The following is a 56,164-nucleotide window of genomic DNA, read 5'->3' as shown; positions in this document are numbered from 1 at the left end:
CCCATCCTGCCGCCATCGCCCACCAGTACCAGCGCGGAAGTCCCACCTCGTGCGACACGTCCGCGCGCGCTCGCCCCACCACGTCGAGTGCTTCTCGCGCCTGTTCGGGAGTCGGATCTGCCATGACGTCATCTCACTTTCCTTGTTGGAAAGTAGCTTGGACTTTCCTGGCGGGAAAGTCAAGTCTGATCCCGGACATGTCGGCGACCGCATCTCTCGCGCAGCTCACGTCCATCGACACCGCCAAGCTGCTGACGATGACCGGTGAGGTGTTCGATGCCGAGCGGGCACGGTCACTGGGCCTGCTCACCGGCGTCGACGACGACCCCATGGCGGCCGCGACGGGAACCCAGCCGGAGTTCCGCGACCGCGCCTGAACCGGCCCGGTTAACGGAGAAACCGATGACCGACCAGGACCTCAACGACGTCGCGTGGACTCGAATTGCTGCGCCACACCACCAGCACGGACGACCCGCCGCGGCCGCTCAGGCCGCGGCGCCCTTGGCGAGGGTCACGGTCGCCGATTGCTGCTGACCGTTCTGATCGACCCAGGTGATGGGTACCGAGTTGCCGGGGTAGAGCGTGTCGATGGTCTCGGTGAGTGCGGTGACCGAGCCGATCGGGGTGCCGTTGAGCGAGGTGATCGTGTCGCCTGCCGACAACACCTGCGCCGCGGCCCCGTTGTCGAGGACCTGTTGTACGACTGCGCCGGCTCCGCCTGGACCGTCACTCGCGGTCACGCCCAGCATCGCCGAGTCGCCGATGTGGACCGTCGCCGAGCGCGACCCGGAGGTGATCTGACCCGCGACCGCGCGGGCTCGGGCGATCGGGATCGCGAATCCCTCGCCGCCACCGGTGTTCTGGCCGCCGAGCCGGTACCCCTGGCTGGCGGCGGTGTTCATGCCGACGACCTTGCCCGACGAGTTCACCATCGGGCCGCCGGAATCGCCGGGTTGGATGTTCGCCGCGATCTGGATCAGACCGGTCAACTGTTCCGCCGATCCCGAGGACTCGTCGCTGGCTGTGATCGACTGGTCGAGGTTCGTGACGCGGCCCGGAGCGGCGGTCGGGTTGCCGCCCCCGCCGCCAGCGTTGCCGACGCCCACGATGGCGTCGCCGACCTTGACGGCGTTCGAGTCGCCCAGCGGTGCGGTGGTGAGACCGGTCGCACCGGTCAACTTCACCACTGCGACATCGGATTTGCGGTCGTACCCGACCACGGTGGCGGGATAGGTGCGGCCGTTGCCCAGATCGGTCGCGGTGATCGATGTGGCGCCGGAGATGACGTGGTTGTTCGTCAGCACCTCGCCGGTGGAGGACAGGACGATCCCGGTTCCGGCACCCGCGCCGTTCTCGTAGCCGAGTTCGGTGTTGATGTAGACCATCCCGGGGACAACGGCCTGCGCGGCGCGTTGCAGGGCAGCCGATGTGGTGCCGTCGACGGTGTTGTCCACACGCTGGACCGGCGCCACGGCCTGTGACTGTGTGGGGGCGGCCGACTGCTCGTGCAGCGCCGTGGCGCCGAACGCGGTCAGGACGGCGACGGCGACGGTGAACGCGGCCAGCGCCAGCATCCCGAACGGGTTGTACCGACGGGTCGGCGCGGGCGGCTGCGGAGGCGGGCCGTAGGTGTAGGGCGGCGCCTGCTGCCAACCGCCGGGCGGCATACCCGGGTCGTACGGGCGGTGGTCGTCGGCGCGATGGATGCCGTGGTGCGGTTCGTGATTCACAGTGTTCCTCCTGAACACCCAGACAACTCCGCGTTCCTGAGAGGTTCCCAACAGCAAGCCCCCACTTCGCTGAAAATTCCGACCGCGGCCCCGCACAGCAGACGGCGCGCCTGCTCCGAGGAGCAGACGCGCCGTGTGGTGCGTGAGAGCGAACCCGCCTAGCGGTAGGCGTGCTCCGGACGATGCGGGCGGTCCGGACCCGGACCGTCGGTGTCCGAATTGTTTTCGGAATGCTCGGCATCGCGGGCGGCGACACCGCCCATCGACACACTCGCGAGCTCCTCGCCCACACTCTCGTGCGGCTCGATCGCGGCCTTGTCGCCGGCGCGCCCGGTGAACAGCGACGCGATGGCTCCCAGGATGCAGCAGACGATGGCGAAGGTGAACGCCGCCGAGAGACCGTTGGAGAACGGCTCCGAGATCAGGTGCGGGAAGAACTTCAGCCCCGTAAGGGTGTCCTGGTTCGACTGCGACAGTGTGTGCAGGTTCGGTCCGACGAGTTCCTTGATCGGGTTGTAGCCCAGGAACGCGGCGAACAGGATGCCCACCGTCGGCAGGCTGGCGACCTGGTTGGCGTCGGCCGGCGAGACACCGTGTGCCAGCAGGCCGTTGCTCATGGCCGACGGCAGATCGCTTGACAGGCCGGCGATCATCAGGCTGAAGAACAGGCCGATGGAGAGCACCATGGCCGCGTTCTGGAACGTGGTCATCATCCCGGCGCCCGATCCACGGGCGTTGGCGGGCAGGCTGTTCATCACCTCGGCGCGGTTCGGCGAGGCGAACAGGCCCATGCCGATGCCGTTGATCAACAGGATCACCGCGAAGGCCCAGTAGTTGAAGTCCACCGGGATCGCGATCAGCGCGGCGAACGTCGCCGCCGTGATGAACAGGCCCGAGGTGGTGAACCACTTGGTGCCGACCTTGTCGGACAGATAGCCCGACACCGGCGCCGAGAGCAGGAATCCGATGGTCAACGGGACCATGTAGATACCGGCCCACAGCGGGGTGCGGGTGTAGTCGTACCCGTGCTGCGGCAACCAGATCCCCTGCAACCAGATGATCAGGATGAACTGCAGTCCGCCGCGGCCGATCGACCCCATCAGGTTGGCGATGTTGCCGTACAGGAACGAGTTGTTCTTGAACAGCGACAGGTTGAACAGCGGGTTCGACACCCTGGTCTCGATCACGGCGAAGGCGGCGAGCACCGCGGCACCACCGATCAGGCAGGTGAGCACCATCGGGCTCATCCATCCCATGTTCGATGCGCCGTAGGGCTGGATGCCGTAGGTGATGCCGACCAGGATCGCGATGAGGCCCACGGCGAACGTGATGTTGCCCCACCAGTCCATCGTCGCCTTCTGGCGGACCCCGGTGTCGTGCAGCTTCATGTAGGCCCAGATGGTTCCGACCACGCCGAACGGGACCGACACCAGGAAGATGAGGTTCCAGTCGATCGGGGCGAGGATGCCGCCGACCAGCAGGCCGAGGAACGAACCGGCAATGGCGGCAACGCCGTTGATGCCGAGGGCCAGTCCGCGCTGATGCTGCGGGAAGGCGTCGGTGAGGATGGCCGACGAGTTCGCCATCAGGAACGCGCCGCCGACACCCTGGATAACCCGCCAGAAGATCAGCCAGATCGCCGCCTTGCTGCCGTCGAACCATGTGGCCGCCAGGAAGATCGATGACACGGTGAAGACCAGGAAGCCGATGTTGTACATCTTCGCGCGGCCGAACATGTCGCCGAGCCGTCCGAAGCTCACGACGAGAACCGCTGTGACGACGAGGAATCCCATCATCATCCACAGCAGGTAGCTGGTGTTCTGCGACTCCAGCGGGTTGAGCTTGATGCCCTTGAAGATGTCGGGGAGGGCGATGAGGACGATCGAGGAGTTGATCGTCGCGATCAGCATCCCGAGCGTGGTGTTGGAGAGAGCGATCCACTTGTAGTTGGGACCGAGCTCCTCCAGCGACCGCGTGCGGTTGCGCTTGTCGGCCGGCTCGGCCGGCTTCTCGAGAAGGTGGTTGGCCATGACTTCTTCCTCAGCGGGTGGTATGAAACGTGCGGTCACGGGTGCGACGTCGTCGTGCGCGGGATCCGTGGATGTCGGAGCGGGTCTAGAGAGGGGGGTCGCCGCTGGCGCAGACCTGCTCGGCGAGGACCTCGGCCAACAACTCGATCGAGCGTTCGGCGGCGGCACGGTCCTCGGGAGCGAGGCGGTTGAGAGCGGACTCCATCAGTTGGGCACGCCGTGACGTGGCCCCGCGGATGAGTTCGACCGCCGCTGGGGTCGGTGCGATGAGGCTGGCGCGTCCGTCGAGCGGGTCGGCGGTGCGCTCGACCATCCCGTCGCGCTCCAGGGCCGCGACGAGCCGCGACATCGTGGGCGCGCTGACGTTCTCCTTGGCGGCGAGCTCGGACAGTCGCATCGGAGTGCTGTTGACCAGAACCCACAGTGCAGAGGTGGCACCGAGGGTCAGTGCCCCCGGACCGGCGCCGTTGCGCAGCATGCGGTTGATGCGGGCGAGCGCGGTGTAGACCGATACCGCACGTGACTGAGTACTGGTCATTTGTCGGCCCACCTCTCTCTCGATGACGGTCGTGGCGTCTGTGTTTGAATGACGTTAGTTGCATAACGCTAAGTAATCGAACCGTAAAGTCGGCTGACCTCGCAGGATGAGACCTACGCCACAACGGTGCGACCCAACGAAAGGCTCGAACCCGTGACCGAACGTCTCGAAGTCCAGCGTCAGATCGCCGCGGTACCCGCCGACGTGTTCGCGGTGCTGGCCGATCCCCAGGGCCACGTCGCGATCGACGCGTCCGGGATGTTGATGAGCGCCGACGGCAATCGGGTCACCGCGGTGGGCGACCGGTTCGTCGTCCACATGGACCGCGAGTCGATCAAGGACATCCCCGAGATGGGGAAGTACGACGTCACCGTGATCATCGAGTCGTTCCAGGCCGAGCGGGAGATCTCCTGGAGCATCAGCGGGACCGTGCAGCCGCCGATCGGCCACGTTTACGGGTACCGGCTCGAGCCGAACGACGACGGGACCCTGGTGACGTCGTTCTACGACTGGTCGAACGCTCGTCAGGAGATCAAGGACCGCGGCATCTTCCCGGTCATCTCCGAGGCGGCATTGTCGGGGACGCTGGGCATCCTCGATCGCACAGTTCGTCGGGGATATCCACAACCGACCCCGCGATAGACCTCTCACCAGCAGGCCGTCGGCGATTCTGCTGACTTGTTATGCGGCTGTTACTCTGCGTGGGTCCCCCAGCTCAAGTGAGAAACGAAGGACCCTTCAATGTCGATTCACAGGCTTCGTACTCGCCTGCTGGCCGGTGTGTTCGCGGTGGTCGCGACCACCGGACTCGCGACGGTCGTCACCGCCGGACCCGCCGAGGCCCGCGTCGCGACGACCCAGGTCTACTCCGCCGCCATGAAGCGGAACATCCCGGTCGAGATCCTCGGCGCCCAGCGGAAGGGCGCGCCGACTCTGTATCTCCTCGACGGACTGCGCGCGCCGAACAACGACAACGGTTGGTTGATCAACACCGACGTGCGTCGTTTCTTCGCCAACAAGAACGTCAACGTAGCGATGCCCTTCGGCGGCGCCGGCAGCTTCTACACCGACTGGGACCGTCGCGACCCGGTGCTGGGCCTCAACAAGTGGGAAACGTTCCTCACCCGTGAGCTCCCCAACTTCATGGCGAATCGCTACAACAGCTCGCGTACCAACAACGCGATCGCCGGTCTGTCGATGAGCGGCACCTCCGCGCTCAACCTCGCGTCGCGCCACCCGGGCATGTACCGCGGCGTCGCGTCGTACAGCGGCTACCCGCTGACCACGGAGCCGGGCTTCGCCCAGGGCATCCAGGTCGCGGTCGGCCAGGTCGGCGGCAACCCCGACAACATGTGGGGCGTCTACCCGTTCGGTCGCTGGCTCGAGAACGACCCGGCTCTGCGTGCCGCGGCACTGCGCGGCAAGCGCGTCTACGTCTCGGCGGGCACCGGCGGATCGAACATCGACCCGACGAAGAACCCGACCAAGTTCGCTCAGGTCGTCCCCCTCGAGGTGGCGTCCGGCATCGCGAGCCGCCAGTACGTCGGAACGCTGCGGCAGAACGGCGTCAACGTCGTCACCCGCATCACCAACGACGGCACGCACGACTGGAACTACTGGCAGGCACGCCTGCACGAGTCCTGGTTCTCGGTCCTCGGGCCCTCGCTCGGAGTCTGATCCACCCAGATCCATCCCGACCGCGGACCGATTGCCTCACGGCAGTCGGTCCGCGGTTGTTTTGTGAGATGGTGCCCTGATGGCGCGCGAGCCTCGGGTGGTCACCTCCACCACCGTCCGACTCGGCATGCTCATGGCCGCGGTCGGCGGGTTCCTCGACGTGTACACGTTCGTCAACCGGGGTGGGGTGTTCGCGAACGCCCAGACCGGCAATCTGATCTTTCTCGGCGTGAAGGCCTCACAGGGTCGATGGTGGGATGCCGCGGCACACGTCCCGCCGGTGATCGCGTTCGTCGCCGGTGTGATGACGGCGCAATACCTCACCACCACCGCAGCCCGGACCTGGTTGCGGTACCCGGTGCGCAGCGTGCTGGTCGTCGAGTTCGTCCTGCTGGGGGCGGTGGGATTCGTCCCGAGCTCGGAGCGACTGAGCTACGGCGACGAGCTGTCCACCGTGGTCATCGCATATGCGGCCGCGATCCAGATCGCGGTGTTCAAGACGCTGGTGGACGTCGCCTACTCGACCACCATGACGACCGGCAACCTCAAGAGCATGTCGATCGCCCTGTACGACTGGGTCGCCGAACACGACCCCGCGGCGAGGCCGCACGTGGCGAACCTGGCCGCCATCATCGGGTCGTTCCTCACCGGGGCGGTGATCTGCGCGGTGTCGTCACCGACCCTGGGCGTCCACACGGTGTGGCTGGCGCTGCCGTTGCTGGCCCTCGCGCTGGGGCTGTTCTCCTACGACGAGTGGTCGGTGCGCCGGCGACGCTGAACCTCAGTGCACGGCTTCGGCCGTCGAGACGATGTTGTGGGCCATGCGCGAGAAGATGACCTTGTGGAACGGCAGCTGGCCATACCAATAGGCGAGACCGGCCAGACCGCGGGCGTAGAAGGTCGTCTTCTGCTCGAGGCGTGCGCCGGAACCCTCGGGGACGACCCGCAATTCGAGCCACGCGACGCCGGGCATCTTCGTCTCGGCGCGTAGGCGGAGCAGGGAACCGTCCTCGACGTCGATGACGCGCCACCAGTCCAGAGCCTCGCCCTCGGCGGCGGTGTCGCCGGGCTTGCCGCGTCTCAGGCCGGGTCCACCGACCACGCCGTCGACCGCGGCCCGTGCCGACCACACGAGAGGTGTTGAGTACCAGCCGTTGTCGCCGCCGATGGTCGAGACGACCTTCCATAGCGCGTCCGGTGAGGCGGTGGTGGTCACCGACCTGGTGTCGGTGAACACGTCCTCGCCCGCCCAGGACGGGTCGGTCGGAAGTGGTTCTGCCGCAGGCACGGACGCGTCGGCGTTGGACCACGAGTTGTCGGTGTCGGCGCGGCGTTTCCGGTCCAGCGCTGCGTCGAGCGCCTGCCGGTAGGTCAGCAGACCGCCCTCGGGACGCGGGATGAGGTCGTCGATGTCGTGCTCGTGCATCACCGCGTCGTGTTCCAGGGACTCGATCAGAGGGCGTGCCAGTCCGCTGGGTACCGGGGTCACCAGGCGAACCCACCGGCTCGCGATCGACGGGGTGAGGTACGGCAGCACGACCATCCGTCGGCGCCGCAGTCCCGCCGCCTCGGCGTAGGTCTGCATCATGTCGCCGTATTCGAAGACCTCGGTACCGCCGATGTCGTAGGTGCGGCTCTCGGTGATGGGGACGGTCGCGGCCTCGGCCAGGTAGTACAGCGCGTCGCGGACGGCGATCGGCTGGATCTTGTTGTGCACCCACCGCGGTGTGGTCATGATCGGCAGGCGGTCGGTGAGGTGTCGGATCAGCTCGAACGACGCCGACCCCGTGCCGATCACGACGCCCGCCTGCAGCACGATCGTGTCGACGCCGGACGCGATGAAGATCTCGCCCACCTCGACGCGCGACGTCAGATGGTCCGACAGTTCCTTCTCGAGCGGGTGCAGACCGCTGAGGTAGACGATGCGGGAGACCCCGGCGGCCTTCGCGGCCTCGGCGAGGTTGGTCGCGGTGCGGCGCTCCTCGGCCATGAAGTCGTCGGACCCGCCCATGGAGTGCACGAGGTGGTAGACGACATCGGCGCCGGCGAAGGCACGGTCCAGGGATTCGCGGTCGGAGAGGTCACCCTTGACGACGGTGTCCTCGGTGGCCCACGGGGCTTCGGCGAGCTTCGACGGTGTGCGGACCAGGGCGCGAACGGTATGGCCCCGATCGATCAGGCGCGGTGCGAGGCGGCCGCCGATGTATCCGGTGGCGCCGGTGACCACGCAGGTCGTGTTCGTCATCAATCACTCCGTTGCTGCTCTCGGCGCCGGGAGCTGCCGGTACCGGTATGGGATCAACCCTACGGAAGGGTGGCCACGGCGACGGTGCCGCCGTTCTCCTCGTCGGTGACCGTGCGGGCGTCGAACCCGCCCTGCGCCATCGCCGCGCACAACGTCTCCGCCTGGCGGGTGGAGGTCTCGATCAGAAGGTGTCCGCCCGGTCCGAGCCACTCCGGTGCCCCGGCCACGATCCGCCGGGCGATGTCGAGACCGTCCTGGCCGCCGTCGAGCGTGGCGACCGGTTCGTACTGCCGGGCCTCGCGCGGCATGGTCGCGATGGCATCGGTGGGTACGTACGGCGCATTCGCCGCGATCACATCGACCCGGCCACGGAGGGTGTCGGGAAGCGCGTCGAACAGATCGCCGGTGAACACCTGCGCGGACGCCAGGTTGCGGCGGGCGCAGGCTGTGGCGAACGGGTCGATGTCACACGCGACGATCTGCGCTGTCGGCACTCGATCGGACACCGCCGCCGCGACCGCAGCTGCACCGCAACACATCTCGACGAACACCGCGTCATCCGTGGTGAATGCGGCGGCCTGCGTCGCGAGCAGATGTGTTCGAGAACGCGGCACGAACACGCCGTCGGTGATGTGTATTCGCAGGCCCCCGAACGCAACCCAGCCGACGATGTACTCCAACGGACGACCCGCGACGCGGTCGGACACCATCGCCGCCAACTCCGCGGGACCGGCCGCAGCATCGATCAGGAGTGCGGCCTCGTCCTCGGCGAAAACGCATCCCGCCGATCGCAGGGTGGCGACGATGTCGTCAGGTGTCACTGGCCGTCGGTGGTTCCCTTGCTCCCGCCGACCGCGTGGTCGCGCTTGTCGGTGCTCTTCTCGGAGGCCTCGTAGGCGGCTTCCTCGTCCGAGATCTCCTCGGTCTCGCCCACTGGCTTCTCGTTCTGGTGCGGAAAGGTCATGGTGACCCTCACTCTCGTCGGCGATGTTGTTCGCTGCTTCACCGTTGCACGGCAGACTCCCACCGTACGTCGCACGCGCAGATCCGTAGCAGTTCGTGTCGCCAGGCGAGCGGAACTGCTACGGATCGTCGGTGGCGGGCGCGTCTGGCGTCGGCGTGAGGGTGGGTGCGAAGCGTCGGGACCAGATCTCGCGGATTGCGATGGCGGCGAGGACGAAGAGGAACGCGACCTCAGGGTCCAGTCGGACGCTCGACCGCGCGCCCGGCGTCGCGTACCAGAGGATCGCCAGGACGAGGAACGGGATCGCAACGGTGACGAGCTTCCGAGGTTGCCGACGCATGAGGATCGCCTCGCCCAGCGCCGCGAAGATCAACACCGCCGCACACGCGAACGAGATCTGCGAGAAGGTGGGGAAGCTTGTCGATCCCGAGACGACGTCGGTGGCGACGCGGGTCTCGAAGACCGGCGCGCCCGCTGTCTGCGTGATCGGCCCGACGTCTTCGGTGAACAGGGATTCCGAGCTGCTCGGCACGGTGATCAATGAGGTGGCCGCGCCACTTCCATCGTCGGCCACCAGCCACGTGAGGCCGCCTGCGAACAAGGTCGAGACGATCAGCAACCAGAAAGCCGCGTGGCCGGTGACCCTGCAGATCCGAAAAGCCCGGTGGTCCGTCACCCGATGAAGTATGCACGGCTCACGACTGCTGCGGACCGGTAGCTGCTGTTCTCGCCGAGCGGGATGTTCAGCTACGCCTGAGCGCGGAACTTGTCGACGACGGACTGGTGAAACGAGTCGAGCTCGTCGGGTCCGGTCAGGGGCCGCGAGGTGTCGGTGATCGTGTACCACTCGCCCGCATCCTCGTAGCGAACGCGAGCGACACCCAGGTTGTCGTCGCCGCACGCACAGGCGATCTCGACCGATCCGGTGATCACGCCGACCTCGTCGGTCATCACCCCTCCCGGCGCAGCGGTCACGATCGTCGACAGTTCGGCCATCTCTAGCATCCGTTCAGTAGCGAGGTGAGTGCTGACTTCTCGCTCGACTGCAGCGACAGGCCCCATGCGTGCTTGGATCCGACCCACATTCGGGCGTAGGTGCAGTGATACGAGCTGACCGGGGGCAGCCAGGTGGACGGATCCTGGTCGCCCTTGGACCGGTTCGAGCTCGCGGACACGGCGATGAGCTGCGAGTTGGTCAGGTCGTTGGCGAATGCCTGGCGGCGCGCGGTGGTCCACGACGCGGCGCCGGATCGCCAGGCCTCGGCGAGGGGGACGATGTGATCGACGTCGACACCCGAGGAGGTGGCGATGGTGACACCGTCGTACGGCGACCGCCACGACCCCGCGGTCGGCTGGCAATCGCTGCCCACGGTCACCCCCGATCCATCGCGCTTGAGGACGGTCTCGCGGGTGTCGCAGGCGCCCGACTGAGTGATCCAGTGCGGGAACTGCTCTCGCGAGTAGCCGCTCATCGACCCCTCGGTGGCGACCGACAACCCGGCCAGCTCCGACTTCGCGGTCGCGACCGACGGGATGGCCGGAGGCGTGGCGCCGGCGACCGACGACGTGACACCGAGCCCGGCTGCGACGCAGCCGATCACGACGGACACGGTGGCCGCCGATCGAATGGTGAAGCGATGGAACATGTCTGCGCCCTTGGCTCGACCCCCGTCGACCCCCTGCGATGGACGCTAGGGCGGTCGGATGGACGCGATGTGGACGCAGACCAAATGTTAGAACAACTAATTAATGTGTAGAAGCCGCCACCGCTGCAGCACTGTCCGAGGCGCTCACGCCGGGAACGGCCGCAGTGCTCGTCACCGAGCACGTGTGAGACGGCGGCCGGTCGAAACCGGGGGCGGGTCGAAACGCTGTGGTTACGGTGGAGGAGCACGCCGGGTTCAGTAGCAAGCCCTCACGCACCTCCCTTAGGAGCACGGATGCCTACTGTTTCACGCACCTTCACCGTCAACGCCACGCCTGACAAGGTCGTCGAGTACCTGTCCGACTTCTCGCACGCCGAGGAGTGGGACCCCGGAACCGAGAAGTGTGTGCGCGTCGACGACGGCCCGGTCAAGATCGGATCGAGCTGGCACAACGAGTCCAAGATCGCCGGCGTCAGCACCGAACTGACCTACACGCTCAAGACCCTGACCGCCGACACCATCGTCCTGGTGGGTGAGAACAAGACCGCCACCTCCACCGAGACGATGGAGGTCAAGCCCGCCGGCGCGGGCACGGAACTGACCTACACCAACGAGATCGAGCTCCACGGCGCGGCCAAGATCGGCGCTCCGGCCATGAAGCTCGTCTTCGAGAAGGTCGGCGTCGACACCGAGAAGCAGCTCACCGAGGTGCTCAACGGGTTGCCCGCATGAGCACGGGCGACGACACGTCGGCGGAGCAGCCGGTCGTCCCGGTGAGCGAGCACCTCGAGCGCGCTCGCGAACGCCACGAGGAAACCGCCGAGGAGCCCGACACTTACGTGGCACCAACCGACGAGGCCTGACCGCACGCCGGACTGACGACAAAGACCGGAAGACGACGTCCCGCTGGACTGTCGCCTTCCGGTCTTTCTCATCGGTGGATCACTTGCCGGTCGCCGGTGCCGGTGCGCCCTGTCCTGCGGCGGGAGGTGTCGGTGCGCCCTGGCCTGCGGCCGGGGGGGTGGGTGCGCCCTGGCCCGCGGCCGGCGGCTTCGGTGCGTCCTTGCCGTCGGGTCCGGCACCGGGACCGCCCTGCGGGCCGCCCTTGCCGTCGGGGGCGGGCATGCACATCGGGCCGCCGCCCTTCTCGCCCGGCCCACCGGGTCCGCCCTTCGCGTCCGGGCCGCCCTTGGCGTCCGGTGCTCCCTTGCCGTCAGGCCCGGCAGGTCCACCCTGCCGGCCGCCGTTGCCGTCCGGTGCCGCGGGCGCTCCCGACTCGCCCGGCGCTGCCGGTGCCCCGGACTCGCCCGGACCACCCGAGGCGGGCAGTGCGCTGTTCGACGACGCGTTGCTCACGTCCTCGTGCACCGGGTTGGCCAGGAACACCGCCGACGCCACGACGGCGCCGATGATCGCGGCGCCCACACCCACTGCGGTCACGGGGACCCACGGCTTGCTGCCGGCCTGGTTGCGCATCCGAGACCAGCGGGACTGCGTCGCGACGGGCTGGTCGGCGGGCTGGTCGGCGGGCGGCGGCGTGGTCGCCGAGTACGCGGTCGGTCCCTGCATCGGCGCGGTCGACGGCGACTGACCCTGGCCGACCGGCTCCATCCTGCTGGTGGGGTTCTCGTCTGGATTGGTGGGGGAATTCTTGTCAGCCACGTCGTGCTCCTTCGTCTGTTGGGTTGATCTCGACGTCCTCGACGGTGACGGCGCAGTCTGAAGTCACCCTGAAGGTCCGGGCACAGACAGCAACTCTTCAGCGCAGCTTCAGGCGTGTGACAACAATTGAGGTGTGGCCGACAAGAAGCAGGACTTCCGCACCGCACGACGGGTGGTGGTCGTCGAGGACTCCGACGCGATCCGCGAACCCGTGGTGGCCGCTTTCGCCGACGCCGGATACACCGCGCACGGCGCGGTGTCGGGCGATGATCTCGAGCAGATCATCGACGGACGCCGGCCCGACCTGTTCATCCTCGACGTGATGTTGCCGGGCGGACGCGACGGTTTCGACCTCATCGAGGTCATCCGTCAGCGGTGCGACGCCGGGATCATCATGGTGACCGCGCGCGACCACATCGACGACCGGCTACGCGGACTCACCGGCGGCGCCGACGACTACCTCGTGAAGCCCTTCCTGCTCGACGAACTCCTCGCCCGGGCGTCGGCGGTGTTGCGACGACGCGGTCGCGCCGAGTCCGCAGTGTCGGTCGGTGACCTGCTCGTCGACTCCGACGCCGGCACCGTGACCCGCGGCGACTCCGTGCTCGACGTGACCGCCACCGAACTGCGGCTCGCCGAGTTCCTGATCACCCAGCGCGGGCGGACCGTCACCAAACCGCAGATTCTGCAGGCGGTCTGGGGATACGACGCCTACGACGTGAACCTCGTCGAGGTCCACGTCAGCGCGCTGCGCCGCAAGATGGAAGCCCACGGACCGCGCCTCATCCACACGGTGCGCGGACTCGGATACGTACTGCGGGTGGACCGGTGAGACCGCGCTGGACCCCGGGCAGGCGCACGCCGGCCGCGCGGGTCGGCGACCCGCCCACCACCGCCACCCCATCGCTGCGACGCCGCGTACTCGTCGTGGTGGTCGCGCTCTTCGCTTTCCTGCTCGTCGTGGTCGGTGTCTCGGTCGACATCGCTCTCGGACACCAACTGCGCAGCGACCTCTCGGCCCGGCTCACCGACCGCGCCGACCGGTCGGTGTCCCTCGCGGCCCAGGGGTACAGCCCGCAGGACCTGGTGTCGGCGTTGCAGGGCGACGCGATCCGGGTCCGGCTGCAGACCAGCGACGGCACCGTCTACGGCGGACCGCCTCAGCTGCCGAACGATGTGGCGACCGGGGACGAACCCACACCGATCCCACCCGACGGCGGACGTCGCGGGCCCGGCGCGAACCCCGACCCGTCGGGACTACCGCAGGGCCCCGGCGCCGGACCTGGTCGTGGTGGACCGCCCCGCCCGGCCACCGATTCGCTCGTGGTCTCCCGGCGCCTCCCGGACGGATCGACGTTGACGCTGCTCGGCGACACCACCTCGATCACCCAGGTCCGTCACCAGCTGCGATGGCTGATGGCGGGTGCGGGTGCGGCGACTCTGCTCATCGCCGCGCTGGCGATGGTCATCGCGGTCCGTCGTGCCTTGCGACCGCTCGACGCGATGGTCGCGGTGGCCCGCGGCATCACCTCCGGCGACCGTGGTCGACGGGTCCGACCGCAATCGCCCGACACCGAGCTCGGTCGGGCCGCGGGCTCGGTGGACGAGATGCTCGACGCTCTCGAGTCGGCCGAGGCGGCGCAACGGGCGGCTGCCGACGTCGCGCGCCGCGCCGAGGCGGAGACGAAGCGGTTCCTCGCCGACGCCGCCCATGAACTGCGGACCCCCATCGCCGGGTTGTCGGCGGTGGCGGAGTCACTGAGCCGGGACGGCACCTCGCGACCCGACCGGTTGCCCCGCTGGACCGAGCTGTTGCTGGGGGAGTCGCGGCATGCCGCCCGGCTCGTCGACGACCTCCTCGACCTCGCGCGTATCGACGCCGATCCCGCCCTGATCCGAGCCGACGTCGACCTCGTCGAGGTGGTCTCGCTGGCCGCCGAACGCTCCCGTCTGGTGACACCTGGGGCGCAGATCGAGCTGACCGGGTCGCAGCCCGTGCCCGTGTCGGTGGACGCCGGTCGCATCGGGCAGGTGGTCGCCAACCTCATCGACAACGCCGTGCGCGTCACACCACCGGGCGGGGTCATCGACGCCGATGTGTCCGTCTCCGACACCGTCGCGACGGTGACCATCACCGATCACGGCCCCGGCATCCCCGACGACCAGCGCGAGCGCATCTTCGAGCGGCTGGTCCGACTCGAGGAGTCACGCGCCAGTGTCGGCGCCGGACTCGGTCTGCCCATCGCGCGTGCTCTCGCCCGCGCGCACGGCGGAGACGTGGTCTGCGCCCCGCATGTCGGGGGTGCCCGATTCGTCCTGAGTCTTCCGCTGGGCGTCACGAATCCGTCACGATCTTTGTCCGACCACTCGGGTAGCGTCGAAACGACGCGCTCGTCGACCGCCACCGGACACTCGTGAAGTCCCGGCAGTCCGCCGAGAACTCCGTAACATCGGCGGAAGTGCCCGGAATATCCGCAGCGCCCTGATGTTGCCGACGACGACGTCCGATGCACCTGAAGCAGCCCAGGTGTCCCGCGTCGCCTGATACCGCGACCATGCCTGACACGGAGATTCGATGACCACGAGTACCGACGAGATCAGTTCTCGTCCCGCCGCGGCCGCGCACCTGACGCGCGTCTGCTTCAAGTTGGGGCCGCCGTCGCTCATCGGTGCCGAGCTCGAATGGTTCACACGACGTGTCGACAGCCCTGACCCGTCACCGCGGAACCGTGCACTCACCGACGATTCCCCCCGCCCCGAGCTCGCCGACCTCGCCGTAGCCCTCGGTTCGCACGCACCACAATCGATCGACCCCGGTTCGCCCGGGACCCCACTGCGCTCCGGAAGTGTCGTCTCCGTCGAGCCGGGTGGGCAGGTCGAACTCTCCAGCAGCCCCGAGGCGGATGCCCCGTCGCTCCGCGCGGCCCTGGCCTCCGACGAACAACAACTCCGTGGTCTGCTCGCCACCCGAGGGATCGAGATGGTCGGCGGTGCCGCCGACGGCGTCCGCCCCCCGCGCCGGTTGTTGACCACCGAGCGCTACCGCGCCATGGAGGAGACCTTCGCCCGTCGCGGCCAGTTCGGCCGGCTCATGATGTGCAACACCGCCGCCGTCCAGGTCGCGTTCGATGCCGGCGCCGACGTCGAGAAGGCGGTCGCACGATGGACGCTGCTGCACACCATGGGGCCGGCCCTGATCGCGGCCTTCGCGAACTCTCCCGACCTGCACGGCGCGACCGATCAGCGCTGGGCATCGCAACGCATGCGAGCCTGGCTCGAGATCGACCGCACCCGTATCCCACCGCCGGCCCAGACCGTCGACGACTACACCGCGTGGGTACTCGACATCCCGCTGCTGTGCGTCCGATGCGCCGACGGGACGCTGTGGTCGCCGCCCGAGGGCGCCACCCTGGGTGACTGGATGGACGGGCGCCTCGACGAGCGGGTCGGGCGCCGTCCCACCGCCGACGACCTCGACTATCACGTGAGCACCGTCTTCCCGATGGTTCGCCCCAAGGGGTACCTCGAGGTGCGCTACCTCGACGGCCAGCCCGACGGACTGTGGGGCGTGCCGATCGCCGCCCTGGCCGCGCTGATGTCGGGTGACGCCGTCGCCGAGGCGGCCACCGAGATCGCCGCCCCGACCGCCGACGCATGGACGCGCGCGGCGCGATGCGGGCTCGACGACGCCGAACTGCGGACGGCCGCAGACCGGTTGCTGACCCTGGCGGCCGACGCGACCGACGCCGCCGACGAACGAGAGATCCTCGGGGCCGCCGCTGCGCGTTGCGCCCGTGGAGTGATGCCAGGAGAGGAACCCACGTCATGACCACGACCGACACCGGATCCATCGAACGCAGGCGTCTCGCGGAGGTCCTGCGCAGGGCACGTTCGCGCACCGCCGGCCTCACCGACGCCGTGTCCGATTCCGAACTGCGGGCACAGCACTCGGAGCTGATGAGCCCGTTGGTGTGGGACCTCGCGCACATCGGCAATCAGGAAGAGCTGTGGCTCATCCGCGAGGTCGGCCGACGGGCACCGATCCGTGCCGACCTCGACGACCTGTACGACGCGTTCCGGCACTCGCGGTCGTCGCGTCCGGGACTCCCGATACTCGATCCGACCCAGGCCCGTGAGTACACCGCCGCGGTACGTCAGCACGCCCTCGAGGTCCTCGACTCGACGCCGCTGACCGGTGATCGGCTCGTCGACCGCGGATTCGCGTTCGCGATGATCGCGCAGCACGAGCAGCAGCACGACGAGACGATGTTGGCGACGCATCAGCTCCGGGCGGGTTCGGCGGCGCTGACCGCGCCGAAGCCGCCGGTCGGCAACGCCGTCCCGGGCGACGAGATCGTCGTCCCTGCAGGCGAGTTCACCATGGGCACCGACACCGACCCGTGGGCGCTGGACAACGAGAGCCCCGCCCACCGGGTGTACCTGCCGACCTACGCGATCGACCGGTTCCCCGTCACCAACGGGCAGTACGTGGAGTTCATCGCCGACGGCGGGTACCAACGTCAGGAACTGTGGTCGGCGCGCGGGTGGGAACACCGCGTCACCGCCGATCTGACGGCACCCCAGTTCTGGGAGCGCGACAGCGACGGATCGTGGTGGCGTCGCGCGTTCGGTGTCCGGAACCCGGTGCGCCCCAGCCAGCCCGTGGTACACGTCAGCTTCCACGAGGCGGAGGCGTTCGCCCGCTGGGCAGGCAAGCGGCTGCCCATCGAGGCCGAGTGGGAGAAGGCCGCCCGCTTCGACCCGACCACCGGACGCTCCGGTGGTCGCTACCCCTGGGGCGAGGACGATCCCACCTCGGCGCAGGCCAACCTCGGTCAGCGACACCTCGAGCCCGCAGACATCGGCGCGTACCCCGACGGTGCCTCGGCGCTGGGTGTGGAGCAGATGTTCGGCGACGTCTGGGAATGGACCGCCAGCGACTTCACCGCCTACCCCGAGTTCGCGATGTTCCCCTACCCCGAGTACTCCGAGGTCTTCTTCGGCGGCGACTACAAGATGCTGCGCGGCGGTTCCTTCGGGACCGATCCCGTGGCGGTGCGATCGACGTTCCGCAACTGGGACCACCCGATCCGTCGGCAGATCTTCTCCGGCTTCCGGCTGGCCCGGGACGTCGCCTGAGAGATGTGTCGTCATCTGGGTTATCTCGGTCCCGCCGTCGGTGTCGGTGACATCCTCACCCGCGGTTCGCATTCGCTCGTCGTCCAGTCCTGGGCGCCCACCGACATGCGGTGCAGCGCCGTCGCCAACGCCGACGGTTTCGGCGTCGCATGGTGGCCCGGCAGCGACGACGCCGCGGGCAGCAAGGACGCCACGTCCCATCGCAGCGTCGCCCCGATCTGGTCGGACCCGTCGGTGACCGATGTCCTCCCGCACGCCCGGTCGCAGGCCGTGCTCGGCGCGATCCGATCGGCCACCACCGGCATGCCGATCACCCACACCGCCTGCGCCCCTTTCGTCGACGGCGAATGGGCGTTCAGCCACAACGGCGTCGTCGCCGACTGGCCCGCCTCGCTGTCGACGCTCGCCGAGGGGGTGCCGGTGACCGATCTGCTGCGCCTACCGGCCGCCACCGACTCGGCGGGTCTGTGGCTCATCGTCAAACACCTTCTGCGCAGCCAGTCCCCGGCCGAAGTGTTACGCCGCGTCATCGCGGATCTCGACATCTCCGGGCCTGGCTCGCGTCTGAACTTGATGCTCTGCGACGGCACCACGATCTGGGCCACCGCGGTACATCACTCCCTGTCCACCCTCATCGGCGACGACGAAGTACTCGTCGCGTCGGAACCTATCGATGACGACCCGCGATGGACCCCGGTGCCCGACCGGTCGATCGTCACCGCCACCCGCTCGGCGCTGACGGTCGAGTCGTTGTGACCCGCTGACTCGACCGCACAACGCTTTTCCGCACACAGACTTCTCACTCATCACCTCCAGGAGGCACCACGTGTCCACGCCGGCACTCGAGATCCACATCAGCCCCGACGACGTCGACCAGTCACTCGTCGACGACGTCCGCGACGGACTGACCGCGTCACCGAAGAACCTGCAGCCGAAGTGGTTCTACGACGAGCAGGGCAGCAAGCTGTTCGAGCTGATCACCGCACTGCCCGAGTACTACCCGACGCGTACCGAGAAGGCGATCCTCGCTGCGCACGCCGACGACATCGTCGACGCCACCGGTATGACGACCCTGGTCGAACTCGGGTCGGGCTCCTCGGAGAAGACGCGTCTGCTGCTCGACGCGGGGCTCAAGGGCGGCACCCTGCAGACCTATGTCCCGCAGGACGTCTCGGTGACCGCGCTGCAGGGCGCGGTCGATGAATTGGTGCAGGAGTATCCAGGTCTCGATGTCGCGGGCATCGTCAGCGACTTCACCGACACCGTCTCCTCTATCCCGGCCCACCCCAACCGCACGGTTGCCTTCCTCGGCGGAACGCTCGGCAATCTCGTTCCCGAGCAGCGGGCGTCGTTCCTCGCCGACATCGCCGCCGCGCTGCGCCCCGACGAGCACCTGCTCATCGGCGTCGGTCTGGTGATCGACCCCGCCGTACTCGTTCCGGCCTACGACGACGCACAAGAAGTCACCGCCGAGTTCAACCTCAATGTCCTGTCCGTCCTCAACGGACGCCTCGGCGCAGACTTCGATCTCTCCGGGTTCGAGCACGTGGCGGTCTGGGATGACGAGAACGAGTGGATCGAGATGCGTCTGCGCTCCCGGCGCGCGCAGGACGTCCGGATCGCGGACCTCGACCTCGACGTCTCGTTCGCCGAGGGCGAGGAGATGCGCACCGAGATCTCCGCGAAGTTCCATCGCACCGGCATCACCGATGAACTGGCGACCGCAGGTTTCGGCGTCGAGCAGATCTGGACCGACGCCGATGAGCGTTTCGCGGTGGTGCTGGGCCGTAAGCGCTGAGATGCCGCGGGGTGGGCGTGCGGCGGTCTAGTCGAAGTCCCGCATGCTCGCCCCGAACGGAATGGCCACGACGATCGCGAACGCGGCCAACAGTGACGTGCCGACCGCGAACGCGACGAACAGCACCAGCCACCGACGTCGGTACCGATCGATCGCGAACGCTCCGACCCATGCGACGACCGTCCATACCGCCATGCCGATGATGCTCGCGATGTCACCGGTGCTGGGACGCAGGTTCAGGACCGAGACGCCGATCCGCCCCGCGAAGAAGACCGCGAGCCCGATGAACCATCCGCCGACCAGGCCGACGGATGCATAGAGAACGTTGCGCAGGGCCGCCCGCCATCCCTGTGGCCGTGACTCGGCCGGGATCTCGTTGTCGGTGCTCACGCCGGCCTTTCTGCGCCTGGATCGCGGGCGCGCTCAGTCGTCGGTGAAGACCTGGTTGTCGACGACGCGTTCGCCGATCATCCGAAGCAGCGCGTCGATGCGCTTCTGAACCGGCTCGGGCGTCACGTCGCCGGGCAGCACACTCGCGAAGAACGCCGTCCCGGCCGCGATGAGGATCATCGCGAGCGCGTCGTTGGCCGCGTTCTCCCGGTCGGCGGGTTCGGCCGCGTCCGCATATTGCGATGCTGCTGAGCCGGCCAGGCTCTGCCACAGCGCCTCGCCCACCGCGGGGTCCGACTCGAAGGTGCTCAGCAGTCCCGGGATGGCGGCGCGCAGGCCCGGGTCGGAGAACAGGGTGCGGCTCTGGTTGATGACCGCGTCGATCCACCCCTCGGGCTTCTCGGTGGCGATGTCGTAGAACTCGAGCCGATCCCGCAGGACCGCGGTCAGCACCAGTTCGGCCTTCGTTCCCCAGCGCCTGGAGATCGTGGCCCGTCCGACGCCGGTCCGAGCCGCGACCGCTCGCACGCTGAAGTCGTTCCATCCTGTCTCGACCAGCATGTCTCGGACCACCGGGAGCACGCGGGCATCGATGGTGGCATCACGCGGCCGTCCCCCACGCGCCTGTCCCGTCACCTCGGGCGCCGAATCGGTCGATTCGGACGACTCGGATCCTGACGAAGACATCTCAGGTGTAGCCACTCCCACCCTTCCTGTGCCAGTGGTATCGTATCCACTGGTATCGATACTGGTTCGGCCACATAGCGATGGGAATACGCCATGACCTCTGATGATCGTATGACGAGCGCAGCGCTCGATCCGGCTGCCTGCCCGTTCATGCACGACGGATTCGACTTCACCAGTCCGGATCTGTTGGTCAAGGGACTGCCGGTGGACGAGTTCGCACAACTCCGCAAGACCGCCCCGGTCTGGTGGAACGCGCAGAAGCCCGGCACCGGCGGCGGCTTCCACGACGGCGGCTACTGGGTAGTCACCAAGCACGAGCACATCCGCGAGATCTCCAAGAACGACGCGCAGTGGTCGACCAACGACAACGGCGTCATCATGCGGTTCGAGGACGACATGCCGCCGGAGGCGCTCGAGATCACCAAGGCGCTGCTGATCAACAACGATCCGCCGTCGCACACCCGCCTCCGCAAACTGGTGTCGCGCGCGTTCACCCCCCGTGCCGTGCAGGGGCTCGAGGAGAAACTGGCCGACGCCGCGCAGACCATCGTCAAAGAAGCTGCCGCCACCGGCAAGGGCGACTTCGTCCACCAGGTCGCCGTCGAACTGCCGCTGCAGGCGATCGCCGATCTGCTCGGGGTTCCGCAGGAAGATCGGCACAAGCTGTTCGAGTGGTCGAACTCGATGATGAACGCCGACGACCCGGAATTCACCATCGACCCGACCACCGCGTCCGCCGAGGTGCTCGGCTACGCGTACCAGATGGCGGAGTCGCGCAAGGCGTGCCCGGTTGACGACATCGTGTCGACACTCGTCAACGCCGACATCGACGGCCAGTCCCTCGACGAGATCGAGTTCGGCTACTTCTTCATCCTGCTGTCGGTCGCGGGCAACGAGACCACGCGAAATGCCATCTCGCACGGCATGAATGCGTTCCTCGACAACCCCGATCAGTGGGAGCTGTTCAAGCGTGAGCGGCCGGCCACGACCGCGGACGAGATCGTCCGCTGGGCAACCCCGGTCAACTCGTTCCAGCGCACCGCCCGTGAGGATCTCGTGCTCGACGGAGTCGAGATCAAGAAGGGCCAGCGGGTCGGGATGTTCTACGGCTCAGCGAACTACGACGAAGAGGTGTTCACGGATCCGTTCACCTTCGACATCACCCGCGACCCCAACCCGCACGTCGGCTTCGGCGGCCACGGAACCCACTACTGCATCGGCGCGAACCTGGCGCGTATGGAGATCAACCTGATCTTCAACGCCATCGCCGATCACATGCCCGACATCCACAAGACCGCCGAACCCGACCGGCTGCGGTCCGGATGGCTCAACGGCGTCAAGCGATTGCCCGTCGAGTACGCCTGAGCCCCAACATTGCTCGACGGACCAGTCGAGAATGTACCGCCTGTCCCGATGACGTGATCGGCATCCACGAGAGGAGTTCTGTCATGACGGTATTCGGATTGATCCTGATAACGCTGGGCCTCGTCGTGGGCGCGCAGTGGCTCTGGATCCTCGGCATCGTGATCGCCGGGATCGCCGCCATCAGTGCGCTACGCGGTGTGCACACCCGGATCGTCCCGGGGCGCGCGCACTACATCTGATCCGCTCGACGACCGAGAACCGCCTGATCGCCTCCCGGCCGTCAGGCGGTCTCGTCATGCCGTGCGGGGGTGCCGCTCCGTGCCCGGGCACAATGGTCGGGTCCGGCACGTGGCCCGGACGACGACAGATTAGGAGCCGCCGTCCCATGCGCGATGGACGCCATCCACTGGACAACCCCGTGCGCGAGTCGCTGCAGGGCCATCATCGCCACCTCATGCGTCGCCACGGCGCGGCGATCACGTACCAGTCCGAGGTCAGTACGTTCACCTGCGTCGAGGACGCTGAATCGTCAGACGATTCCCGGTGGGACGACTTGGCGAGTCTGCTCGGGCCCGGAGGGCTCGCGGACATGTTCAGCAGCACCGCCCAACCGCCGGCGGAGTGGGAACCGGTCTTCACATTGCCCGGTCTGCAGTTCGTGCACGAGGGCGATGCGCCGATGGCGGCTGATGCTCCCGCCGGCACCGAGCTCGTCGTGCTCTCCGCTGTCGACGTCCCGGACATGCTGGGTCTCTTCGCGACCACCCGCCCCGGCCCCTTCTTCCCGCGCACCCACGAGATGGGCACCTACCTCGGACTGCGACGCGGCGGCGAACTCGTCGCAATGGCCGGGCAACGACTCCGCCCGCCGGGATGGACCGAGATCAGCGCGGTCTGCACCGCGCCCGACGCGCGCGGTCACGGGTACGCCGCGTACCTGATCAACGATCTCGTCGGCCGGATCGCGGCACGCGGCGAACGGTCGTTCCTCCATGCGGTGGAGGGGAATCGAAGTGCGCTCGAGTTGTACCGGCGACTCGGCTTCGAGACCCGCGCATCGGTCGTCTTCCGGGGATTTCGCGTCCCGACGGAGGCGTGAGGACGCCGAACGATCGCGGGTTCGAGAAATCTTCCGGTCCTCGGGAACTTTCCGGATGGGTGTCTGAATCTGATGCTGAGTCCGAGTCGATACCGACTCCCCAGCACCGGGGAGATACGCGATGAGCACCAGGCAGATGGACACCAACCACGACGGCACCACCGATGTAGTCCTCACCGACGTCGACGTCGACGTCGACACCGACGGCGACCACCGACTACGTCGAGGCCGACACCAACGGTGACGGGATCGCCGATGTCCGGGCCAGTGATACCGACGGCGACGGACGCATCGATGTCATCGTGACCGACACCGACCAGGACGGACGCTACGACACCCAGGTCGTCGACTCCGACGGCGACGGCAAGCCCGATTCCACCACCAGCGTCGACCTGCGTGCCAATGCCCTGAGTGACACGGACTCCACTTCCACCACCGGCAGCGACTCCACCTCGCGGGATTCGTCGCGGTCACAGCAGAGCGAGGACACCGGCACCCCGGCAACCTCTGACTCCCGCACCTCGTCGACCGAATCCAGCAGCGACAGCTCCACCACATCGCAGTCGTCGGAGTCGTCGGAGTCGTCGTCGCGGTCGACCGAATCGTCGACCACGTCATCGCGGACAAGCACCGAGTCCGACACCTCGAGCAGCTCCTCGCACGGCACCGGCCAGATGTGGGAACTCGACACCAACGGCGACGGCACCAACGACGTCACCGACACCGACACCGACGGCGACGGCGAAGCCGACAAAGCCTCCTGGGACACCAACCACGACGGCCGCATCGACGTCGTGCAACTCGACACCGACGGCACCTGGGACCACAAATACATCGACACCAACAACGACGGCCGCGCCGACACCGAACTCCATGACACCGACGGCGACCACTTCTACGACACCGCCCGCATTGACTCCAACGCCGACGGCACCGTCAACTACTCCACCGAGAACTTCACCGATCCCGCCCCCAACACAGAAGTCCATCTGCAGTATCAGGCCAACGACCCCGGCCACGACTCCGGATCCGGCAGCTTCGGCTTCTGAGCGGGTGCAGACCCATCGTTCGACAACAGGATTCGCCCGGCCCGCCCAGGGTCGGGCGAATCCTTTTACCCGTTGTCGCTCGAGCGGTCCGGCCGCAGTGTCAGGTCAGTTCAGTCGCATCTGATCTCACAGCCGACTCTGCCCACTCGTACGTTTCCCATCATCGATTCGAGGACTCGACGCGGGCGGGTGCCTGCGGATACCAATGAGGGGCCTGGGCTCGCGGGACGACCGCAACGTGAGTGCGCCTGTCTCGGCGTCGGCCGATGATCTGGAATCTACTTGAGGGCGCCGATATCGCTGAGCTCGAAACCTCTTCGACAAAGGTCGATCGCGGGTTTCTGTACTTGAATCGCGACTTTCCGGCCAGTTGTGGGCCTTCAAAGCGGCCGTGTAGCAGTCGAAGCGATCTCGTTGCCGCAATTGTGGCTGGGAGACACGCGCGGGAGCTTCGCAGCACGGGGCGGTCGCCATTAGTCGCCGCCGCAGTGTGCCCAGGAAAATTTGACATCAGGGGCGGCGACCAATGGCAGAACAGATGCGGCGCACCCATGGCGCTCTCCGCGTGACCGGGCCAGCGGACTGGTGTGGCACTGAAGTGGCATTGAATGACTCATCTATTCGCCGTCTGGTGGCTTTCCGACCGGATGCGATGCGCCTGCGTGACCATGAAGGTTCCCACACGACCGCGCCGCCCTCGAGCCAATAGTGCGACTCGCACTCGAAACTCCAGTTTCCGACCGACTCGGTGAGGGACACGTGGCGACCATCGAAGATCAACCTCCACTGTTGGGGAGACAGCGGATTGGTGACTTCGTATCCACATCCGCACATGCACAGGTGAACTGCGGTCCCGTAGTAGAGCGAGACGTAAAGCACACTCGTTCGCGGGTTCTCGGGGATGAATTCAACGAATTCGTGTGTGTACCAGTCGGTCTTCACAGATAATCCTCATTGATCAGGCAGTTGCCGCCGACCGAGTACACCGTATTCATCTCGTTTTCGGTGTCTTGGTAGAAACCAACTAGCTTCTTCCACCTGATGACGGCCAACGTTGCCGCAAGACAATTTAGGTCTGCTATCTGGATGTTCGACATGTAATCGTTGTTGGGGTCGCGGCTACCGAAGGGGAGGCGCGCGTGTGCAGACTCGCGGTTGTTCAAAGTGCTTGCGGTGATACGTACCTGGCCGCCGAGGATTTGGTTCACCTCGTACACGCCCATGCCGACGTCGATGAAGCTCACTCCGAGTTGCTCGAGGCCTGAACAGATTTGGCGTCGGGCTTCTCCGTCGTCGACCGCGACGAAGACGAACGACATCGTGGCTAGTTCAGTCACGTTGTCGGTGTCGATGCGGTAGGGGTGCGATCGAACTCCGTTGTGCATCCGCGAGTAAATGCGCGAAAAGTAGTCCACCTTGCTGGGAATTTGTTCAAGGTCGTCCAGCGCAGGCGCACCAGGTGCTCTAAACGCATTGTGCTGGATAAACCGGTCCCCGTCGAAGAGATGAACCTCTGTGACTGGTGTCTTCGCGACCAGGTCCAGAACGTAACCACCGCTGCCGCCAAGACCTATGATGGCGACTGGTCCGACCGCGAGTCTCGCTGCGGTCCGCTCTATACCAGCACGCGACGAAGCGGTGTCCGAGTACACGAACACGGACTGCTCACCCTCAAGCACAGGAACGGGAATGTTTGATCGTGCTGTCACATGCGGGTCGACCGCTTGAGCTTCAGACTCCAAGATCGACACGTATGTGGTGACCTTGTGGAAGTAGTCGCGGTAGCGATGACCGTTGTCGGTGGGCTTACGCGAGAAGTGGTGGTCGGCCCAAACGCCCTGTACTGGGTTTTGCCGCCCGCTACCTGCCAGGATCGTCAGTGGCCCGCCGTCTGAGCGGTGCGGTATTTCGCCCTCGAATAGCATGGTGTGGTCAGTCGGTTGCGCGGTTCGCTCGCCAGCGAGTTCTAGCGCGCAACAAAGGGTTCCGTTTCGGACGGAACCAGTTGAGTCCAGGTAAGGCACATCGCGGACGAGTAGAAAACCACACTGCACCTCGATTGCGTAGCCAGCGAGGTGCAGCTCCTCGAGGTCCGGGCTACGAGAGATCAGTAGGAGTGACATCGAAGATCATGCCGTCCTTCACTTTGACCGACTGGCGAGGCTTGAGTGATCCTTCGGGTTTGTTGCCGTTTCCCCGACGGAAGGTAACTGTGTACTCGACGTTGCTCCCTAGCGGCGGGTCCGGGTAGGCCAAACCGACAAGTTCCTCGAACGTGATTTCTCTGGCGTCCCATTCGCGAGCGCGGGCATTGACGACCAGCGTTGTGGTCTTCTTCGTTACAGACTCCATCGGGTGCTCCTTAGTCTGGGAGGATTTCTCCCTTGCACTATGGGCAGACGTTGGACCGTAGTTGTTTGTCCACCAGCCCCTTATCGAGACCACACGTAGTCCGTCCGAGCAAGTTAGACAGCGGGTCGTGTTGGTGCGACGCGGGCCGCCGGGGCTTGCCTCACGTCGATGAGATGGACTTGTTCGGGACTTCTTTCGTGAATCCGCCGTGCAAGGGGTTCTTCGTACGTCGTCACAAGGATCTGTCGCAGTTGGCCGGCGCCGTCCGAGGCACGAGCAAGTATGTTCGCGACTTGTCGCCGGACGTCTGGGTCCAGGTGCTCAAGCGGTTCGTCGAACCAGCAGAAGTCCGCGAGAGTTGCCATCTGGGCAACGAGCAATTTCAGGACAATCGTCGCACCCATGCTTTCGCCGGTGCTGAAGGAGTCGTAGGGCAGGTTGTGCCCATTGATGTTTCGTGTGATGGAGCCGTCGGAGTGTGTCGTAATGTTCCCCCGGTCGGGGAATAGCGTTTTCCACCGCTGGTCTACTTCGGAAGCAAGCGGTTGAATAGTTTGGGCGAGCAGCTCGTCGAGCGTCGCCTCTGTCGTCTGCAGGGCGACACGAAGACTCGCTTCGTTCCCGAACAGCATGTGGAGCTGCTTCATTGCGTCGTCAGCTACGCGGGCCTCGTCAAGTTGGCGAACGGTGTTTGTTTGCTCCGCTCTTGCTGTGATCAGTTCCTCGAGGGTCTGATCGAGAGATGCCTGCGCCAGACCCATGTCTGCGGGACTTGCGGAGGGTGAGTCGGGCAGGGCAGGTTCCGTGCCCGGAGACGCTATTTGCCTCCACTTCTGGAGGACACTCAACAAGTGCTGTCTCTGATCTAACGCGTTTGATATCTCGGTCCGAAAAGCCTCGATCTCCATTGACAGCGCATGGAGTTCGTCGTTGCTCGTCTGGTTAGCTAGCGCCACTGTGTCCCCGTCGAGTGGGCGACGACAGACCGGGCAGTCTTTGTCGTGGGAGTCCTCGAGCCGTTCTTGGTTGGCACGAATGCCTTCGGCTCGAGACTCGCGGACGGCGATTTCAACGCGAGCGGCCTGGACAGTTTGAGAGAACTCTTCGCTGCGGCTCTCGAGTGTCGTCTCAATGTCGAGCAGGCGCACGTCGTGGTTAAGGGTGAGCGCGACTTCAGCGGCAACATCAGTCGACTCCTTGACCCACCTGTCGTACCGAGACTGCCACTCAGACCGTTCTCGTTCTGCACGCAGCTGCTTGTCGGTTTGCTTCAGCACGTCGTCCGCGGCTTTGTGTCTGATCGCGGCAAGCTTTGTTGATTCGGCCGCCGCTGCAGATGCTTTCGCCAAATCGGCGAGCCGGTGGGCGCTTGCTGCGTTCGCGTTCTTGAGTTGGCGGATTTGTTTCTCGGTGCTCTTGATTTCAGCGTCCAACAGTTCGACAGCTCGCTGTAGTCCTTCGACGCCGAAGTATCGCCCGAGGTGATCTTCTAGCCCAAGTCCTCTCGGGGACTCCTGATCCCGCGAAGCTGCCGGCATCGTGAGTCTGGCCAGGAAGTCTGGCTCGGTTCCGTACACCTGCCGTAAGAGAGCGTTGAACGCGTCCTCATCGATTAGTGCTCCATCCAGGTGGATAGTCGGCTTACCGGACGCGGGTCGCACGCGCTTGGCGCCTGCGACTCGTTCGATAGTCAAGACCTGATCGGTCGGCAAGACGAGTTCGACGACCGCAACGGCTTGATCTGCCCCGACGCGTACCGGTGATCCTGAGGATGGGGCAGTACCAAACAACGCCCACCTTGCGGCCTCGACCAGCGATGTTTTTCCAATTCCGTTCGAAGCAACCACGAAGGTCGTGCCGGTATCGAGGTTCAGAGACACGTCTTGATAATTACGCCAGTTACGCAGCTTAAGAGTCCTGATCATCACGAATCTCTCGTTCGAAAGTAGACAAGGCTTCTGCCGGGGTAGTTGAGCCCGTTACGGAAGTCACAAAGCGGGAAACGCGATCGGCTAATTGGGGATCGAGGCGTGTCCAGGTCGTCTTCTTTGCATCCTGTTGCGCCCGCCGTCCTTGGCTTTCGACCGCTCCAATTGATGTCAGAACATGACGGGAAGCTATCGAAGCCACGTCGACTGCCCCGAGTCCGCCGGGCGATTGGTCGGTCGCCTCCCAAGCCGAGATGCTTCCCTCAAGGTGCTTCCAGAGCGTGTCCATGACTCCCAACCCAGAAAGGACTGCAACTGGGCCGGCTGTGGTCCCGGACGGCAGCACCAGCGCTTCTCGGAGAGAGGCCTGGCTGAACAGCAAACTCTCCCAATCGCCGGCTCGCTCAGTGACGCAAACCGCGTCAGCGTCGGGCGAAGAACGAGCGGCCGAGATACACGCCGAAGCCAGATCTGACAGGCGGGTCTGGACTCGCTCTAGTGAGTCGACAGTGAGCACCAGCACCGCCGTGTCGAGATATACCACCTTTGAGAAGGGCTCCAGCCCCGCTCCCGGACTGATGGTGAACGACTCATCTTCCAGCAGGATGCAACTCGCTGATGGCAAACGTTCCGCAACTCGACGCTCAAACCATCGTCGATCCCGTTCCTTAGCTCGGGGTCGAATCTCGGACCGTGAGGGTGGGCCTGTGTCCACGCCGCTAGGCGTCCATGCGCTCGGCGTGAGCTCGGCCAGAAGGTCTCGAAGCGCCTGCCGGTACTCCAACCTCTCGTCATCTTCGGCATGGATGCTCGGCCCAACACGAGCGGGACTAAGCCGACCCGTGCGCTGCGCAGCGACAACTTCTTCGATGTCGGAGGCGATGTCCAGCGATCCGACTCGGTCGATGAAGGCCTCGTGATGCAGGTGACTCCGTAACGTCACGACTGCAGCGAGGTCGGTAAGTAGAGGCGATCTCGATGCCGGCACGAGGAGAGTGTGCTCATCGGCGAGCTCAACGTCGAGGACAACGGGGATGACATCGACTGCCCCGTCGTGGAAGTTCCTGCGGACCCACACAAGCATGGCTTCGTTTCGACCCACCCTCCACAGTTCACCGGCTTCCGGTGAGTCGCCTTTCGAAGCCTTGGCCAATTCGCGAATACCAGGAATGACCTCCGAGCCCTGGACAATCCGCTGGACCGTTTCTGCCGCGGGTATCCGAGGCTGATCGGTGTGGGCGATGCGCGAGTATCGAACGCGACAGGCAAGACAACCTTCCAGGTGTCGGCGAATATCGGTCGTGGACTCTTCGCCCTCAAGAAGATCGCGAAGCTCTATAAGGGACGGGTGGTCGGTCACTTGGTCTCACCTCTCTTCTATTGGTACATGTCATTTAGACGGTGCATCAGCAGTTCCTGTCCGGCGCCTTACCCAATCGTCGCAGAGCACAATCAGCGTGCCTACGGTCTCTTCGGGCTGGTCGTCGTCTCTAAGCTCGCCTGCCATGCGCTCAAACAGGCGCTGGCGCAGATGAGCAGCCTGTGACTTTCCGGTACCGATGAGTGCACCGAGGTCGCGAATGCTGTCCTCAACCGTCGCTACGATTATCCTCTCGCGATCGCTCAGACCTTGAAATATCTCGGTGGCCCTCACGGCTGAGACAGTCGCTGATGCGGGATCCCCATCAACCGCGACGGGCTCCGAGTAACCGCGACCGCCGTCAAGGTCCAATGTCAACGGTGCGCGCCGGAGCTCAAGCCGAGCCGCTAAAGCGTGCGCAATCTCGATCGCGTCCAAACTTCCTGCTGCCGCCTCAAGTACTGCACGGATGAGGCGTATCAAGGAATCTCGATCGGCCAGAGGAGCATCTCTAGTCTCACTAGTCCATTTTGGAACCACTACTTCCACGTGTCGAGTGACCGCCGCCAGTGCAGCTGGCGAGGTGACGCTTGGATCGGAGTCGCCACCGCGGGTTGTCCACAGAGCCTCTCCGGATCGAGGGATTTCGACGAACTCGGACTCATCACGAAGCACCGACTTGAGTCGCACGATCAGCTTTCCGAGCTCGGTGCTGCGGGCCTGATCTCGTAGAAAGTTGCGCACAGCGGCGGTCAGCAGTCGACTAAACGATGGGCCGTCAACCGAACGGACGGCCAAGTCAAGCAATCGTCGAGCACCGCGCTCACCCTGCAGAAACTCGTGGGCAGCGGCCTGTATGTCGCCTTCCTCCCAATAGGCGTGACCGTCGGGAGGTGGGAATCGGTACGCCACTGAAGCGAGGCGTACTGTCTCGTAGAGGAGTTGAGCACCCTCCCCGCCCAGGCGGCCCGTCGTCAGAAGTTCGTCTCGAGGTGTCACGAGAATCGCTCAATAACGCGGGTCAGGTACGGGTTCGGAAGCCACCCGAGAAGCTGGACATTGCCAGGCTGCCAGAGGCTTTGCTCTACGGAGCCGAGGGTCGAAAACACTCCATCCTTATCGAGTTTGAGAGCGCTATCGGCGGGGTGAGTGACTCCGGGAACTGACTGCGACGTTCGCGTCACGATCTGAATCGGCGCGAAGGACCCGGCCACCGGCGGCACCGTCAAGACGACCGCTGGCCGCTCGGCGGCCGGGTCAGTTCCAAAGGTGTACGCGATGGTGTTGATTTGATAGACCTGACCGATTTCGGGGAGGAAGGGCTCACTCGCCTTGCCCATCGATCGCGGGAGCAAGGCGTGACCTTTGTACTTGGGTCGCGTCAAGCCGGGCCCTTCTCTTGGTGTTGCTCATAACCAGACGTCGCATCATTGCGTCTTGTCCGGTCAGGCAGACCGGCTGGCGCTCCGCGCAGGTTATAGGCAGATTGAGACTCAACGCGGAGATCCGGGGTGAACGGGGGCATCAGGATTGCCCCCGGCTGAGTTAAGACGTTGGGCCCCTGTCGGGCATGCTATCGCTCGCCAATTCGTCCTTCGCTTCGACGCTTGGCATCAGTCCACCACCGGCACCGTCAGCGACTGACCGGGTCCGCTGAGCAGTGTCACCGGCTGGCCGAGGAGTCCACCGCGGAAGCCGGGATCGCTACCGGTGACGCGGACCTGCAGACGATGGCCGGCGGCGAAGCGATGCACCAACCCGGGGAACGTGACCCGCACCGGTGCAGCAGGATTCGCGATACGCACGGGCGCGACGAGGTCGTTGATCAACGTGGCCGCGCCGTTCGGGGCCACGTCGTAGATCTTTGCGAACACCACCGGCTGGCCGATCGCTCGGACTCGCAGCGTCATGGTCGGGATTCCGACGACGTCGAGGGGTGACGCGAGAGTTCCGGTGGTCCAGCTCGCCGAACCGGAACGACCGGTGAACGCGGTCGCGATGGTGGTCGCGCCGGGCACCGAGCGCGCCGGTGCGCTCACGAGCCGGCCGCCTGCGGACAGACCGAAGGTGGTCGGAGCGCCCTTCGGCACGTCATCGGCAGTCGCGTAAGCGGGACGGGCGTTTCCGCGGTAGTCGATCCAGTTGCGGAAGTACGAGAACCGCGGACCGGTGTCGGCGCCGGAGTCCTTGAGGTAGTGGTCCAGCCAGTCGAAGATCCGGCCGGTCTCGTACTGCGTGGTGCGGTCGGGCGCGTCGTCGCTGTACTCGCCGGGGGCAGGCTCGCCACTGTGTCCCCAGTAATGCCAGATCATCTTCGTCTCGACACCGCGCGCCCGCAGGGCGCGGTAGGTCGCGAGGCCCTCGTTGAGATCGAACAGGGTGTCCTGCTGACCCTGCCCCAGCAGGACCGGGACCTTGATCCGATCGACGTAGCTGGTGATCGACGTGGCGCGGAAGCTGTTGACCGACGCCTGGCTGAGCTGCCCGGTCAGAGTGCCCTCGGTGATCGCGGCGCACTGGAAGGCGACGAAGTTCGGGCACCCCACCGCGCGGGCCGGGTCACTCGCGTAGCCGGCGCGGCCGGGGTTCTTGACGCCGGTCTCGAACAGGTCGGTGGTGTAGCTCGTCTTCGAGGCTCCGGGCACCCGCGAGCTGACACCGGAGAACGCGCTCGTCGAGTTCGGCGCCAACGAGTACGACAGGTCGTTCCACGTGATCAGCGGGACGATCGTGTCGATGCGCGGGTCCACACTCGCGGCCGCGAACTGGATTCCGCCGCCGTAGGATCCACCGATCATCCCGACGCGGGGATCGTTGGCGTGCGGCCTGCCGTCGTGGGCGACACGGTCGCGTCGCACGGAGTCGAGCACCGGCGCGGGCCGTCGCAGGGCCTTGTCGGTGAACGCGATGCCGCGTGCGCCCCCGAGGTAGCTGATCAATTGCGAGGCGGCGACACCGTCATTGCCCGGGCTGTCCAGGGTGATCTTGCAGCTGCTGCCCCCGAAGCCCAGTCCGGAGTAGGACAGCGTCACGTACCCCTGCGAGGCCAGGTACTTCGCGGTGGGTTCCTGCGTCTTGTACGAACCGCCGAACCCGTTGGTGGTCAGCATCGCCGGCGCGCGGGTGCGAGCGGTCGCACTGTTCGGCACCCGCAATTCGCCGACGATGGTGCACGGGGTGGCCCGGTTCGGGCCGGTGTGCACCGAGAAGTACAGCAGCGTGGTCCGATAGCCGCCCGGACCCGGCGCGGCCGATGCCGACGGGATCACCGCGGCGACGGTGGTGAGGAGCAGGACAGCGACCGAGACGACGAATGCGCGCACGAGGGGTAACGGTAGCCGAGGCCTCGCGCGGAGATGCCACGGTCGACGCGACGGTGGGAGCCGTCCCAACGCAGCGCGATGAGTTTTGTCGTCCGGCGCAGTCTGACGACGCAGCGCCACCACAATGGTCCACACGATCGGAACGGAGAACACGATGACCAGAACCAACCTGTCCATGTCGATATCGGCCGACGGATACGTCGCCGGCCCGTCGCAGAGCGAGGACAACCCACTGGGAATCGGCGGCCCGGCTCTGCACAGCTGGCACATCGGGCCCGACGCCGATCACCCGGTCAACCGCCGGGTGATGGCGGACATGATGGACGGGATGGGTGCGACCATCATGGGCCGCAACATGTTCGGTCCGGTCCGCGGTGAGTGGGGTGACTCGGACTGGCGAGGCTGGTGGGGGGACGAGCCGCCGTACCACTGCCCGGTGTTCGTGCTGACCCATCACGCGCACGAGCCGATCGAGATGAGCGGCGGGACCACCTTCTTCTTCGTCACCGACGGTATCGAGGCGGCCTACGACCAGGCGGTCTCCGCCGCATCGGACCGACCCATCTCCATCGCCGGTGGCGCATCGTGCGCGCGCCAGGCGATAGCGGCCGGGTTCGTCGACGAGATCGACCTACAGGTGAGCTCGGAACTGCTGGGGTCCGGAGAGCGACTGTTCGACGGGTTCGCGCCGGGTCGACCCGCGATGCAACTGGTCCGGGTACTCGAGGCGCCGGGCGTCGCGCACTTGAGGTACCACGTCCTGCGGTAGCCCCCCGGGGTGCCGGTTATGGGCGAAGCCACTTCATAGGATGGAGGCCGCGAGGCCGTGGACCCGTCTCGCCACTGACGAGGAGATCTGCATGGGCATGGAGAGCTTGATCCGGGTTGTCGACGACGCGCGGGGCCGCGGCTGGACGATCGAGGGGTCCGTCAGTGACGAGCAGATCGCCTTTCTGGAGAACGTGACGCGCGCGTCCTCGGCTCGCACCATCGCCGAGATCGGGTTCAACGCCGGATTCTCGAGCTTCGCGTTCCTCAGCGCCGCCCCTGCTGCACACGTCACCTCGTTCGACCTCGTCGAGCACGAGTACGTGACGATGGCCAAGGAGTTCATGGACGGCGAGTTCCCCGGCCGTCACACCCTCGTCCCCGGGGACTCCCGCGAGACCGTTCCGCGTTTCGCCCAGGAGGGGCACGGCACGCCGTTCGATCTGATCTTCATCGACGGCGGGCACACCTACGAGGTCGCGATCGCCGACATCCGCAACATGCGCGCATGCGCCGACGAGAACACCATCGTCGTCTTCGACGACCTCCTCCCGCACAAGCCGTGGGGTCCCGACCCCGTTCGTGCATGGGGCGATGCGATCGCCGACGGCCTGGTCGTGCAGACGGGACTCTTCGCCGACGGTGTCGAGGTCGATGAGGTGGGCCCGGAGGCCCGGCGCGGCTGGGCGGTCGGCCGCTACCTCTGACCGAAGCGGACTATTGGGGCATATGTCCTGAACCGGTCGCGGATCCAACTCGCGGTCAACACCTTTCGATCTCGCGGGGTGAAACATTACCCTTGCAAATAATCGTGTCCTGTTCTAGTTTCAGTGCACGCGCCCCTCGCGGGGTTCCCGGTCTCCGTCCCAGACGAGCCGGACGACGCGGATTGCTGATCGACTGTTGTGCGTGCCCGACCCCGGGTGCGCATCTCTCGCACACGGGTCCCGCGTCGGCGAAGCACGGATCCACTTCTCGAAATGTGTTGTGAGAGAAACCATTCACCGAGTAGAAGAGGTCCCACGATGAAGACTCGAATCACTCTGACCGCAGCGGCCACGGCAGTGGTTGCAGTCGCGGCCGTCGTCACCGGCCCGGCGGTGGCCAGTGCCGCACCGGCCACCGCGACCACGACCACGACGTCATCTGCGTCGACCGAGTCGGCGGCACCCAGTTCGCCGAGCGCGGAGGTCCTGGGCGACGGCACCGTCGCGCAGCCGAGGTTCTTCCACGACATCGCCAACGACGTCGTCGCCGGCGTGACCGGTGCGGTGGGCGGCAAAGCCGTCGAGACCGCGGTGAAGGTGACCGCGAAAGCTGTCACCGCCGTCAAGTCGTCGAGCTCGGAGTCCTCGTCGAGCTCGGAGTCGAGCAGCTCGTCGTCGTCGAGCGCGGGCAACGCACGCATCTACGACTCGCTGAGCGTGTCGAGCGACCCGCTGGACGCTCAGTTCGACGTACCGACGAGCTGATTTGCCCCTGTGACCGATCAGGATTCGACGGAGAAGGTGGGCCGCGGCCCCAAAGCCGTGGTTTGCCTTCTCCTTCTGTGCGCGGCGATCTACGCCGTCTGTGCCATCGTGGTCGACATGCCGTCGTCGCCGGTGCAGACTCGCGTCGCGGTACCGGCGAACAAGGTCATCCACCCGGTGTTCGACCAGGACTGGCAGCTCTTCGCCCCCACTCCGGCCACCTCCAACAGCCTGATCAAGGTGACCGCGGTGACGGAGAGAGGTGGGACGCGAACGACCCAGGCGCCGTTCGACATCGAGGCCCCACTGGAGAACGCGGCGATAGCGAATCCGGTGCTCCCCACCAAGCTGGCGGGTCTGAGTCTGGCCGCCAACGAGGAGTGGAACACCTACCGCACCAAGCTGCAGGCGATCAAGAGCACAGTGGCGCCGAAGAACCGGCAGGCCGCGATCGCCGAGCTCGATCACGAGTACCGATTCACCTACGACAGCCTCGACCGCGCTGCCTCCTACTACGCGCACGCCCGGTTCCCGGGGACGCGGATCGTCAAGGTGCGGGTGACGTTCTACAAGCAGGACATGGTGCCGTTCTCGCGACGGAACGACCACCCGGTCATGCCGGTCACGCCGTTGCTGCAGACCTCATGGCTGCCCTATATGGCTGACATCGACGGTGGGTCATGACATCTGACACGACATCGGCGCTGCGCAGCCGCACTGTTCATGCAACCGGCGCCCTCGACCGCTGGTTGATGCGGATCGGTACCACCGAACACCGACTGATCGGCCTGTCGATCCTGCGCCTGATCGTCGGGATCTGCGGCGTCGAGTACTACGTGTCCGACCTGGGGCACCGCGACATGCTGTGGGGTCCGAACGCCTACATCTCCATCGCGGATGCACGGGGCACGCTGCCGGAACCATTGACGTCGCTGTACTTCTGGTCGCATTCGGAGGTCTGGTTCAACGCGGTGTTCTTCGTCGGCCTCGCGGTCGCCGCGCTCTTCACCGTCTACGGCGGCCGCGGTCTCACGTTCGTGCACCTGATCTTCATGTGGTCCATCTACGACCGCAACCAGGACGTTCTCGAGGGCGGCGACAACCTCGTACGCATCATTCTGATCTTCATGGTGTTCGCGGTGACGAACCGATATCTGACCCCGCGGTCGAAGTCGTTGCGCGAGGTCGCTTTCGCCCCGCCGCGCCGGCCGCAATTGCGGTACCTGTCGACGTCTGCCCACAACATCGCCGCCACCCTCATCGTCTTCCAGGTCGTGGTCGTCTACGCGGTCGCCGGCTACTACAAACTCACCGGATCGATGTGGAACACCGGTGTCGCGGCCTACTACGTCAGCCACATCAACCAGTTCACGATGTTCGGTCTGTACCCGACCGCGATGAACAACCTGTGGCTCGGCTGGTTCATCAGCACATTCACCATCGTCGTCGAGTGCGCCGTACCGTTCGTCATCTTCACGCAGCGTCGATGGCTCCGTGAGATGGTCGTGGCGGGCCTGGAGTCGATGCACGTCGGCATCATCGTGTGCATGGGACTGGTGGCGTTCGGCCTCATCATGATCGGCGCCGACTTCACCCTGCTCAAGGACAGCGACTACCGGAACCTCGGCGCGCGGGTGCGGCGGCTACGACACCGACGTGGTCATGCCGAGGACGTGTCGCACGCGGCGGGCGAGGCGACCACGCAGAAGCGCCCCAAGATCCTCGCGCACGCGACCGCGACGGTGGCCCGCTAGATGTCGGTGGCGTCGGCGATCTACGAGAACGTCACGGGTGCGCTCAGCCTCGTGTTCGCGATCGTCGTGCTGTCTCGTGTTCTGCTGTGGTTGCGGGCCCATGCGCACCGCCCGGCCGCGGCCACGGGCGACACCGAACTCGCGGGCCTTCTCGACACACTCGTCACCCACCGCACCCACCGCCTCGCCGCGATCGTCGCCGAGGACGGTCGGCCACTGCGGACGGCGTTCGTCGATGCGTCACCGGACGACCGTTTCGAGATCGGGTCGCTGAGCAAGGTGGTCACCGGACTGGTGATCGCGGACGGGATCGATCGCGGGGAGCTGAGCCTCGACACCCGGCTCGACGCGCTCGTCGACGACGTAGCACCGACGCTGGCCGACATCACAGTCGCTCAACTGGTCACGCACACATCGGGTCTCCCACGGTTGCCGTCGACGACCGCCATGACCCTCCGGGTGCTCGCCCACGGCCTGTTCCTGACCAACCCTTACGCGCGCATCACGGCCCAGCGGGTGCTGACCGACGCCGCGCGGTCGCGGCGTGGCCGGGTGGGGGAGTCGTCGTACTCGAACCTCGGGGCATCCGTTGCCGGGATCAGTGTGGCTGCTGCGCAGGGTGTCTCGTACGCCGAATTGGTGCAGGACCGGTTGTTCACACCGATCGGGATGGTGGACACGTCGGCCTTGTCACACGGGACACGGGCACCGCGCGGTTGGCACGGAGGACGGCGTGCGGCGCGATGGTCGATGGACGGGTACGCGCCGGCCGGTGGGGTGGTCTCGACACCGGCCGACATCGCGCGCCTGGCCCAGGCGCTCGTCGACCGGTCCGCGCCCGGCATCGACACCTCGGTGGAACCGGTCGGTCGGGGCCGGGGCATCTTCTGGATTCTCGACAGCCACGGCGGGGCCTGGCACAACGGTGAGACCGGCGGTTACTCCGGTTTCCTCACGCTCGAGGTCGCTCCGGTGCGGCGGGTGATCGTCGTCCTGGCCGATTCGGTACCGGCCGAAGAACAACAACGCATCGCCGAGAAGATCGGCGATGCGTTGTCGGTCAGATGACGCTCGGGTGTGCGCTCAGCGCACCGTGCACAAGGGTTGGATGTTCTTGTACGCGCCGTCGATCGGTGTCGTGATGAAGAAGCACGGGTTGTAACCGCGCGACGAGATCACGTTCTTGATCGACCGCCACTGCGACGAGTTGACGCCCTTGTCGCGCTTGAGCACGAAGCCCGACAGGCGATCCGGGCTGCCGACCAGTGCCCACGAGTAGTCCGGCGCGATGTAGGTCACGATGTAGTTCGTCGGCCCGGACTTGTTGGCCTGGAACGGGACTCCCGGGAAGCTGACGTGCAGCTGCGCCTTGGTCCGCTGATCGTTCACGCGGGCGTTGCCGGTGATGCCACTGCGCTGACCGGTGAACTTCGTGCAGGTGTTCTCCACCTTGATGTTGTTCGGATCGACCAGGGTGTACTTCGCCTGGGTGTTGCGCAGGCAGTCCAGGTTGAACGGCTGAGGGATCGCCGCAACCTGATTCCAGACGCCCAGATACCGCTGCACGTCGAGCTTCGCGATGGGCTTCAACGGGCCGGGCGCCGCCGAGGCGGTGGCCGATCCCGCGACCAGGGCGATGACCGCCGCGACCGCGGCCAACAGAGACAGCGCGATCGGTCGGCGCTTACGGGTGGTGCTCACAGTGCTTCTCCTCAAGGCTGTTCGGCGACCCAGACGGTCTTGACGTTACAGAACTCCCGGATGCCGAACGCGGTCAGCTCGCGCCCGTGTCCGCTGTTCTTGATGCCGCCGAACGAGATCTCCGGGTACGACGTGGTCATTCCGTTGACGAACACCTGACCGGCGTCGAGTCCGTTGATGAACCTCTCGATCTCCGCGTCGTCGGTGGTCCACACGTTGGATCCGAGACCGAAGTCGGTGTCGTTGGCGATGCGCAACGCGTCGTCGGTGTCGGTGGCGCGGTACAGCGACGCCACCGGTCCGAAGACCTCTTCACCGTAGATGTCCATCTCTGTGGTGATCTCGCTGATCACCGTCGGCGGATAGAACCACCCGGGACCGTCGGGAACGGTCCCGCCGGTCAGCACCTTGGCGCCCTTGGCGACAGCGTCGTCGACGAGCTCGACGACGTCGGTGCGCCCCTGCTCGGTCGCCAGGGGGCCGATGTCGGTGTCGTCGGCGGTGGGATCGCCGACCTTCCGCGACGCCATCTCGCGGACGAAGTGTTCGGCGAACTCGTCGTAGACGTCGGTGTGCACGATGAACCGCTTGGCCGCGATGCACGACTGACCGTTGTTCTGGCAGCGCGCCGTGGTGGCGGTCTTGGCCGCCGCCGCGAGGTCGGCCGACGGCAGGACCACGAACGGATCCGAGCCGCCGAGTTCGAGGACGACCTTCTTCAACTCGCTACCGGCGATCTCGCCGATGGAGCGTCCTGCGCCCTCGCTGCCGGTGAGAGTGGCTGCGGCGACACGCTTGTCGCGCAGGATCTTCTCCACCTGCTTGGAGGAGATGATCAACGTCTGGAACACGCCGTCGGGCAACCCGGCCCGACGGAACAGGTCCTCGAGGTAGAGCGCGGTCTGCGGGACGTTCGACGCGTGCTTGAGCAGTCCCACGTTGCCGGCCATCAGACCGGGGGCGGCGAACCGGATGACCTGCCACAGCGGGAAGTTCCACGGCATGACCGCGAGGATCACCCCGAGCGGTTGGAAACGGTGGAATGCCCGTGCGGCGCTCACGGCGTCGGCGTCGGCGATGTCGTCGGCCAACATCTCCGGTGCGTGTTCGGCGTAGTACCGCAGCCCCTTCGCACACTTGGCGATCTCGGCCTTGGCCGCGGTGAGGGTCTTGCCCATCTCCGCGGTCATGGTCGCCGCCAACGATTCGCTGTCCTCGTCGAGGATGTCGGCCGCGCGGCGCAGACCGGCGGCACGCTCGTCGAGCGAGGTGAGGCGATAGGTCCGTGCCGCCTCCGCCGCGATCGCGATCTTGTCCGCGACCGCGTCGTCGGTCAGCTGCTCGAACGTCCCGATGGTTTCCCCGGTGGCCGGGTTGGTGGCATCGACGGACATCAGTTGGACGGTCCGTCCGAATCGTCGATGGAGGTCGAGTCGTCGGTGCCCTCGGAATCGTCGACGAACGCCCAGTCGCCGTCGTGGTTCACCTCGAGGCGCCAGCCGAGCTCGGTGTTGTCCTGGGCTTCCTTGAACCACGAGTACGCGTCGTCCGCGGCATCGAAGTCCTTGGTGGCGACGGTGTCGCCCTTGGGGTTGATCACGCGATATTCGGCCATGAGATCTCCTGACGGTTGTGCACGAACCCGGGTCTGGAGTCAGTGATGGATGAAGCTCTTTCCACCCTACTGACCGCCTCCTGGTGTCGGGCGCAGAGGAGTCAGGCGCAGAAGAGTCGGGCGCAGAGGATCAGCGAGTCAGTTCACCGGTGTGGGTCTGCGACAGCCGCTGCGATCGGTCGGGCGCGACGAATGCGTGCTCCACCCGGATCAGCAGGCGTTCTCCGGTGATCGTCAGCGACATGACGCCGTTGTCGAACCACGGGCCCGCCGTCGCCTGCCACGTCATCGGGGTCTCCGGTACGTGCGCACGTCGGGAGAGTCGACGCATCAGACCGACCATCGGTTTGCGGATGGCGATGCGGTTCACCACCCGGATGGGTCGCTCCAGCGGGTTGCGGAACGGCGACATCGTCAGTTGATAGAGCGCGGTCTGCGGGGTGGCCTTCTCGGTCAGCTGCGCCTCCGCGACATACGAACAGTGCACGTCGCCGGAGAGCCACACCACCGACGCCGGCGGGGTCGCACGCGCGGTGAGTTCGGAGACGAGTCCGGCCATGTCGCGGAAGGAGTTGTCGAATGCGGCCCAGTGCTCGAGGTCGAGCTCGAGTCGCAGCCTCTCGCCGACCTTGGAGGCGCGGGGACCCCAGGCGCCCTGCGCGACGGCCTCGTTCCATTGTTCGAGGTGGTGCAACGCCGGGAGCATCAGATAGGGCAGGGAGGTGCCGAACAGGATGTGTCGCGCGTCGGTCTCGAGCGTCACCGTGCGCAACCACTCCCACTCGGCGACGTCGAGCATCGCGCGGCGTTCCGGGGTGAGGTCTCGCGAACAGCGGGAGTCGATCATGATCAGCCGCGTGTGGCCGAGATCGCGCACGTAGCTCCACCGCGTCGAATCCGGTTCGGCGTCGGCGCGCAGCGAGAAGTCGGCCAGGATCTTCTCCCGGGCGACGTCGTCGGGTGCCGCCCGGACGGCCGCGTAGATCGGGTCGGCGGCGAGTTCGGTGGGCGAGAGGTTCCCCAGATGCTGGTAGATCCAATACGAGGTGAACGCGCCGACCACCCGTCGCGGCCACCAGTCGGTGACGGTGACGGTCCGTCGCCAGTCCGCCGAGGAGTTCCAGTCATCGCGCAGATCGTGGTCGTCGAGGATCATGCAGCTCGGCACACTGGCCATGAGCGCGCGGACCTTCGGGGTGCCCCAGGACTCCCGGTAGAGCCAGGTGTACTCCTCGAAATCGCAGATCTCGTCGGCGACCTCGTCGCCCAGCGCTGCGGTCGTCTCCGGGTTCGCGGCCCGATGCGTGTGGAGCTGTCGGAGGATCTCCGGCGACGGGTCGTCGGCGTAGACCTGGTCGCCGAGCAGCAGCAACAGATCCGGCCAGTGGGCGGGTGCCTCGGTGCGGACCCGTCGCGCCAAGCCGACGAGTGCGTCGGCGCCGATGCGCTGCAGGGACTCGTCGTCGTAGGTGTCGCCGCGACGACACGAACCGAACGAGATGCCCACGTCGCCATCGGGGTCCGCGGTACGGAAGACGGCGCGGACGTCCTCGGGTGGCCAGCAACTCGCGGTCTGCTCGTCGGACCGTAGTTCGACGCGGTAGTCGACGAGGGACGCCGCGGGCAGCCCGTCGAGGACGACGATCGCGAAGTGGTGTCCACCGATTCCCCACGTCGGCTCGCTGCCGGTCGACCCGGTGGATGTCGAGACCTCCACCGTGCACGCCCGATCGGTCTCGACCCAGACCGTGGCCTGATGGGTGTCGACGTAACGCAGGATCGGACCGAGGACCAGGTCAGGGGAATCGCTCACCCCCACACGTTTCCATCGAATCGGTCATCGCGCCACAAAACCGGCAATCACCGGTTCCGGAAGTGCGCCCCGCGTCCCTCCCGGTGTGCCCGCAATCCCTCGAGCGTGTCGGCGTGGACCATCAGCTCGTCGTCGACCGGCGAGGGGTTGGTGTCGTCGGAGGCCATGTACGACAGGGCCGCCCGCGCCGCGATCGGCGACCGGGACGCGATGGTCGCGGCCATCTCACGTGCGACGTCGAGAACGGTTCCTGCGGCAACGACGCGGGAGACCAACCCGGCGGCCACGGCCTCGGTCGCGTCGAGGCGGCGACCGGTCAGGATCATGTCGTGCGCGAGGGCCCGGCCGATCACGTCGGGTAGCCGTCCGAGAGTCTCGAGACCGGGGGTCAGTCCGAACCCGGTCTCCGGGAGCGCGAACGTCGCGCTCTCGTCGGCGATCGCGAGATGGCAGGACAGGACCATGTCGATGGCCGCACCCTCTGCGCGACCGTTGATCGCGGCGATGACCGGCTTCGACAGGTGGCGCCGCCCACTCAGGCCGGCGAATCCGTTGATCGGTCGCGCGACCTGCATGGACGACCCGACACCGTCGAGATCGATTCCGACACCGAAGTACTCGGTCCCGGCGCCGGTGACGATCGCGACCCGCAGATCGTCATCGGTGCAGAAGGCCCCGATGACCTCGTCCAGATCGCGCGCAGTGGCGGCGTCGACGGCGTTGCCTGCGGTGGGTCGGTCGATCGTCACCTCCAGGACGTGGTCGTGGCGCGTCAGACGCAGGCCGTCGTAGCGGTCGCGGAACACCGGTGCGACCACGGGCAGCAACCGGTCCATGCTCGACCGGTCGATCGCCACCCGGTTGCCGGCGTCGACGGCCCGCGCGTGGACCCGTTGCCCGATGGGCTCGGCGTCTCCGGTGAGCAGGTCGAGCAGGGCCTCGTCGTCGCCGACGGGCGTGGCGACGAATCGCCTGCCGTCGTCGAGACGGCCGATGACCACCGCGGAGCGGGATCCGGTGCGGTCGAACGTGACCGAGTACGACTCGATCGTCGCCGGACCGTCGGCGTGGTAGGCGAACGGCACGGTCGGTGTCCGGTCGAGGTCGGCTTGGAGCGACGGACTCGTGCTCGGTCGCCACGGTGCCGGGCCCGTCGAGTAGATCCCCACCGAGTGCTTGCTGAGGATGCCGCCGTTGGCCGCGACCATGCCGAACGATCCGCGGTCGGCGCGTGCGCGCCGGGCGATCTCGACGATCGCGTGCATCGAGTAGTTGTTGCCCGGGCCGCCGAAGAACGGCAAGCCGCCGGTGACCGTGAGTCCGCGCGGGTCGTCGGTGGCCAGGCCCAAGCCGTCGCACAGGTTGAACACCGGCACCCCGAAGCAGCTGTACAGGTCCATGGCGGACAGCTGATCGAGGTCCACCCCGGCCATCGACAGCGCCTCGCGGACCGCTGCGACCGCGGCCGGGCTCGAGCCGAGGTCGGGTCGGATGCCCAGCTCGTGCTCGGTGAGATCGGCGTGGCCGTGCAGGAACACCAACCGGTCGTCGGGTACTCCCAGGTCGCGGGCCCGACCCAGCGACATGATCACCACCGCCGCAGCCTGATTCACCTGATCGCGGGCGATCAGATATCGGGGGTACGCATCGGTGATGCGTCGGTTGCGATCGGTGACCGTGACGAGTTCGTCGGCACTGCGTTCGGTGGCCGCGGCCGCGTGCGGGTTGGCCGCGGCCAGCGCGGTGAACGGGGCGAACAGCCGACCCAGCATCGCGAGGTACTCGGCTCTGGTCACGCCGAGACGGGCGCGGCGCGCGTTCTCGAGGATCGAGTACTGCGTCGGCGGGCTGACGAGGTCATGGAGTGCGGCCTGCGCGGACGTCAATCCCCGGATACCGAAACCGCGGTCGTCGAGGGTGCCGCCGACGTGTTCGGTGAAGTCGGGCGGCGAGTCCGTCGCCGCGAGATGTCGGACGGTGGAGATGACCTCGGCGCCGAACGAGACGGCGACCTCGCTCGCCCCCGAGGCAATGGCCGCGCACAGTTCGGTCACCGAGTGCTGGGGGCTCTGCCCACCGGTCACGTCGAGGATTGCGCGCGCCGGATCCGCACCGATGCGTGCGGCCACCGCACGCGGCACGTTGTCGGCGGCCCCGAGCACCGCGAGTGAGTACGGGCTGGAGTCGTCGAAGGCGCGCATGGCCGCGATCGTGTCGATCGCCGACGCGACTGCCTCGGCCGGCGCGCCGGTGTCGGAGAGGGCGGCGCGCACGGCATCGGCCGCGAGATCGGCAGCACCCCTGGCGCGATAGTCGTCGTCGGCGATCCGTTCCGATGCCTGTCCCACGCCGACGATGACCGGCGTCCGGAGATCGAGTTCATCCACGTCGATCAGTCAACAACACGCCCGACCAAGCGCTTGATCGGGCAGTGCGCAACAGCTCCCGGGACCGACGGGTGCGGGCGAGAGCTATGCTGAGACGACGTTTTCGACTGACAGGCGAAAACTCCGAGCGACGGAGGTCGTGATGGACGAGATGACGACGCGCACCGACCTGGTCGTGGTCGGTGCCGGGGTGGCCGGTCTGACCGCCGCGGTCAGCGCCGCCCAGGCAGGTCTGCAGGTCACGGTGATCAACAAGGGGCGCCGGTGGCGTCCCGGAGTCCCGTCCGACACCGCGACGCAGTACGCCCAGGGAGGGATCGCCGTCGTCGATCCGACCGCTGCCGTCGATCCCGCCGATGGCATGGACTCCGTCGACCGGCATCTCGCCGACACGCTGGTGGCGGGGGCGGGGCACACCGATGCGATGGCCGCGCGCGCGATCCTGGTCGACGGGTACGACGCCGTCACCGCGCTCATCGGGTGGGGTGCGCGCTTCGACACCGACATCGACGGCCGCCTGCTGCGCACACGCGAGGGTGGACACAGCGTCCGGCGGATCATCCACGCCGGTGGTGATGCGACCGGCGCCCAGGTGCAGCGTGCGCTCGGGGTCGCAGTGCGTCGGTGGATCGACGCCGGCCGCGTCCGCGTCCTCGACGACAGCATCGTGACGTCGATCCTGATGTCGGACGGCCGAGCGGTCGGGGTGGAGCTGCGCGACACCGACGGCCGCGACGCCCGGGTCATGGGTTCGTCGGTGCTGCTCGCGACCGGCGGCCTCGGCCACCTCTACGCCGCGACCACCAATCCTGCCGGCAGCACCGGTGACGGCATCGCGTTGGCACTCGGTGTCGGTGCGCAGGTGTCGGATCTCGAGTTCATCCAGTTTCATCCGACGATGCTGTACTCACCCGGTGCCCGTGGCCGCCGCACGCTGATCAGCGAGGCCGTACGCGGTGAGGGCGCGGTACTCGTCGACTCCAAGGGGCGCTCGATCATGAACGGTCTGCACCCGCTGGGGGATCTCGCGCCGCGCGACGTGGTCGCCCGGGCGGTGCACGCCGCGATGGCCGAGCGCGGTGAGCCGTGCGTGTACCTCGATGCCCGAGCGATCCCCGACGTCGCCGAGCGGTTCCCGACCGTGACCGCCGGGGTACGGGCGATCGGCGTCGACCCGCAGCGGCAGCTGATCCCGGTGGTGCCCGGGGCGCACTACCTGTGCGGCGGGGTGGTCACCGACATCGACGGCCGCACCTCGATCGACGGGCTGCTCGCGGCCGGCGAGGTCGCGCGCACCGGGCTGCACGGCGCCAACCGTCTCGCCTCGAACAGCCTGCTCGAGGGTCTGGTGATGGGGCGACGAGCCGCATCGGTCGCCGAAGACGCTGTGCGAGAAACGTTCTCCAGTGTCGGTCGGTTCGACCCGCCGATCTCCGAATCGCGTCCGGTGCTGCCGCGTCACGTGCTGCAGGACGCCATGTCGGCGTCGGCCGCGGTGGTCCGTGATGCGTCCGGACTCGGCGGACTCGCCGAACTGATCGACTCGGCCCAGGTGCGTCGGATCCGGTCGATCCGCGACGTCGAGGACGCCGACCTGACCGCGGTGGCGGCCGCGGTCGTCGACGCCGCGGCACGACGAGAGGGATCGCTGGGCTGCCACTTCCGGTCAGACGATCTCGCGTCCGAGGTCCGGTCGGCGGAGGGAATCGGCGCGACGAGCCAACTCGCTGTCAGTCGTAGGTGATGGCGACGACGTCGGAGACCGGCGTCGACTGACAGGCCAGGCGTGCGCCGCGACGCAGGTCGAAGTCGTCGAGGGTGTCGTTGACCCGCATCTCCACCTCGCCCTCGGTGAGGATGTATTCGCAACCGCCGCAATTGCCCTCGCGACACACGTACGGTGCCTCGATGCCGTTGTCCAGCAGGACGTCGAGCAGGATCGCGTCGCGCGGCCACGCCACCTCGTGGGTCTCACCCTCGATGTCGACGGTGACGCGCGCCCCGGTCTCCGCGGGCGCGGACGGAGCGGCGGGTGCTGCGGCCGTCGTTGCCGCGGCCGCCGAGAACGGGTTCGTGGTCAACGAATAGAACAGTTCGCGATGGATGCGCGTCGCGGGCAGGCCGGCGGATTCCAGGGCCGCGTGCGCGACGTCCATGAAGGGCGTCGGTCCGCACAGGTATGCGACCCGGTTCTCGTCACCGTCGGCGACCAGCGGCGCCAGTTCGGCCGCCGTCGGTAACCCTCGCTCGGACTCCAGCCAGTGTCGGACAGCGAATCTGGACGGGTAGGCCCGCTGGAGATCCTCGATGGCCGCCGCGAAGATGACCGACTGCTCGTCGCGATTCGCGTAGATCAGCGTCACGGCGTTGTCATGGGTCATCAACGCGGTCTTGATGATCGACATCGCCGGCGTGATCCCGCTGCCTGCCGCCACGACCACGAAGTCATCGGTCCACTCACGCGGCGTGAAAGCGCCGGTCGGGGGGATGATGTCGACGCTCATGCCCGGCGTGGCGTGATCGATCAGCCAGTTCGAGACCTGGCCGCCGGGAACGCGTTTCACGGTGATCGCCGGGTGCGGGTCGTGTCCGGGCGCACTCGACAGCGAGTAACAGCGCGGTGCCATCCCGTCCGGGAGTTGCGCACCCACGGTGATGAACTGTCCTGGGCGGTAGGTGAACCCGTCGGCTGGTACCTCGAACACCACCGACGCCGCGTCGGCGGTCTCCCGGATCACCTCACGGACCTGGAGCTGTAAGCGACCGGACGTGCGCGACGGCGCGTCGCCGGCCGGCTCGTGGGAGGGACCCACGTCAGGCGGTCGGCTCGTAGGTGAGTTCCTTCGACCAGGTGGGGCTCGAGTTGAGCGTGCGTGTCGGGTAGTGCTTGCTGATCTTCACCAGGCGATCGGCGAGGAGGTGGTAGGGGTGATTGCGGTTGATCACCATGTCACCGTGCCACTGGATGAAGCGGTACATGGGCACGCGCCGCGCGACCGGGTTGCGCTCCCCGACCTTCTTGAAGCGCTTCATCGCGCTGTAGAGCCGTTCCTCGTCGACGCCCATGGTGACGATGTTGTCGCGCATCTTGTTCAGCAGGGGGATGTAGCGCAGGGTTCCGATGATCAGCGACGGGTTCATCCACGCGCCGACGGTGTCGACGAGCAGCTTGCGCATCGTCGAGTTGCCCAGCAGCTCGATCACCGCGAAATCGACAGCGAGATGCCGGGATTCGTCGGAGTTGATGTGCTTGAACGCCTCCTGGCAGATCGGGTCGTGGATCTCGTCCATGATGAACTTCACCAGCGCGCCGTCCAGGGCGACCTCGAGCATCGGGATCACGGTGCCCAGCACACTGAGGCTCAGCCCGTCGGCGTGCTTGTCGAGCCAGTCGATGATCAGCTTGACGTTGACGTTGGGCTCGGGCATCTCGTCGCCGTCGAGCATGCCCCACCGGCGCATGAGCGCGAGTTCGGCGTTGGCGTGCTTCTGCTCCTCGGCGTGGAAGTAGGTGTAGATCTCACGGAGCGTGTCCGTCGGAGCCTTCTTCGCCATCGCCGCGAACCCGCGGGCGCCGACGTTCTCGATCCACATCAGGTCCGACATGAAGGGCTTGAGCCGGGCGTGCAGTTCCGGGTCGATCATCTCGGCGCCGGGGGCGTCCCAGTCGATGTCGGCCAGGGACCACTGCTTGTCCTTGATCTTCGACAGCATCGCATCGAAGTCGAACGTGGTCGGTGCAGTCGTGGTCGGTGCAGACATCTGGGGTCTCCTGTTCCGTGTGCACACGGCGCGGATCGCGCCGATGTGCAGATCCCGGTCGATTGAGGGCAGCGCGGCCGTGATGGTGCAGCCGGCGCTTGCGGTGTCCCCAACAGTGTCACCCTGCATTGTCACAGTTGTCAATGGCGCAAGGTCGCGACCCGTGGACGCCCGTGGGCAGACCCGCCGCGGCGTGACCGGTTCAGACGTGAGGTCGGCCGCGTAGCCCGTGCGTAGCCGGATCGCTCGCTCGCGAGGTTGAACGTCTCAAGGATGCAGCCCTACCACGACTGTCCGTGGGGTCGACGTCGTGCGCTGGGACGAAAGTGGTTCAAACGTGGGACACCGCACGCGTAGTGCAGCTGCTACAAAAAGAGCTCCGGATTCGCGCGCCCGCCTCCGGCTGTCGATTGCGAGGTCCGGTGTCAGCAATGGGTTCTCGTCCGTGGCAGAGCGGACTCGCTCTCGACTGGATGACCTGGCGGCCCATGAATGCTGCCGCGCCACAGACACAATCGCCCGCTGAGGTGCCCGTACCGATATCGCTCGTGAAGTCTGCCCGTGCTGCGGCAGTCCCTGCTCCCCCAGCCCCCGTGGACCCGGTACCCGCGCACCACAGCGGCCCCGTCCGCGGCGAGTGGCCGGTGACTGATCGCGATGATGCAATGCGTCGACGCCTGATCGTCGTGGCATCGGTCATGGTCGTGGCGGTCGCCGTGGCCGCGGGAGGATGGTGGCTCGTCACCGCACCGCCGTGGCGTTCAGACGCGGTCGCCTCGGCACCGGGGGCGGACTCGGTCGGCGGCGCCGACGGTCAAGAGGTGACCGCCTCGACCGTGGGAACGTGCAGCGCGGAACCGGTGATCACGCCGATGACGATCACGCCAGGCGGGGACGGACTGACCCTGGGGGCGACTATATTCACGCCGTGCTCCGGAGGTGACATCCTGTCGTCGAATCAGACCGGCGTGGTTGTGACGATGGGTTCACGCCTGATAGCGGCCGCGTCATTCGATCTCTCCACGAATCCAGTTGCCTTGAATGGAGATCCGCGTCGAACAGACCTCGTCTTTCCTCCTGGATCCTATTTCGATGTACCGAGTACGGACGTCGATGCACAGTCGTTCGACGTCACGGTCACGCAGTCGGGTCCGCGGACCACGACGCAGATGAATGTCGATACAGGCGGCATCCGATTGACGGCCGCAAGTCCTCTCGAGCCCTCTGGGGTCGACACCGAGTCCGCGGCATCCGCGGGACTCCTCGACCGGGTCACTGCGGATCGCGATGTTGTCGCCTCGCAGGTCGAGGGGCGCTGGGTGGCGCAACTGAGCTCGAAGCGGGTCGGCCTCGTCGCCGAGGGTCGTACGTGGGACAGCAGGTCGATCCTCGAGGAGTTCTCCTCGTTCGCAGCCAGATTCGATGGAGCGAGGCTGTTGCAGAGCGACGACTGGAGTGTGTTCACATCACCGGGTTTCCTGGTCACGATCACCGCCCAATCCTTCATCGATGCTCCGACTGCAGTCGGATGGTGCCGCTCTCAAGGTTTCGACCGTGACCACTGTCTCGCGAAGAGGATCAGTCGCACCGCATCTCCCGAGGGCACAACCGTCTACATCGATTGACCGAACCACAACCGTTCCGACACCAGAAACCGGGAGCACCATGAGCCAACCATCTTTCGCGGGAATCCTCCCCGACGAGCACGTCCGCTACGAGGCATCGTTCACGCCGCACCTGATCCTCAAGCACATCAAGACGACCCTCGTCGTCACCGACAGGCGGGTCCTGGTTCATCACCCCCACGTGATATTCGGATTCATCGAGCACGGATACGCCAAGCGTGAAATCCCACTCCGCCACGTCTCTTTGGTGGCGGCCGGCACCAGGACCTCCACGAGCGAGGTCATGAAAGCACTCGTGGCTGCATTGTTCGGGTTCGTGATCATCACCAGCGGATCCGGTTTCGGAGGGGCGATCGGCGCGATCGCGATTCTCGTCGGACTGGTCCTTCTCGGGGCCGCGGTGCTGTGGTTCCTCGGTGCGTATGGGAATGCGGTCTCGATACACAGCACCAGCGGCGCGAGCATCGAGGCTCGAGGATCCAAGCAAGAGTTCACACAGATCCAACAGGTAGGTGACGAGGTCGGACGGTTGCTCTCCACGTGACGGCATCCCGCCACGCCGACTGAGAGCAGAGCGAAACCGCCTCGGTAGAGCACGTTTGCCGAGCAGTCAAAGGACCCCGGGCGCTCGCCGACGGATGCAATCCGAGACTCCGCCGACTTCGGTTGTGGCCACCCGGCGTCGTGTGCCGGTCAGTGTTTGACGACGACGCGTTCCCCACTTCCCGGCGTCCACACGGTGACCTCCATGCGATCAGGGCCGTCGTCTCCGCTGACGATCGCGACCGAGGACGCTCCCGTGATCTCGGCCGAGTAGAAGTGGTCGAACGTCTGGCCGCGCAGATCGAGCCCGATGTCGTCGAAGATCATCTGCGCGAAACGTTGGTGCAGAGCGGAATCGGGAACATCGACGACGCGACCGAACAGCTTCGCGTCGCCGTCGGAGACCTGGCTGTCCACCGTCGCGGTGTGCAGACAGAAACGCGGGTCTCGACCGAGGTCGCGGAACTTCGTGGTGTCGGGCATGCCCACGATCCAGAGCCTGCCCTCGAACTCACGCGGCTCGACCGGGCTGATGCGCGGGGAACCGTCGGCACGCACGGTCGCCAACATGACCAGGTTGGCCGCGGAGGCATGCCGGCGGCGGAATACCTCGGACACGGTCGGGGCGGCGTCGACGAAGTCGCTCCACGAGACGGCGGGAACGGGAACCGAATCGGACATGGAGCGAGGATAGGACCCCGCTCCGACATCGCGGAAGAGGCGACGCCGCTACTGGTAGCTGATGAAATCCGGAGGCGGTTGCAGACCGAGCACCTGCGTCGGGCTCATCAATGGCTTGTCCTCGGTGTAGAAGAGCTTGAACCCCGTGTGCAGCCGCGGGTTGTTGAGCGCGCGGTATTTCGTGGTCTTGTCGGGAATGGACCCGAACCCGTCGGTGTGGCTGATGACGGCGAGTTCCGGAGGCGAGGCCAGGGCATCGCGATCGGTGATCATGTCCGGGGTGAACTGGTGCAGCAGTACCGGCTTCTGCGGGAGAGCCCGGCGCCGTGTGAGGTCCGCGAGCCACGACGTGACCGTGTTGATCTCGGTCGCGCTCACGGTCCCGATCTGCTGACCGGGAACGGCGCCTGCGGGCATCCGCCACTCGGCGTCGAGGGCCAGTCCGACGTCGGGCTGGTCGAGCAGCGGCTGCCACCGCCGCGTCTGGTTCAGGAAGTCGCACCGTCCCGGTTGGATGTCGAGGACGAGCATCTGGCGGTGCGCACGTGCCGCTCGCAGGTACCTCCATCCGTCATCCAGGTTCGTCGGGTGGGCGAAGCACCCGTCCGGCCCCGGAGACGGATCGGCGATGGTCACGATCAGCTCCATGACGGGCAGGACGGGCCGATCGGGCCGCGCGTAGGTGTCGGCCTGCTGCTCGAGGCGGCGGGCGGCGTCGTCCGGGGTGCCGAGACCGAGCGCGCCCAGACCACCACCATCGGCGGCACCGTAGAGAGCGACCATCCGGAAACGGGGGAACACGGTGCGCCCGCCCCGGGGCAACTCCACGGGACGCGCCGCGGCAGGCGACACCGACAGCGACGTCGTCGAACCGTCCGTGCCGCTCGGCTGCGTCGGCGAGGTGGCACACGCGCCCGCCAGGAGTGCGGCGACGGAGACGAGCGCCACGAACACCGACCGGCGATCCCATCGACGCATCGCGGACCGGCCCCCTCACCTGTCTCGACTACCGAACTCGTTCGTTCTGGTCTGTAAGTACCTTAAAGGCCGCCCCGACGCTGCTGTCGAGGGTGGGCGCGTGGCGGCGTCGGCGGGGCGTCACGAACCTGAAACGATTGTCAGAAACTGTGTCATCGGCGTACCGTGAGGCGGACAGAGCGAGCGCTCGGTGTAGCCGTGCCCGCAGCCACGATGTGAAGGTGATCCAACGATGAAGCGTCTGATCTTCGAATCCGAGCACGAGCAGTTGCGCGCCTCCGCCAAGGCGTTCGTCGAGCGCGAGATCGCTCCGTACGCAGAGCAGTGGGAGCGCGACGGCATCATCGACCGCGAGGCCTTCAAGAAGGCGGGCGAGGCCGGCCTGGTCGGTTTCTACATGCCCGAGGAGTTCGGCGGATCCGACATCGACGACTTCCGCTTCAACGCCGTCGTCATCGAGGAGATGGCCAAGTTCGGTTCGCGCGCACCGGCTTTCACGCTGCAGAACGACGTCATCGGCCCCTACCTCAAGAAGCTGTGCAGTGACGAGCAGAAGGAGCGCTGGCTGCCCGGCTTCGCCTCCGGCGAGATCATCGGCGCGATCGCGATGACCGAGCCCGGCGCGGGCAGCGACCTCGCCGGCATCAAGACCTCCGCGGTCCTCGACGGGGACCACTGGGTTCTCAACGGCGCCAAGACGTTCATCTCGTGCGGCATCAACGCCGACCTGGTCATCGTCGTCACCCGAACCGATCCCGAGGCCGGGCACAAGGGCTTCACCCTGCTCGGCGTCGAACGTGGCATGGAGGGCTTCGAACGCGGTCGCAACCTCGACAAGCTCGGCCAGCACGCCCAGGACACCGCGGAGCTGAGCTTCACCAACGTGCGTGTGCCCGCCGCCAATGTCATCGGTGAGGTCAACAAGGGCTTCTACCACCTGATGCACAACCTGCCGTCCGAGCGGCTCGCGATCGGTGTGGGCGCAGTTGCCGGTGCGCGCAAAGCGTTCGAGGACACACTGGTCTACGTCGCCGAGCGCAAAGCGTTCGGCCAGTCGGTCGGGTCGTTCCAGGCCAACCGCCACAAGATCGCCGAGATCGCCACCGAACTCGACATCGCCCAGGCGTTCGTCGACCGCTGCATCCAGGGTGCCGTCGACGGCGAGCTGACCGCGGTGGACGCGTCGAAGGCGAAGTGGTGGTGCACCGAGCTGGCCAAGCGCATCGTCGACACCTGCCTGCAGCTGCACGGCGGGTACGGCTACATGGCCGAGTACCCGATCTCACGCATCTACGCCGACGTCCGGATCGAGACGATCTACGGCGGCACCACCGAGATCATGAAGGACATCATCGGCCGCGATCTCGGCTTCTAGCCCTACTCCTACGGGGCGTCGGACTCCTGCGCAACCCGGATACGCACACCGTCGAGCGGCACCGCGGCCGTGTCGGTCGAGGTCACGGCCACCTGGAGAGGGTCGCCGTCGGCGTCGGCGACGACCTGCAGCGGTGCCCCGTCGGGCTGCAGGTACTTGTCGCCCCACTGCATGAGTCCCAGGACGACGGGCAGCATGTCGGTGCCCTTCTCGGTGAGCAGGTATTCGAAGCGGGTACGCCGACCAGGCTGTTGGTAGGGGGACTTGGTCAGCAATCCGTGCGCGACCAGCTCACGCAGCCGGGTCGAGGCGGCGGCGTCGGTGATGCCGACCCGACGGGCGAAACCGTCGAAACGGGTTGTGCCGTAGTACGCCTCACGTAGGATCAGCAGGGCGGTCCGGGTGCCCACCACTTCGAGTGCCCGGACGATCGAGCAACGGTCGCCGGGCTCCCACGAGTCCAGTCGCGCCAACGGTCCGTCCATGATTGCGTGCATCTCTCCACGATACGCGCTGACTTCTGTGAATCGGAGCCAGCGGTGTGGCACAGTGGAGACGATCGACCAACCACGTTGAGCCATCAGCAGGTACGGAAATCTCCCCCACTACTGATGGGTGGTCCCCTGTGACACTCTCCGCAGCCCCGATCTCGCCGACCATCGTGACCGGCGACGACGTCTATGCACCCCAAGAGGACTCGCACCTGCTGATCGAGCAGATGAACGCACTTCCCGGCGGCGTGGTCGACAAGACCGTGCTCGACTTCTGCACCGGCAGCGGTGTCGTGGCCATCGCCGCGGCCGGTTCCGGTGCCGCCGCGGTCACCGCGGTCGACCTGTGCCCCAACGCAGCGCGCTGCGCCGCAGACAACGCCGCTGCAGCCGGCCTCGACGTCGACGTGCTCGTGGGGTCGTTCCCCGAGGCCCTGGCGGCCGGACCGTACGACGTGGTGGTGTGCAATCCGCCGTACGTGCCCGCGCCGGCCATCGAGGATCAGGTGACGCCGCTGACCGGGCCCACGCAGGCATGGGACGCCAGTGTGGACGGCCGACTGGTTCTCGACCCGTTGTGCGCGGCCGCCCCGGACCTGTTGACCGCCAACGGAACTCTGTTGGTCGTTCAGTCCGAGTACTCCGGGACCGCGCAGACGGTGGACGCCCTGCGCCGCGTCGGTATGGACGCCGAGGTGATCGCCGAGCAGCGCGTCGAGTTCGGCCCGGTGATGAAATCGCGGGCCACGTGGATGCACGAGAAGGGTTTGATGGACGAGGGCTGCCACGAAGAGACGCTGGTCGTCATCCTGGCGACGAAGAGGTGAGCGACAGCGACCGTCGCGCCGTGCGCGTGGTGCAGGGCGGGCCGATCATGGTCCAGGGCCCGGTGGACATCGAGATGCCCGACGGATCCACCGTCGCCTCAGACCGGTTCATGGTCGCCATCTGCGCCTGTCGACGCAGCAAGACCTATCCGCTGTGCGACACCAGCCATCGCAAGCGGGCGCGCACAGCAGAGTGAGGTCTCGCAGCTGAGCCCCCCCGACGGTGGATCTCGGCTGCGAGGGTCTCACAGGGGACGGAGCATCGCCGATTCGCCTGCGGCCCACCGCGTCATGACGAGATCGGCGAGGCGGTCCTCCACGAGGTTGAACGCGCGGATGCCGAACACCACGTCGGCCTCGACACTCGGGTCGGCCTCGACGAGCGCCCCGACCACGTCGGTCCGAAGCACCTGCTCGTGCACGGCGTCGGCCTCGACGTGCTCACGGTAGAAACCGACGCACGCATCCGGCGCCTCCAGGCGGACCAGTGCGTCGGCCAACCGCTGTGCTCCCGGTGAGGACGTGATCTCGGTGGCCGCCAGGTGTCCGACGGTCGCGCCGCGCGACGAGCGGTGCAGACCGAACATCGACATCAGGTTGACCGTGGCGAGAGCCTGCGCCGGTGCGGCATCGAGATATCCGAGGTAGTCGGCGTTCAGTTCGGCCGCCACCATCAGGTCGGCGAACAACTGCTGGTGCACGCGATCCCCGCGCCCGCCGCCGTACTCGTCGAACTCGACGGCCACGTAGGAGGCCTTGGCCTGCCCGGTGAGCCGCGGGATGGCCCAGGCGTGCGGATCGGCTTCCTTGAGGTGGTAGATCGACCGCAGCGCGAGGTACTCGCGCATCTGATCCCAGGTGGCGGTGTCGCGCAGGAAGTACGACGGGCCATCACCGTCGATCGGTTCGATCGACAGCGAATCCATCTCGGCGACAACGCTGTCCGATCCGACGTCGCCGATGTCGGAGTCCAGGGCGGTGCGGAAGGCGGCCTCCATGTGCGCGCGGAGGCGGAGGAGGTCCGGTTGCCACTCCCACTCGTCGCTCACGTCGGCGAACCCGCGGTAGTGCAGTTCGTAGCAGACGTACAGGGCCAGCTGGAGGTCGCGGCCGTACGGATCTGCCTCACCGACAACGACATCGGTCAGCACCGAGCCGTCGACTACACCGGAGGCCAGCGCATCGACGATCGCGGTCGACAGCGGTCCGTCGGGGGCGGGCAGGGCCGGGTCGGAGGTCACGTGCGCGGGCGCGTTCGTCGTCAGCGTCATGACAGCGCCGGGAGGATGTGATCGCGGTAGGCATCGAAGAAGCCCTGCATGTCGGGTCCTATCTGTTGGACGTAGATCTCGTCGACGCCGGCGTCGACGTACTGCCGCAGCTGCGTGAG

The 56,164-nt window shown here is 66.5% G+C and carries 62 protein-coding genes (2 of these 62 cut by a window edge); 29 read left to right on the top strand and 33 right to left on the bottom strand.

What is annotated here, in order from left to right:
• Positions 1-124 carry the start of a hypothetical protein gene (locus tag LX13_RS08840; protein WP_253660969.1) on the bottom strand. The gene continues 341 nt to the left of window position 1, outside the view, so only the first 124 of its 465 coding nucleotides appear in the window; the start codon lies at positions 122-124; its stop codon lies off the left edge, out of view.
• A 73-nt stretch (positions 125-197) separates the two neighbouring features.
• Between LX13_RS08840 and LX13_RS08835 the strand changes: the two genes are divergently transcribed.
• Positions 198-377 carry a hypothetical protein gene (locus LX13_RS08835; RefSeq protein WP_308214723.1) on the top strand — a complete coding sequence of 60 codons (180 nt, stop codon included), beginning with the start codon at positions 198-200 and terminating at the stop codon, positions 375-377.
• A 108-nt stretch (positions 378-485) separates the two neighbouring features.
• On the opposite strand, the gene LX13_RS08830 is transcribed toward LX13_RS08835, so the two are convergent.
• The 3 genes from LX13_RS08830 to LX13_RS08820 all read right to left on the bottom strand — a co-directional run bounded on the left by LX13_RS08830 (position 486) and on the right by LX13_RS08820 (position 4,298).
• A complete protein-coding gene (locus LX13_RS08830) occupies positions 486-1,730 on the bottom strand; it encodes a S1C family serine protease (RefSeq protein ID WP_253660968.1) in 1,245 nt (414 codons plus the stop codon).
• A gap of 158 nt (positions 1,731-1,888) precedes the next feature.
• The gene (locus LX13_RS08825; protein ID WP_253660967.1) at positions 1,889-3,760 is read right to left on the bottom strand and encodes an MFS transporter; all 1,872 of its coding nucleotides are present in this window, start codon (positions 3,758-3,760) and stop codon (positions 1,889-1,891) included.
• Positions 3,761-3,845: 85 nt separating this feature from the next.
• The gene (locus tag LX13_RS08820; protein ID WP_253660966.1) at positions 3,846-4,298 is read right to left on the bottom strand and encodes a MarR family winged helix-turn-helix transcriptional regulator; all 453 of its coding nucleotides are present in this window, start codon (positions 4,296-4,298) and stop codon (positions 3,846-3,848) included.
• Between the two features lie 153 nt (positions 4,299-4,451).
• Between LX13_RS08820 and LX13_RS08815 the strand changes: the two genes are divergently transcribed.
• From LX13_RS08815 to LX13_RS08805, 3 genes are all read left to right on the top strand, one after another.
• A complete protein-coding gene (locus LX13_RS08815) occupies positions 4,452-4,940 on the top strand; it encodes an SRPBCC family protein (protein ID WP_253660965.1) in 489 nt (162 codons plus the stop codon).
• Positions 4,941-5,039: 99 nt separating this feature from the next.
• The gene (locus LX13_RS08810; RefSeq protein WP_253660964.1) at positions 5,040-5,975 is read left to right on the top strand and encodes an alpha/beta hydrolase; all 936 of its coding nucleotides are present in this window, start codon (positions 5,040-5,042) and stop codon (positions 5,973-5,975) included.
• A gap of 79 nt (positions 5,976-6,054) precedes the next feature.
• Positions 6,055-6,753 (top strand): YoaK family protein, encoded by a 699-nt coding sequence (locus LX13_RS08805; protein WP_253660963.1) that lies wholly within the window; start codon positions 6,055-6,057, stop codon positions 6,751-6,753.
• 3 nt (positions 6,754-6,756) lie between these two features.
• Here LX13_RS08805 and LX13_RS08800 read toward each other — a convergent pair whose 3' ends face one another.
• The 6 genes from LX13_RS08800 to LX13_RS08775 form a co-directional block, all read right to left on the bottom strand.
• Positions 6,757-8,220 carry an SDR family oxidoreductase gene (locus LX13_RS08800; protein ID WP_253660962.1) on the bottom strand — a complete coding sequence of 488 codons (1,464 nt, stop codon included), beginning with the start codon at positions 8,218-8,220 and terminating at the stop codon, positions 6,757-6,759.
• 59 nt (positions 8,221-8,279) lie between these two features.
• On the bottom strand, positions 8,280-9,041 hold the full coding sequence (locus tag LX13_RS08795; protein ID WP_253660961.1) for a putative protein N(5)-glutamine methyltransferase: 762 nt from the start codon (positions 9,039-9,041) through the stop codon (positions 8,280-8,282).
• Positions 9,038-9,184, bottom strand: a complete 147-nt coding sequence (locus LX13_RS08790; protein WP_188487870.1) for a hypothetical protein — start codon at positions 9,182-9,184, stop codon at positions 9,038-9,040. The genes LX13_RS08795 and LX13_RS08790 overlap by 4 nt, the downstream gene beginning before the upstream one ends.
• A gap of 118 nt (positions 9,185-9,302) precedes the next feature.
• On the bottom strand, positions 9,303-9,860 hold the full coding sequence (locus LX13_RS08785; RefSeq protein WP_253660960.1) for a hypothetical protein: 558 nt from the start codon (positions 9,858-9,860) through the stop codon (positions 9,303-9,305).
• 71 nt (positions 9,861-9,931) lie between these two features.
• Positions 9,932-10,180, bottom strand: coding sequence for a hypothetical protein (locus LX13_RS08780; protein ID WP_253660959.1), 249 nt, complete (start codon positions 10,178-10,180; stop codon positions 9,932-9,934).
• 2 nt (positions 10,181-10,182) lie between these two features.
• Positions 10,183-10,830, bottom strand: a complete 648-nt coding sequence (locus LX13_RS08775) for an HNH endonuclease family protein (RefSeq protein ID WP_253660958.1) — start codon at positions 10,828-10,830, stop codon at positions 10,183-10,185.
• Between the two features lie 294 nt (positions 10,831-11,124).
• Between LX13_RS08775 and LX13_RS08770 the strand changes: the two genes are divergently transcribed.
• The gene (locus LX13_RS08770) at positions 11,125-11,562 is read left to right on the top strand and encodes a DUF6263 family protein (RefSeq protein WP_253660957.1); all 438 of its coding nucleotides are present in this window, start codon (positions 11,125-11,127) and stop codon (positions 11,560-11,562) included.
• Positions 11,559-11,693, top strand: coding sequence for a hypothetical protein (locus LX13_RS23200; RefSeq protein WP_301300783.1), 135 nt, complete (start codon positions 11,559-11,561; stop codon positions 11,691-11,693). Before LX13_RS08770 ends, LX13_RS23200 begins: the two co-directional genes overlap by 4 nt.
• 79 nt (positions 11,694-11,772) lie before the next feature.
• Here the strand turns inward: LX13_RS23200 and LX13_RS08765 are convergent, their stop codons facing one another.
• Positions 11,773-12,492, bottom strand: coding sequence for a hypothetical protein (locus tag LX13_RS08765; protein ID WP_253660956.1), 720 nt, complete (start codon positions 12,490-12,492; stop codon positions 11,773-11,775).
• Between the two features lie 133 nt (positions 12,493-12,625).
• Between LX13_RS08765 and LX13_RS08760 the strand changes: the two genes are divergently transcribed.
• The 6 genes from LX13_RS08760 (at position 12,626) to egtD (ending at position 19,429) form a co-directional block, all read left to right on the top strand.
• Complete coding sequence (locus LX13_RS08760) at positions 12,626-13,324, top strand: response regulator transcription factor (protein ID WP_253660955.1); 699 nt, start codon at positions 12,626-12,628, stop codon at positions 13,322-13,324.
• Positions 13,321-14,910: a HAMP domain-containing sensor histidine kinase gene (locus tag LX13_RS08755; RefSeq protein ID WP_253660954.1), complete on the top strand. Its 1,590-nt coding sequence runs from the start codon at positions 13,321-13,323 to the stop codon at positions 14,908-14,910. Before LX13_RS08760 ends, LX13_RS08755 begins: the two co-directional genes overlap by 4 nt.
• Positions 14,911-15,067: 157 nt before the next feature.
• The gene (egtA, locus tag LX13_RS08750; RefSeq protein WP_253660953.1) at positions 15,068-16,321 is read left to right on the top strand and encodes an ergothioneine biosynthesis glutamate--cysteine ligase EgtA; all 1,254 of its coding nucleotides are present in this window, start codon (positions 15,068-15,070) and stop codon (positions 16,319-16,321) included.
• The gene (egtB, locus tag LX13_RS08745) at positions 16,318-17,631 is read left to right on the top strand and encodes an ergothioneine biosynthesis protein EgtB (RefSeq protein WP_253660952.1); all 1,314 of its coding nucleotides are present in this window, start codon (positions 16,318-16,320) and stop codon (positions 17,629-17,631) included. The genes egtA and egtB overlap by 4 nt, the downstream gene beginning before the upstream one ends.
• 3 nt (positions 17,632-17,634) lie before the next feature.
• Positions 17,635-18,387, top strand: coding sequence for an ergothioneine biosynthesis protein EgtC (gene egtC / locus LX13_RS08740; protein ID WP_253660951.1), 753 nt, complete (start codon positions 17,635-17,637; stop codon positions 18,385-18,387).
• A gap of 70 nt (positions 18,388-18,457) precedes the next feature.
• Complete coding sequence (gene egtD / locus LX13_RS08735) at positions 18,458-19,429, top strand: L-histidine N(alpha)-methyltransferase (protein WP_253660950.1); 972 nt, start codon at positions 18,458-18,460, stop codon at positions 19,427-19,429.
• A 27-nt stretch (positions 19,430-19,456) separates the two neighbouring features.
• On the opposite strand, the gene LX13_RS08730 is transcribed toward egtD, so the two are convergent.
• A complete protein-coding gene (locus LX13_RS08730; protein WP_253660949.1) occupies positions 19,457-19,819 on the bottom strand; it encodes a hypothetical protein in 363 nt (120 codons plus the stop codon).
• A gap of 33 nt (positions 19,820-19,852) precedes the next feature.
• A complete protein-coding gene (locus LX13_RS08725) occupies positions 19,853-20,380 on the bottom strand; it encodes a TetR/AcrR family transcriptional regulator (RefSeq protein ID WP_253660948.1) in 528 nt (175 codons plus the stop codon).
• Between the two features lie 219 nt (positions 20,381-20,599).
• On the opposite strand from LX13_RS08725, the gene LX13_RS08720 reads away from it, so the two are divergent.
• From LX13_RS08720 to LX13_RS08705, 5 genes are all read left to right on the top strand, one after another.
• Positions 20,600-21,871, top strand: a complete 1,272-nt coding sequence (locus LX13_RS08720) for a cytochrome P450 (protein WP_301300780.1) — start codon at positions 20,600-20,602, stop codon at positions 21,869-21,871.
• An 83-nt stretch (positions 21,872-21,954) separates the two neighbouring features.
• Positions 21,955-22,110 carry a hypothetical protein gene (locus tag LX13_RS08715; protein ID WP_253660947.1) on the top strand — a complete coding sequence of 52 codons (156 nt, stop codon included), beginning with the start codon at positions 21,955-21,957 and terminating at the stop codon, positions 22,108-22,110.
• Between the two features lie 146 nt (positions 22,111-22,256).
• A complete protein-coding gene (locus tag LX13_RS08710) occupies positions 22,257-22,970 on the top strand; it encodes a GNAT family N-acetyltransferase (RefSeq protein ID WP_253660946.1) in 714 nt (237 codons plus the stop codon).
• A gap of 121 nt (positions 22,971-23,091) precedes the next feature.
• Complete coding sequence (locus LX13_RS23195; protein WP_301300778.1) at positions 23,092-23,214, top strand: hypothetical protein; 123 nt, start codon at positions 23,092-23,094, stop codon at positions 23,212-23,214.
• 58 nt (positions 23,215-23,272) lie between these two features.
• A complete protein-coding gene (locus tag LX13_RS08705; RefSeq protein WP_253660945.1) occupies positions 23,273-24,019 on the top strand; it encodes a hypothetical protein in 747 nt (248 codons plus the stop codon).
• A 510-nt stretch (positions 24,020-24,529) separates the two neighbouring features.
• Here the strand turns inward: LX13_RS08705 and LX13_RS23590 are convergent.
• From LX13_RS23590 to LX13_RS08670, 8 genes are all read right to left on the bottom strand, one after another.
• Positions 24,530-24,961, bottom strand: coding sequence for a ubiquitination-like system serine protease family protein (locus LX13_RS23590; RefSeq protein WP_486389598.1), 432 nt, complete (start codon positions 24,959-24,961; stop codon positions 24,530-24,532).
• Positions 24,958-26,142: a ThiF family adenylyltransferase gene (locus LX13_RS08700; protein WP_253660944.1), complete on the bottom strand. Its 1,185-nt coding sequence runs from the start codon at positions 26,140-26,142 to the stop codon at positions 24,958-24,960. Before LX13_RS08700 ends, LX13_RS23590 begins: the two co-directional genes overlap by 4 nt.
• Positions 26,117-26,371: a multiubiquitin domain-containing protein gene (locus LX13_RS08695; RefSeq protein ID WP_253660943.1), complete on the bottom strand. Its 255-nt coding sequence runs from the start codon at positions 26,369-26,371 to the stop codon at positions 26,117-26,119. Before LX13_RS08695 ends, LX13_RS08700 begins: the two co-directional genes overlap by 26 nt.
• A 113-nt stretch (positions 26,372-26,484) precedes the next feature.
• Complete coding sequence (locus LX13_RS08690) at positions 26,485-28,251, bottom strand: AAA family ATPase (RefSeq protein WP_253660942.1); 1,767 nt, start codon at positions 28,249-28,251, stop codon at positions 26,485-26,487.
• A 28-nt stretch (positions 28,252-28,279) separates the two neighbouring features.
• Complete coding sequence (locus LX13_RS08685) at positions 28,280-29,659, bottom strand: hypothetical protein (protein ID WP_253660941.1); 1,380 nt, start codon at positions 29,657-29,659, stop codon at positions 28,280-28,282.
• 30 nt (positions 29,660-29,689) lie between these two features.
• Positions 29,690-29,953: a hypothetical protein gene (locus LX13_RS08680; RefSeq protein ID WP_253660940.1), complete on the bottom strand. Its 264-nt coding sequence runs from the start codon at positions 29,951-29,953 to the stop codon at positions 29,690-29,692.
• Positions 29,954-30,654: 701 nt separating this feature from the next.
• The gene (locus LX13_RS08675) at positions 30,655-31,044 is read right to left on the bottom strand and encodes a hypothetical protein (protein WP_253660939.1); all 390 of its coding nucleotides are present in this window, start codon (positions 31,042-31,044) and stop codon (positions 30,655-30,657) included.
• A 228-nt stretch (positions 31,045-31,272) separates the two neighbouring features.
• Positions 31,273-32,982 carry a CocE/NonD family hydrolase gene (locus tag LX13_RS08670; RefSeq protein ID WP_253660938.1) on the bottom strand — a complete coding sequence of 570 codons (1,710 nt, stop codon included), beginning with the start codon at positions 32,980-32,982 and terminating at the stop codon, positions 31,273-31,275.
• Between the two features lie 154 nt (positions 32,983-33,136).
• On the opposite strand from LX13_RS08670, the gene LX13_RS08665 reads away from it, so the two are divergent.
• From LX13_RS08665 to LX13_RS08640, 6 genes are all read left to right on the top strand, one after another.
• Positions 33,137-33,751 carry a dihydrofolate reductase family protein gene (locus LX13_RS08665; RefSeq protein ID WP_253660937.1) on the top strand — a complete coding sequence of 205 codons (615 nt, stop codon included), beginning with the start codon at positions 33,137-33,139 and terminating at the stop codon, positions 33,749-33,751.
• A gap of 91 nt (positions 33,752-33,842) precedes the next feature.
• The gene (locus LX13_RS08660) at positions 33,843-34,457 is read left to right on the top strand and encodes an O-methyltransferase (RefSeq protein WP_253660936.1); all 615 of its coding nucleotides are present in this window, start codon (positions 33,843-33,845) and stop codon (positions 34,455-34,457) included.
• Positions 34,458-34,775: 318 nt separating this feature from the next.
• Positions 34,776-35,222: a hypothetical protein gene (locus LX13_RS08655; protein ID WP_253660935.1), complete on the top strand. Its 447-nt coding sequence runs from the start codon at positions 34,776-34,778 to the stop codon at positions 35,220-35,222.
• A 9-nt stretch (positions 35,223-35,231) separates the two neighbouring features.
• A complete protein-coding gene (locus tag LX13_RS08650) occupies positions 35,232-35,906 on the top strand; it encodes a DUF5819 family protein (protein ID WP_253660934.1) in 675 nt (224 codons plus the stop codon).
• Positions 35,903-36,976 (top strand): HTTM domain-containing protein, encoded by a 1,074-nt coding sequence (locus LX13_RS08645; protein WP_253660933.1) that lies wholly within the window; start codon positions 35,903-35,905, stop codon positions 36,974-36,976. Before LX13_RS08650 ends, LX13_RS08645 begins: the two co-directional genes overlap by 4 nt.
• A complete protein-coding gene (locus LX13_RS08640) occupies positions 36,977-38,044 on the top strand; it encodes a serine hydrolase domain-containing protein (protein ID WP_253660932.1) in 1,068 nt (355 codons plus the stop codon).
• 15 nt (positions 38,045-38,059) lie between these two features.
• On the opposite strand, the gene LX13_RS08635 is transcribed toward LX13_RS08640, so the two are convergent.
• The 5 genes from LX13_RS08635 to LX13_RS08615 form a co-directional block, all read right to left on the bottom strand.
• Positions 38,060-38,677: a lipocalin family protein gene (locus tag LX13_RS08635; RefSeq protein WP_372499861.1), complete on the bottom strand. Its 618-nt coding sequence runs from the start codon at positions 38,675-38,677 to the stop codon at positions 38,060-38,062.
• Positions 38,678-38,688: 11 nt separating this feature from the next.
• Positions 38,689-40,071 (bottom strand): NADP-dependent succinic semialdehyde dehydrogenase, encoded by a 1,383-nt coding sequence (locus LX13_RS08630; RefSeq protein WP_253660931.1) that lies wholly within the window; start codon positions 40,069-40,071, stop codon positions 38,689-38,691.
• On the bottom strand, positions 40,071-40,292 hold the full coding sequence (locus tag LX13_RS08625) for a hypothetical protein (RefSeq protein ID WP_253660930.1): 222 nt from the start codon (positions 40,290-40,292) through the stop codon (positions 40,071-40,073). Before LX13_RS08625 ends, LX13_RS08630 begins: the two co-directional genes overlap by 1 nt.
• Before the next feature lie 130 nt (positions 40,293-40,422).
• Entirely contained in the window at positions 40,423-42,105 is a 1,683-nt protein-coding gene (locus tag LX13_RS08620) for a DUF7800 domain-containing protein (protein WP_253660929.1), read from the bottom strand.
• A gap of 47 nt (positions 42,106-42,152) precedes the next feature.
• The gene (locus LX13_RS08615) at positions 42,153-44,492 is read right to left on the bottom strand and encodes an acetyl-CoA acetyltransferase (protein WP_253660928.1); all 2,340 of its coding nucleotides are present in this window, start codon (positions 44,490-44,492) and stop codon (positions 42,153-42,155) included.
• A 142-nt stretch (positions 44,493-44,634) separates the two neighbouring features.
• Between LX13_RS08615 and nadB the strand changes: the two genes are divergently transcribed.
• Positions 44,635-46,236, top strand: a complete 1,602-nt coding sequence (gene nadB, locus LX13_RS08610) for an L-aspartate oxidase (RefSeq protein ID WP_253660927.1) — start codon at positions 44,635-44,637, stop codon at positions 46,234-46,236.
• On the opposite strand, the gene LX13_RS08605 is transcribed toward nadB, so the two are convergent.
• On the bottom strand, positions 46,223-47,230 hold the full coding sequence (locus LX13_RS08605) for a 2Fe-2S iron-sulfur cluster-binding protein (RefSeq protein WP_308214722.1): 1,008 nt from the start codon (positions 47,228-47,230) through the stop codon (positions 46,223-46,225). The genes nadB and LX13_RS08605 overlap by 14 nt on opposite strands.
• Before the next feature lie 76 nt (positions 47,231-47,306).
• Positions 47,307-48,254, bottom strand: coding sequence for a ferritin-like domain-containing protein (locus LX13_RS08600; RefSeq protein ID WP_253660925.1), 948 nt, complete (start codon positions 48,252-48,254; stop codon positions 47,307-47,309).
• A 593-nt stretch (positions 48,255-48,847) separates the two neighbouring features.
• On the opposite strand from LX13_RS08600, the gene LX13_RS08595 reads away from it, so the two are divergent.
• Positions 48,848-49,879 (top strand): hypothetical protein, encoded by a 1,032-nt coding sequence (locus tag LX13_RS08595; protein WP_253660924.1) that lies wholly within the window; start codon positions 48,848-48,850, stop codon positions 49,877-49,879.
• Between the two features lie 40 nt (positions 49,880-49,919).
• Positions 49,920-50,423, top strand: coding sequence for a hypothetical protein (locus LX13_RS08590; RefSeq protein ID WP_253660923.1), 504 nt, complete (start codon positions 49,920-49,922; stop codon positions 50,421-50,423).
• Positions 50,424-50,572: 149 nt separating this feature from the next.
• Here the strand turns inward: LX13_RS08590 and LX13_RS08585 are convergent, their stop codons facing one another.
• Both LX13_RS08585 and LX13_RS08580 read right to left on the bottom strand, forming a co-directional pair.
• Complete coding sequence (locus LX13_RS08585; RefSeq protein ID WP_253660922.1) at positions 50,573-51,103, bottom strand: pyridoxamine 5'-phosphate oxidase family protein; 531 nt, start codon at positions 51,101-51,103, stop codon at positions 50,573-50,575.
• Between the two features lie 48 nt (positions 51,104-51,151).
• Positions 51,152-52,081 carry a hypothetical protein gene (locus LX13_RS08580; protein ID WP_253660921.1) on the bottom strand — a complete coding sequence of 310 codons (930 nt, stop codon included), beginning with the start codon at positions 52,079-52,081 and terminating at the stop codon, positions 51,152-51,154.
• A gap of 232 nt (positions 52,082-52,313) precedes the next feature.
• Here LX13_RS08580 and LX13_RS08575 point away from each other — a divergent pair, with 232 nt between their 5' ends.
• On the top strand, positions 52,314-53,456 hold the full coding sequence (locus tag LX13_RS08575) for an acyl-CoA dehydrogenase family protein (RefSeq protein WP_253660920.1): 1,143 nt from the start codon (positions 52,314-52,316) through the stop codon (positions 53,454-53,456).
• Positions 53,457-53,464: 8 nt separating this feature from the next.
• On the opposite strand, the gene LX13_RS08570 is transcribed toward LX13_RS08575, so the two are convergent.
• Entirely contained in the window at positions 53,465-53,953 is a 489-nt protein-coding gene (locus LX13_RS08570; protein ID WP_253660919.1) for a winged helix-turn-helix transcriptional regulator, read from the bottom strand.
• A gap of 128 nt (positions 53,954-54,081) precedes the next feature.
• On the opposite strand from LX13_RS08570, the gene LX13_RS08565 reads away from it, so the two are divergent.
• Both LX13_RS08565 and LX13_RS08560 read left to right on the top strand, forming a co-directional pair.
• Positions 54,082-54,774 carry a HemK2/MTQ2 family protein methyltransferase gene (locus LX13_RS08565; protein WP_308214721.1) on the top strand — a complete coding sequence of 231 codons (693 nt, stop codon included), beginning with the start codon at positions 54,082-54,084 and terminating at the stop codon, positions 54,772-54,774.
• A 47-nt stretch (positions 54,775-54,821) separates the two neighbouring features.
• On the top strand, positions 54,822-54,971 hold the full coding sequence (locus LX13_RS08560; protein ID WP_301301055.1) for a CDGSH iron-sulfur domain-containing protein: 150 nt from the start codon (positions 54,822-54,824) through the stop codon (positions 54,969-54,971).
• 48 nt (positions 54,972-55,019) lie between these two features.
• On the opposite strand, the gene LX13_RS08555 is transcribed toward LX13_RS08560, so the two are convergent.
• Together LX13_RS08555 and LX13_RS08550 are read right to left on the bottom strand one after the other, a co-directional pair.
• Positions 55,020-56,045, bottom strand: coding sequence for an iron-containing redox enzyme family protein (locus tag LX13_RS08555; protein WP_253660917.1), 1,026 nt, complete (start codon positions 56,043-56,045; stop codon positions 55,020-55,022).
• On the bottom strand, positions 56,042-56,164 hold the end of the coding sequence (locus LX13_RS08550) for a TIGR03557 family F420-dependent LLM class oxidoreductase (protein ID WP_253660916.1). It continues 831 nt past the right edge of the window; only the last 123 of its 954 coding nucleotides appear in the window; the start codon falls outside the window, past its right edge; its stop codon occupies positions 56,042-56,044. The genes LX13_RS08555 and LX13_RS08550 overlap by 4 nt, the downstream gene beginning before the upstream one ends.

It is taken from the genome of Williamsia maris, assembly GCF_024171815.1.
Taxonomy (GTDB): Bacteria; Actinomycetota; Actinomycetes; order Mycobacteriales; family Mycobacteriaceae; genus Williamsia_A; species Williamsia_A maris.
The sequence above is the reverse complement of the archived record's forward strand: the minus strand, read 5'-3'. Positions and strand labels throughout refer to the sequence as shown.

Coding starts and splice junctions, on each gene's coding strand:
- LX13_RS08710 (WP_253660946.1), top strand. CDS start 22,257: ATGCGCGATGGACGCCATCCACTGGACAACCCCGTGCGCGAGTCGCTG.
- LX13_RS08555 (WP_253660917.1), bottom strand. CDS start 56,045: ATGACGCTGACGACGAACGCGCCCGCGCACGTGACCTCCGACCCGGCC.
- LX13_RS08820 (WP_253660966.1), bottom strand. CDS start 4,298: ATGACCAGTACTCAGTCACGTGCGGTATCGGTCTACACCGCGCTCGCC.
- LX13_RS08720 (WP_301300780.1), top strand. CDS start 20,600: ATGACCTCTGATGATCGTATGACGAGCGCAGCGCTCGATCCGGCTGCC.
- egtB (WP_253660952.1), top strand. CDS start 16,318: ATGACCACGACCGACACCGGATCCATCGAACGCAGGCGTCTCGCGGAG.
- LX13_RS08590 (WP_253660923.1), top strand. CDS start 49,920: ATGAGCCAACCATCTTTCGCGGGAATCCTCCCCGACGAGCACGTCCGC.
- LX13_RS08655 (WP_253660935.1), top strand. CDS start 34,776: ATGAAGACTCGAATCACTCTGACCGCAGCGGCCACGGCAGTGGTTGCA.
- LX13_RS08570 (WP_253660919.1), bottom strand. CDS start 53,953: ATGCACGCAATCATGGACGGACCGTTGGCGCGACTGGACTCGTGGGAG.
- LX13_RS08630 (WP_253660931.1), bottom strand. CDS start 40,071: ATGTCCGTCGATGCCACCAACCCGGCCACCGGGGAAACCATCGGGACG.
- LX13_RS08770 (WP_253660957.1), top strand. CDS start 11,125: ATGCCTACTGTTTCACGCACCTTCACCGTCAACGCCACGCCTGACAAG.
- LX13_RS08580 (WP_253660921.1), bottom strand. CDS start 52,081: ATGCGTCGATGGGATCGCCGGTCGGTGTTCGTGGCGCTCGTCTCCGTC.
- LX13_RS08810 (WP_253660964.1), top strand. CDS start 5,040: ATGTCGATTCACAGGCTTCGTACTCGCCTGCTGGCCGGTGTGTTCGCG.
- LX13_RS08805 (WP_253660963.1), top strand. CDS start 6,055: ATGGCGCGCGAGCCTCGGGTGGTCACCTCCACCACCGTCCGACTCGGC.
- LX13_RS23200 (WP_301300783.1), top strand. CDS start 11,559: ATGAGCACGGGCGACGACACGTCGGCGGAGCAGCCGGTCGTCCCGGTG.
- LX13_RS08715 (WP_253660947.1), top strand. CDS start 21,955: ATGACGGTATTCGGATTGATCCTGATAACGCTGGGCCTCGTCGTGGGC.
- LX13_RS08825 (WP_253660967.1), bottom strand. CDS start 3,760: ATGGCCAACCACCTTCTCGAGAAGCCGGCCGAGCCGGCCGACAAGCGC.
- LX13_RS23195 (WP_301300778.1), top strand. CDS start 23,092: ATGAGCACCAGGCAGATGGACACCAACCACGACGGCACCACCGATGTA.
- LX13_RS08790 (WP_188487870.1), bottom strand. CDS start 9,184: ATGACCTTTCCGCACCAGAACGAGAAGCCAGTGGGCGAGACCGAGGAG.
- LX13_RS08700 (WP_253660944.1), bottom strand. CDS start 26,142: ATGTCACTCCTACTGATCTCTCGTAGCCCGGACCTCGAGGAGCTGCAC.
- LX13_RS08780 (WP_253660959.1), bottom strand. CDS start 10,180: ATGGCCGAACTGTCGACGATCGTGACCGCTGCGCCGGGAGGGGTGATG.
- LX13_RS08725 (WP_253660948.1), bottom strand. CDS start 20,380: ATGCTGGTCGAGACAGGATGGAACGACTTCAGCGTGCGAGCGGTCGCG.
- LX13_RS08575 (WP_253660920.1), top strand. CDS start 52,314: ATGAAGCGTCTGATCTTCGAATCCGAGCACGAGCAGTTGCGCGCCTCC.
- LX13_RS08775 (WP_253660958.1), bottom strand. CDS start 10,830: ATGTTCCATCGCTTCACCATTCGATCGGCGGCCACCGTGTCCGTCGTG.
- LX13_RS08695 (WP_253660943.1), bottom strand. CDS start 26,371: ATGGAGTCTGTAACGAAGAAGACCACAACGCTGGTCGTCAATGCCCGC.
- egtC (WP_253660951.1), top strand. CDS start 17,635: ATGTGTCGTCATCTGGGTTATCTCGGTCCCGCCGTCGGTGTCGGTGAC.
- LX13_RS08600 (WP_253660925.1), bottom strand. CDS start 48,254: ATGTCTGCACCGACCACGACTGCACCGACCACGTTCGACTTCGATGCG.
- egtA (WP_253660953.1), top strand. CDS start 15,068: ATGACCACGAGTACCGACGAGATCAGTTCTCGTCCCGCCGCGGCCGCG.
- LX13_RS08800 (WP_253660962.1), bottom strand. CDS start 8,220: ATGACGAACACGACCTGCGTGGTCACCGGCGCCACCGGATACATCGGC.
- LX13_RS08645 (WP_253660933.1), top strand. CDS start 35,903: ATGACATCTGACACGACATCGGCGCTGCGCAGCCGCACTGTTCATGCA.
- LX13_RS08585 (WP_253660922.1), bottom strand. CDS start 51,103: ATGTCCGATTCGGTTCCCGTTCCCGCCGTCTCGTGGAGCGACTTCGTC.
- LX13_RS08625 (WP_253660930.1), bottom strand. CDS start 40,292: ATGGCCGAATATCGCGTGATCAACCCCAAGGGCGACACCGTCGCCACC.
- LX13_RS08665 (WP_253660937.1), top strand. CDS start 33,137: ATGACCAGAACCAACCTGTCCATGTCGATATCGGCCGACGGATACGTC.
- LX13_RS08560 (WP_301301055.1), top strand. CDS start 54,822: ATGGTCCAGGGCCCGGTGGACATCGAGATGCCCGACGGATCCACCGTC.
- LX13_RS08640 (WP_253660932.1), top strand. CDS start 36,977: ATGTCGGTGGCGTCGGCGATCTACGAGAACGTCACGGGTGCGCTCAGC.
- nadB (WP_253660927.1), top strand. CDS start 44,635: ATGGACGAGATGACGACGCGCACCGACCTGGTCGTGGTCGGTGCCGGG.
- LX13_RS08660 (WP_253660936.1), top strand. CDS start 33,843: ATGGGCATGGAGAGCTTGATCCGGGTTGTCGACGACGCGCGGGGCCGC.
- LX13_RS08835 (WP_308214723.1), top strand. CDS start 198: ATGTCGGCGACCGCATCTCTCGCGCAGCTCACGTCCATCGACACCGCC.